Below are 57,671 nucleotides of genomic sequence, written 5' to 3' on the forward strand. Positions count from 1 at the left end.
GCCATGCGGGTAACGAGCGCCACACCGCCAGCAGCGGGAAGATTCGCTTATGTCAGTAACCTTCCGTCCCTGCGTGCTGATCCCGTGCTATAACCACGGGGCGATGATGGCTTCGGTGCTGGCGCGCCTGGCGCCTTTCGATCTGCCCTGTCTGGTGGTGGATGACGGCAGCGATGAAACCACGCGCCGCACGCTTGAAGCGCTGGCGGCGGATCGTCCGCAGATCACACTGCTGCGGCTGGCCGAAAACAGCGGCAAAGGCGCGGCGGTGATGCAGGGGCTGAAAGACTGCGCCGATCGCGGCTTCACCCACGCCGTTCAGGTGGACGCTGACGGCCAGCACGCTATCGAAGACATCCCCAAACTGCTGGCGCTGGCCGAACGCTATCCCGATGCGCTCATTTCCGGGCAGCCCGTTTACGATGACTCGATCCCCCGTTCGCGCCTGTACGGCCGCTGGATAACGCACGTCTGGGTCTGGATTGAAACCCTCTCCCTACAACTGAAAGACAGCATGTGCGGGTTTCGCGTTTACCCGATAGCCCCGGTTTTGCGCCTTGCAGCAACCACGCCGCTCGGCAGGCGAATGGATTTTGATACCGAAGTGATGGTGCGCCTCTACTGGCAGGGCAACACCAGCTATTTTCTGCCCACCCGCGTGACCTATCCGCCGAACGGGGTATCCCATTTCGATGCCCTGAAAGACAACGTGCGCATCTCGTTGATGCATACCCGTCTGTTTCTCGGCATGCTGCCGCGCATTCTTTCCCTGCTGATGCGTCGCCGCTCGCAGCACTGGGCGCAGCAGCAGGAGGTGAAAGGATTATGGGGCATGCGCCTGATGCTGCGCGTCTGGCAACTGCTGGGGCGTAAGGCGTTTACCGCCCTGCTGTGGCCGGTTACGGCCGTCTACTGGCTAACCGCCCGCGCTGCGCGTCAGGCGTCGCAGCAGTGGCTGGCGCGGGTTAAAACGGTGATGGCACAGCGGCAAATGCCGCGACCCGCACGGCTTAACAGTTTTTCCCACTTCCTGCGCTTCGGTCATGCCATGCTGAACAAAGTGGCCAGCTGGCGCGGCGAAATGAAACTCCATCGCGATCTGGTCTTTGCGCCAGGCGCGCAGGAGGCGCTGGGGCTCGACGATCCTCAGGGCAAACTGCTGCTCGCGTCGCATCTTGGCGATGTGGAAGCCTGCCGGGCGCTGGCCCAGCGCGAAGGGGCGAAAACCATCAACGCGCTGGTCTTTAGCGACAACGCCAGACGTTTTAAGCAGGTGATGGAGGAGATGGCGCCGCAGGCGGGCATTCACCTGATGCCGGTCACCGACATTGGCCCGGAGACCGCCATCCTCATCAAAGAGAAGCTGGATCGCGGCGAATGGGTGGCGATCGTGGGCGATCGCATTGCCGTCACCCCGCAGCGCGGCGGTAGCTGGCGGGTGATATGGAGCGAATTTATGGGCCAGCCCGCGCCGTTCCCGCAGGGGCCGTTTATCCTGGCGTCCATTTTGCGCTGCCCGGTGGTGCTGATTTTTGCCCTCTGTCAGCAGGGAAAGCTGACCCTGCACTGCGAGCCGTTTGCCGACCCGCTGCTGCTGCCGCGCGGCGAACGCCAGCAGGCGCTACAGCAGACCGTCGACCGCTATGCGGAGCGGCTGGAGCATTACGCGCTCTTGTCGCCGCTCGACTGGTTTAATTTTTTCGATTTCTGGCAGCTGCCAGAGATCAACGAGAAGGAGTAAAGGGTGCTGACCGATCCCCGCTTTACGGCTGAAGTTGAAATCACCGTTCCGTTCCACGACGTCGATATGATGGGCGTGGTGTGGCACGGCAACTACTTCCGCTACTTTGAGATTGCCCGCGAAGCGCTGCTCAACCAGTTTGATTACGGCTATCGCCAGATGAAAGCGTCCGGCTACGTCTGGCCGGTGGTGGATACCCGGGTGAAATACCGCGACGCGGTGACCTTCGAGCAGCGCATTCGCATCCGCGCCCACATTGAAGAGGTTGAAAACCGTCTGCGCATCGCCTATCAAATCTTCGACGCGCAAACCGGGAAACGCACCACCACCGGCTACACCATTCAGGTGGCGGTGGAAGAAGCAAGCCGGGAGATGTGCTTTGTCAGCCCGGCCATTCTGTTCGAACGCATGGGGATCGCGCCATGAAATGGATAACGCTACTCGCGCTGCTGGTAAGCCCGCTGGTGAACGCGGTCACGCTGGATGAACTGCAACAGCGGTTTGCGGAGCAACCGGTAGTACGCGCACACTTCGAACAGACCCGCACGATCAAGGATATGCCTCAGCCCCTGCGCTCGCAGGGGGAGATGCTAATCGCCCGTGACAATGGCCTGCTGTGGGATCAAAAAGCGCCGTTCCCGATGACGCTGCTGCTGGATGACAAACGGATGGTGCAGATCGTCAACGGTCAGTCGCCGCAGACCATTACCGCCGACACTAACCCGCAGATGTTTCAGTTCAACCATCTGCTGCGGGCGCTGTTCCAGGCCGACCGCAAGGTACTGGAAGAGAACTTCCGCGTCGATTTCAAAGACCTGGGCGAAGGCCGCTGGTCGCTGGTGCTGACGCCCGTCACCACGCCGCTGGACAAGATTTTCTCCACCCTTGATTTGAAGGGCGCGATCTATCTGGAATCCATTCGCCTGAACGATAAGCAGGGCGACACGACGGATATCGCCCTCTCCCGCCACCAACTGACGCCCGCCCGCCTGACTGATGCAGAACGCCAGCGCTTTGCCGCACCGTAACGCCCTGCGCCCGGCGCTGCTGTGGGCCGCGGTATGCCTGATCCTGCTGGGCGTGCTGCTGTCGCTCCTGCCTGGCTCGCGGCTGAACAGCAGCGTGCTCGCCATGCTGCCGAAACAGACGCTCGGCGCGATCCCTCCCGCTCTCAACGACGGATTTATGCAGCGCCTCGACCGCCAGCTCATCTGGCTGGTCAGCCCCGGCAAACAGCCGGACCCGCGCGTGGCGCAGCAGTGGTTAACCCTGCTGCAACGCAGCCAGGCGCTGAGTGTCGTAAAAGGTCCGCTGGATGCCGCCGGGCAACAGGCCTGGGGAGATTTCTTCTGGCAGCACCGCAATGGCCTGGTCGATCCGGCCACCCGCGCCCGCCTGCAAAACGGCGGTGAAGCGCAGGCTCAGTGGATCCTGTCCCAGCTCTACTCCGCCTTTTCCGGCGTGAGCGGCAAGGAGCTGCAAAACGATCCGCTGATGCTGATGCGCGGCGCGCAGCTCGCGCTGGCGAAGAACAGCCAGAAGATGCAGCTGATGGACGGCTGGCTGGTGACAAAAGATGCGGCCGGGAACTACTGGTATCTGCTACACGGCGAGCTGGCGGGCTCGTCGTTTGACATGCAGCAAACCCACCAGCTGGTGACCACCCTCAACGCGTTGCAGCAGACGCTGAAAAGCCAGTATCCACAGGCGCAGCTGCTCTCGCGCGGGACGGTGTTCTACAGCGATTACGCCAGCCAGCAGGCTAAAAACGATATTTCCACGCTTGGCGTCGCCACGGTGCTCGGGGTGATCCTGCTGATTGTGTCGATGTTTCGCTCCGTGCGTCCGCTGCTGCTGAGCCTGCTCTCCATTGCCATCGGCGCGCTGGCGGGGACGGTCGTGACGCTCCTGCTGTTCGGTGAGCTGCACCTGATGACGCTGGTGATGAGCATGAGCATTATCGGCATCTCGGCGGACTATACGATTTACTACCTCACGGAGCGGATGGTGCACGGCGCGGAACACTCGCCCTGGCAAAGCCTGGCAAAAGTGCGTAACGCGCTGCTGCTGGCGCTGCTGACCACCGTCGTGGCGTATCTCTTCATGATGCTGGCCCCCTTCCCCGGCATTCGTCAGATGGCGGTGTTCGCCGCCGCAGGGCTGAGCGCCTCGTGCCTGACGGTAATGTTCTGGCATCCGTGGCTGTGCCGGGGCATGCCGGTCCGCCCGGTCCCCCTGAGAGGGATGATGCAGCGCTGGCTGGACGCCTGGCGCGACGGTAAAGCCCTCTCCGTCGGGCTGCCGGTAGCACTGGCGCTGCTCTCCGCCATCGGGATCGCCAGCCTGCGGGTGGATGACGATATCGCCCGGCTTCAGGCGCTGCCGCAGGACATTCTGGCGCAGGAAAAAACCATCACCGCCCTGACCGGGCAAAATGTCGATCAGAAATGGTTCTTGGTGTACGGCGCGTCGGCTCAGGAAACGCTGGAGCGGCTGGAGGCATTTACCCCGGCGCTGGCGCAGGCGCAAAAAGCCGGTGAATTAACCCGCTGGCGTACCCTGCCGCTGAACTCGCTGGCGCGACAGAACAGCGATCTGCATCTGCTGCGCAACGCCGCACCGACGGTGGTGAAAATGCTGCAAAGCACGGGGCTGAACGCCGTCGCCCCGAATCTGAACGCCATGCCTGTCAGCGTGGAGGCGTGGCTCGCCAGCCCGGCCAGCGAGGGCTGGCGTTTGCTGTGGCTGACGTTGCCGGACGGCAAAAGCGGTGTGCTGGTCCCGGTCGATGGCGTCAGAAACAGCGCCGCGCTCGGTGAGCTGGCCGCCCGCCATCCCGGGGTCGTCTGGGTTGACCGTAAGGCCAGCTTCGACAGCCTGTTTGCGCTCTACCGCTCGCTGCTGTCGGGGCTGCTGGGCGTGGCGCTGGCGGTGATTGCCTGCGGCGCGATGCTACGCCTCGGCTGGCGAAAAGGGCTGGTGGCGCTGGTGCCGTCCGTGCTGTCGCTGGGCGGCGGGCTGGCGGCGCTGGCCGTGACGGGCCATCCGGTGAACCTGTTTTCCCTGCTGGCGCTGGTGCTGGTCCTCGGCATTGGCATCAACTACACGCTGTTTTTCAGCAACCCGCGCGGCACGCCGCTGACCTCCATGCTGGCGATTACCCTCGCCATGATGACCACCCTGCTGACGCTGGGGATGCTGGTATTCAGCACCACTCAGGCCATCAGCAGCTTTGGCATTGTGCTGGTGAGCGGTATCTTCACCGCGTTCCTGCTCGCCCCGCTGGCGATGCCGTCTAACAAAGAGAACTTACCATGACCCGTTTCATTCGCCTGGCGGCAGTGATGATGGCCCTGTTGCTGGCGGGGTGTAGCCATACGACGAACCGCGATGACGCGCGCCCTCAGGCCTGGCTCCAGCCCGGCACCCGCGTCACGCTGCCCCCGCCGGGCATCACGCCTGCCATCCGCACGCAGCAGTTGCTTACCGGCAGTTTTAAAGGCCAGACCCAGTCGCTGCTGGTGATGCTGAACGCCGACGGAAATAAAGTGACGCTTGCCGGCCTCTCCTCCGTCGGGATCCGCCTGTTCCTCGCCACCTACGACGACACCGGGATCCACACCGAGCAGTCGGTTGTGATGCCGCAGCTGCCGCCCGCCAGCCAGGTGCTGGCCGACGTGATGCTGAGCCACTGGCCGCTCAGCGCCTGGCAGCCGCAGTTGCCGAAAGGCTGGACGCTGAACGATACTGACACCAGACGCGAACTGCGCAACCCCGATGGCAAGCTGGTCACGGAAATTGCCTACCTGAACCGTAACGGCAGGCGCGAACCGATTAGCATTGTGCAGCACGCTTTTCACTACCACATCACCATTCAATATCTGGGTGACTGAGATGATTTACCTTTCTGCCGTTGGCATGGTCAACGCGCTCGGCAACTCGGCTGATGAAATAGCGGCGAACCTGATCGCTGGCGTGGCCCCCGGGATGCGCCAGCGTGCGGGCTGGCTACAGGGCTTACCCGAGGCCGTGCTGGGCGGGGTGGAGGGTGATCTTCCCCCTGTCCCCGGGCCTTTTTCTGCGCATCGAAGTCGCAACAACCAGCTGCTGCTGGCGGCGCTGGCGCAAATCCGGCCCGCCGTCGATACGGCCATTGCGCGCGTGGGGCGAGACCGCGTGGCGGTTGTGCTGGGCACCAGCACCTCCGGACTGGACGAGGGTGATGAGTACGTGCGCCGCGCGCAGAACGGCGAGCGCAGCCCGCAGTGGCAATATCCGCAGCAGGAGCTGGGCGATCCGTCGCGCTTTCTCGCCAGCTGGCTTGCGCTGGACGGCCCGGCGTATACCATCTCAACCGCCTGCTCCTCCAGCGCGCGGGCGATCATCAGCGGTCGACGCCTGATCGACGCCGGGCTGGTGGACGTCGCCATCGTCGGCGGGGCCGACAGCCTGAGCCGCATGCCGGTCAACGGCTTCAACAGCCTGGAGTCCTTCTCCCCGACCCTGTGCGAACCGTTTGGCCGCCACCGTCGGGGGATCAACATTGGCGAAGCGGCGGCACTGATGGTGCTGACCCGCGAGCCAGGCGAGGTTGCGCTCCTCGGCGCGGGGGAATCCAGCGATGCGTACCATATTTCCGCCCCGCATCCGCAGGGTGAAGGGGCGATCCGCGCCATCAACCAGGCGCTGAACGAGGCGGGCATGACGGCGGCGGACGTCGGTTATATCAACCTGCACGGCACCGCCACGCCGCTGAACGATCGCATTGAGGCGCAGGTGATCCACGATCTCTTTGGCGCCCGCGTGCCGTGCAGCTCCACGAAACATCTTACCGGCCACACGCTGGGCGCCGCGGGGATCACCGAGGCCGCCCTGAGCTGGCTGATCCTGACCCGAAGCCTGCCGCTGCCGCCGCAGGATTTTTCCCGCTACGCGCCGGACGACACCCTGCCCGCCTTCGGCCTACTGCACCAGAGCGCACCGCTGAATAAACCGGTGATCCTGTCAAACTCCTTCGCGTTTGGCGGCAACAACGCCAGCCTTCTGCTGGGGAGAGTATGATGCACTACTTACCTCCCGGGGATTATCTTCCTCACGACACGCCGATGCTGCTGCTTGAGAGCGTGGAAAGCGTCACCGATGACCGCGCCGTTTGCAGCGTGACGGTGAACGAACGGGGCGTTCTGGCCCCGTTCCTGGACGCGGACGGCAACCTGCCTGGCTGGTTTGCGCTGGAGCTGATGGCCCAGACCGTGGGCGTCTGGTCTGAATGGCACCGGATGCAAAAAGGGCTGCCGCACTGTGCGCTGGGCATGGTGCTGGGCGCGCGCGAGCTGGTGTGCGACGCAGGGCATTTTGCCGCAGGCAGCACGCTGACCATCACCATCGAACGTCTGATGCAGGATGAACGCTTTGGCAGCTTCGAGTGCACCATTCATGCGGATAGTGTCTCCCTCGCCACGGGCCGCGTGAACACCTTCCAGCCGAGCGAGGAAGAATTAACCACACTTTTCAACCAGGGAACACCATCATGAGATCCGTACTGGTCACCGGCGCCAGCAAAGGCATTGGCCGCGCTATCGCCCTTCAGCTTGCGGCGGACGGTTTCACCGTCGGCGTGCATTACCATCGTGATGAAGCGGGCGCGCAGGAGACGCTGGAAGCGATTGTCCAGGCAGGCGGCGCGGGCCGTTTACTCACCTTCGACGTGGGCAACCGCGAGCAGTGCCGCACGGTGCTGGAACAGGAGATCGCTGACCACGGCGCGTGGTATGGCGTGGTCAGTAACGCCGGTATTACCCGCGACGGCGCATTTCCTGCGCTCAGCGACGATGACTGGGACAGCGTGATCCACACCAATCTCGACAGTTTTTATAACGTCATTCATCCCTGCATTATGCCGATGATCGGCACCCGCAAGGGCGGGCGGATCATCACCCTGTCGTCGGTGTCAGGCATTATGGGCAACCGTGGGCAGGTGAACTACAGCGCGGCGAAAGCCGGGATCATCGGCGCCACCAAAGCGCTCGCCACCGAGCTGGCAAAACGCAAAATCACCGTCAACTGCATCGCGCCAGGGCTGATCGATACCGGCATGATCGAAATGGACGAAGCCGCACTGCGCGCGGCGATGTCGATGATCCCGATGCAGCGTATGGGCCAGGCCGAGGAGGTCGCGGGGCTGGCGAGTTACCTGATGTCGGATAAAGCAGGCTATGTGACGCGTCAGGTGATTTCGATTAACGGAGGCATGCTATGACCCGCCGGGTAGTGATTACGGGCATGGGCGGCGTCACCGCGTTCGGCGAGGACTGGCCGACCATCTCGCGCCGTCTGCGCAAGTATGAAAATGCGGTGCGTACCATGACGGAGTGGCAGGCGTATGACGGCCTGCAAACCCTGCTCGCCGCGCCGATTGAAGACTTCACTCTCCCCGCTCACTATACCCGTAAGCGCATTCGCGCCATGGGCCGCGTGTCGCTGCTCTCTACCCGCGCCACCGAGCTGGCGCTGGAGCAGGCGGGACTAATCGACGACGCGGTGCTGACCAACGGTCAGACCGGCATCGCCTACGGCTCGTCGACGGGCAGCACCGGGCCGGTCAGCGAGTTTGCCTCCATGCTCACCGAAAAGCACACCCACAACATCACCGGCACCACCTATGTGCAGATGATGCCGCACACCACGGCGGTGAATACCGGGCTGTTCTTTGGCCTGCGCGGACGGGTGATCCCCACCTCGAGCGCCTGTACCTCTGGCAGCCAGGCGATTGGCTACGCCTGGGAAGCGATTCGTCACGGCTACCAGACGGTGATGGTGGCAGGCGGCGCGGAAGAGCTGTGCCCGTCGGAAGCGGCGGTTTTCGATACCCTGTTTGCCACCAGCCAGCGTAACGACGCGCCAAAAACCACGCCTTCGCCGTTTGACGTTCAGCGCGATGGCCTGGTGATTGGCGAAGGGGCGGGTACGCTGGTGCTGGAAGCGCTGGATCACGCCAGAGCACGCGGAGCGACAATTTATGGCGAGATCGTGGGCTTTGCCACCAACTGCGATGCGGCGCACATCACCCAGCCCCAGCGTGAAACCATGCAGGTGTGTATGGAGCAGTCGCTGGCGATGGCGGGTCTTGGCCCTCAGGACATTGGCTACATTTCTGCCCACGGCACGGCAACCGATCGCGGGGATATCGCCGAGAGTCAGGCGACCGCCGCCATTTTCGGCGACAGCGTGCCCATCTCATCCTTAAAGAGTTATTTCGGTCATACCCTGGGAGCCTGCGGCGCGCTGGAAGCCTTGCTGAGTCTGCACATGATGCGGGAGGGCTGGTTCACGCCGACGCTCAATTTAAGACAACCGGATGAGCAATGCGGCGCTTTAGATTATATTATGGGGGAAACCCGCCCGATTGATTGCGAATTTATTCAGAGCAATAACTTTGCCTTTGGCGGCATCAATACCTCGATAATCATTAAACGCTGGGCGTAACTATGTACCAGTTTGTACTGGGAAAGATCTCCACCCTTAGCGCGGACCCGCTGGCGTCAACGCTCGCAGACATGGCACCTCAGGGTGCACGACACGCTTCCTGGCTTGCAGGCCGGACGCTGCTCGCCAGAACCTTATCCCCCTCGCCCCTTCCCGAGATAATTTACGGCGAGCAGGGAAAACCGGCCTTCGCTAACGGCCATCCGCTGTGGTTTAACCTGAGCCACAGCGGGGACGATATTGCCCTGCTGATGAGCGATGAAGGTGAAGTGGGCTGCGATATCGAAGTGATCCGCCCGCGGGAGAACTGGCAGGCGCTGGCAAATGCCGTTTTCAGCCTCACCGAACATGACGAGCTGGAACGTGAAGCGCCGGAAGAGCAGCTTTCCGCATTCTGGCGCATCTGGACACGCAAAGAGGCAATCGTCAAACAGCGTGGCGGCAGCGCGTGGCAGATAGTCAGCATTGACAGCACCGCCCAGTCGCTCCCGGTCAGTCAGCTACGCTTCGGCTCGCTGAGCCTGGCGGTCTGTACCCCTACGCCTTTCACCTTAACGGCGGAAGCGGTTACTTACTCCGGTGTTCCTGCGGCATAAAAAACGGCCATGCCGGTTAAAACCAACATGGCCGATGTCCCGTTCACGTTGTTCTCGATCTTATTTTAAATTTTCCGGGAAGTTTGCAGGCAGCTCGCTGGCCGCGCAATTGATCACGCTATCGTCATTCGCACCGCAGTCACGCACGAAGGTGATGGTGGCAAATTCATCAATCACTTCGGTTGGATACGCTGGTCCGGCATCACGGTAGCTATTCATCAGCGGAATGTGATCGTTCTGGAAGCAGACGGTTTTTTCCGGATTATTCATGACCCAGCGCGGGAAGAAGATGGTGCCGTGGAACAGGCGGTCGCCCAGGTTCACGATCAGGCTCACGTCAGTACCGGTTGGCTCCGTCCAGGAAATTTTATAGATGCTCTCCCCAACACGGACGATGTAGGCCTGCTGATCTTTCACCCAACGGTTGCCAACCAGACCACTGTGAATACGGTAGTCCAGGGTGTTTTCGTTTTTAACGTAAATTTCGTAATTCCAGCCATTATCGTAGGTATATACAAGATGTTTGCCGACGAAGCCGCTTAAATCATGTTTATCGAAGGTGCTCATACGATGTCTCCTTTGTTTTGATGAAACGATCGTACCCCTTCAAAAAATGAATGAATAACGCTATGTTTGAATCAAATTCATCCAAAATTTAGATTAATTATGCACAAGACGACGCTCGAACAGTGGGCCTTGCTGGAGAGAGTCATCGAGGCTGGCAGCTTCGCTAAGGCGGCGGAAGAGACCTACCGCAGCCAGTCCTCGGTCAGCTATAACCTGTCGCTTTTGCAGGAGCGGCTGGGCGTGGCGCTCCTGATGACAGAGGGACGGCGTGCCGTGCTAACCCCGGCGGGTGAGCTGTTGCTGAATCAGGTTAAACCGCTGCTGAAAGCCTTCGCCTATGTTGAAACGCGCGCTGCGACCCTGCGCAGCGGGATGCGAACCCGTATCGACCTGATGGTAGACAGTATTTTTCCGCGTAGCCGGCTGTTCGCGATTTTGCGCCAGTTTCAGCAGCTGTACCCGCAAACGCAGGTGCGGCTTACCGAGGTTCTGGAAAACAGCCGCGCAGATGCGCTCAATGATGAAGCCGACGTGATGGTCTTAACCCGCCGCCAGGACATTACCGGCCTGGGCGAATGGCTGATGAATATCGATTTTGTTGCCGTCGCGCATCACGCGCACCCGCTGTTTTCGCTGGATACGCCGCTTAATGACGAGATGCTACGGCCGTGGCCGCGCATTCAGATCGCAGACAGCCAGCCCACCACTCACCCCACCGGGGAGTCGTGGACATTCTCCACTATCGATGCCGCGATCGAAGCGGTGATGTATCAGGTTGGGTACGGCTGGTTACCGGAAGAACGCATTCAGACCCCGCTCCAGCAGGGCATCCTTAAAACGCTGCCGCTCAGCCACGGCGTACGTCGCGCCACGCCGCTGCACCTCATCGTCAAACGCTCCCTCAGCCCGCTGGACGAGCAGGTTGAGACGCTGTTGCGCCTTTTTAAGCAGGAGCCGTCATCGTCAACTGCTACGCTTTAAGTTTTGAACCATAAAACGACAAGGAGTGAACGATGAAAATCGATTTAACGGGGAAAGTAGCGCTGGTGACCGCGTCCACCGGCGGTATTGGGTTTGCCATCGCCCGCGGGCTGGCGGAGAGCGGTGCGGAAGTGATCGTAAACGGACGCAGCGTCGACTCGGTGAATAAAGGCATTCAGGCGCTACAGCAGGTGGTGCCTGGCGTACAGGTCCGTGCCGCCATCGCCGACCTGAGCTCGCAGGAGGGCGTTGACGAACTGCTCAGGGTCGCCACGCACGTCGATATTCTGGTGAATAACGCTGGGATCTATGGCCAGCAGGATTTTTATTCCACCGACGACGAGACCTGGGAACGCTACTGGCAAACCAACGTGATGTCCGGTGTGCGCCTCTCCCGTGCCCTGCTGCCCGGCATGGTACAAAAGGGCTGGGGTCGGGTAGTGTTTATCTCGTCAGAATCGGCCTGCAATATTCCTGCGGATATGATCCACTATGGCGTGACAAAAACCGCCCAACTCTCGCTGGCGCGCGGTCTGGCGAAGTTCGTGGCAGGCAGCGGCGTGACGGTGAACAGCGTACTGCCGGGCCCGACAATGTCGGACGGTTTTGCCGCGATGATGAAAGACGAAATCGAAAGAACCGGTAAATCGCTGGAGCAGCTGGCGAAAGCGTTCGTGATGGAGAATCGTCCCAGCTCGGTTATTCAGCGCGCCGCAACGGTAGAAGAAGTGGCGAATATGGTGGTGTATGTCTGTTCCATGCAGGCCTCCGCGACTTCCGGCGCGGCGCTGCGCGTTGACGGTGGCGTGGTGGATGACATAGTTTGACCCGTCAGGCCACAGGTTCAGGAAAAAATGCGACCTGATATAAGGACTATGAAGGTAAAGCAGGTAAACTAGTGAACAGAATGTGTATTTCAGCTAAGACGTATTTATGACCAATATGATTGCCGACGAAGCCGTGGCGAAGTCCAGCGTGCTCTCTGTCTTTGACTTTGATGGTACGTTGACGCACCACGACAGTTTTATCCCGTTCCTGCGCTTTGCCTTTGGCAAGCGCTACTTTGCTGGCCGACTGGTGCGCATGGCCCTGCCTACGCTGCACTGTGTGCGCCGCAAGCTGACGCGAGATGAGCTGAAAGAGGTGTTGATCAAAACCTTCCTGACGGGGGTGGATGAGCACTGGTTACGTCAGCAGGCGGAAGCCTTCTGTGAAAAATACTGGAACAAGCTGATGCGCCCGGAAGGGGTGCTGGCCGTCGCCAACGAGGTCAATTCCGGTGCGGAAGTGACGATTTGCTCTGCTTCCCCGGCGCTGGTATTGCAGCCGTGGGCCGATAAGCTCGGCATTAAGCTGATTGGCACGCAGCTGGAAGTGAAAGACGGCAAGCTGACCGGGCGGATCACCGGCCACAACTGCCGGTGTGCCCAGAAGGTGGCGAGGCTGGAGAAGGTGTATGGGGATTTGAACGCGTATCACCTGCGCGCCTGGGGCGACACGCGTGGCGACCACGAGTTGCTGGCGGCGGCGCAGGATCCGCACTGGCGGCATTTTCATCATCCGAGCAAGCGCCGAAATTCACCAATTAAGGGTTAGGTGCGGCCCGGTGCCCTCACCCCGGCCCTCTCCCACAGGGAGAGGGAGAAAAGCGGTACATCAGGCCTCACGTTTTCCCGGGAACATCACGCTCGCAATAATCCCCAGCGCCAGTACCCCCAGCACCACAAACAGGCTTGCCGTGGCGCCGATGTTATAACCGTGATGCCAGAAGTGGTCGGTCGCATTCAGCCCCAGCTTGAACGCCACGAAGAACAGCAGTAACACCACCGCTTTCTCCAGATGCACCAGATACTGCTTCAGCGCTTCCAGCACAAAGTAGAGGGTACGCAGGCCGAGGATCGCGAACATCATTGCGCTGTAGATAATCAGCGGCTCACGGCTGACGGCAATGATTGCGGGTACGGAATCGAAGGCGAACATCACGTCGGACAGCTCCACCACCGCAACACAGAGCAGCAGCGGCGTCGCGTAGCGCTTCGCCTTCTTCACGCGGCCTACCATTACATCCTTGTTTTCAGGCTTCTCCAGTTCGGCATCCACCTCTTTCTGGGTCAGGATAAACGCATGGCTGCTGATTTTTGGCCACACCGGGTAGAAGCGTTTCACCAGGCGGTACGCCAGATGGTTGGAATAATCTTCTACTTCATCGCTCTCTTCATTGCGTTTCAGCATCATCACCGCCGTCCAGCCGACGACCAGCGCAAAAATGACCTCAACATACGGCCCCAGGCTCAACAGACTGGTGCCGATGGCAACAAAAATACCGCGGAACACAATCGCCCCGAGCACGCCCCAGTAGAGCACGCGGTGACGATATCTATCCGGCACGCCGAACCAGGCGAAGATCGCCATCATCACAAACAGGTTGTCGACGGAGAGCACCTCTTCCAGCGCATAGCCGGTCAGGAACAGACTGGCCTTCTCCGCGCCGTGGTGCACGTATAAAAATCCGGCGAAGGCCATCGCCATCATGACCCAGAAGATGGACCACATAACCGCGCTTTTCAACGAGATCGGTTTATCGTGACGGTGCATGAAGAGGTCGATAAACATCGCCCCAACGGCCATCACGACGAAGACAACAACGGTTTCCGTCGGGAAACCGAGATGAGCAGCAGACATAGACAACCCTTTTAAGAAGACAAAACACCATGCACACAATAAAAAGCGTGGGCCCGTTAAGGAGGCATCACGCTAAAAAATAAATATTAACCGTTCTTTTCAGCTGTGTAGAGACATTAAAGTTGTATCCTTTAACCTGAAAAAGACTTTAAAGTTGTAAAGTTTTAAAAAAAACACATACAAAACATGATGCTAAGTGTGTATCACACGCTGTTCCAACATTATGTCTTGATGTTCTTGCAGGAACTGCAATTTACAGGAGGAAAAAGGTGTTTTTGTAGTTATCTGGCGTTACGTGACAGTGTTGGTCAGATACTTCCACCTCTTCAGAGTTAAAGTTTGATATATGGGAAAAAAAACGCTCCCGGACGGGAGCGTAAGCCAGTGACTTCGGCGTCAAATGAGGGTCTAACAAGTGGAGCTGCGGGTTAATTCTGGGTGATCTGACTGCGATGCTTATCAGCCTGCTGCTGGTGAACAACGGAAGACTGACCATTATTCGCCTTCTCATGTACAGCTGCGGCCTTCTCATGCTCGCTCATTTCAGAAAATGACTTTGCTGTTTCGTTGGTAGCTCCGGGTTTAGCTTTCATCATTTTTTTATGCATTTCAGCCATGTCCTGGTGGGCAGCAGAATTGCTGTTTTGCATCATGTCATGGGACATTGCGGCCTGATCGTGACTGCTCATATCCATCATTGTCATGCTGTCTCCCTGAATTGCACTTTTTTCAGCAGATGACTGCATCTGGTGGGCAGGTGCCTGTGCATTATTTACCTGGTCATGCATGTTCATTGTCTCTGCAGCCATGGCAGATGAAGCGGCAGCCATAATTGCAACAAATGATACGAGAATCTTTTTCATGGTTGGGTCTCCGGTGTTTACATACCCAAACAATCAATGGCTTATAACAGAGAAAGCAGTTGATCTCAGGGCGGGTTAATCATCACTCCAGGAACCAGGTGATTGTGTTATCACGCTGCTCCTGATTTATGAATAATTATAAAAAACCGCCTCTGTTTATCGCGTGACTGAATGATGACAATTTTGTCACCTTCCAGGTTTCTCCTGAACAACGGGATTAATCCATTAACAGGCGCACTTTGAACACAATTTCACGCCCCTGCTGTTCTGCTGACAGCTCGCCGCCGTGAGCATGAATGATCGACCTTGTAATTGATAAGCCCAGCCCCGCGCCTTCCGTGTTGTAGAACCTTGATGAGTCTGCGCGATAGAACCGGTCAAACAAACGTTCCAGATTAGCGGGAACCTGGCCGGACATCGTATTCGTAATCATCACGTTCACACAGTCACTGTCACGCTCAAGGTGTATCGCTGTACAGGTGTTATCGGGAGAATACTTGATTGCATTGGAAAGCAGGTTACTGAAAGCACGTCGGAGCATATCGCTGTCTCCGGCAACAACGCCCTCTCCTTCAACCGTGATTGTCTTTCCTGTTTCGTCTGCCAGGGGCTCGAACAACTCACGTAATTCATTCAGTTCGGCTGCCAGATCCACATCATGTTTATCCAGCCGCAGCAGACCATGCTCTGAACGTGCCAGAAAAAGCATGTCACTGGTCATTCGTGACAACCTTTTCAGTTCTTCCAGGTTAGCGAATAAAATTTCGCGGTAATGCGAAACATCCCTTTCCTTAGCCAGTGCAAACTGCGTCTGCATCATCAGATTACTGACTGGTGTGCGCAGCTCATGCGCGATGTCAGACGAGAAATCTGACAGTTTCCGGAATGCCCCCTCCAGGCGATCAAACATATTATTGAACTCCTGCATGGTCTCAGAGATTTCCGGCGGAGCCAGATCGGGATTTAGACGCTGATCCAGGCTGTGTACGGTCATGGAGGAAGCCAGACTGGTCATTTCCCGTAGCGGTTTCAGACCAATACGTGTGGTCAGCCAGCCCAGAAAAACAGAAATAAAGACCAGACCGATATTGAACCAGAACAGCCAGGTACTGAGTTTGTCCATAAACAGGGTGTGATACCCAGTATCCGTGGCAACCGTAATGATGACATGTTTGCTTTTACCCTGTTCCGGCGTCACGGCAACCCGCCGCGAGATACTGCGGTACACGGTGTTATTTTCTTCCGTCTGGATCATATAGTCGAGAATATCACCCGACTTATTAAGCAGGACCGCTGGAACAACAGAATTTTTGGCATAGAGTTCAACAATTTTTTCATTTTCCATGTTTTTTATAGAAATGAATAAGCCATTGTGCCCCACCATCGCATCGTTTATTTTTTCTGATAATGACTTAATATCCGTTTTGTTCCTGAACGTCTCTGTTTTAAGAAACTCTTCGGTGAGCTGAAGTTTACCTGTCAGAAAATCGCGGTCCTGATTATCGAAATAGCCATTAAGGGTGCTAATCAGGATAAAACTTGATAACCACCATACCGTAAGCATCACCGCAGAAAAAATCAGGCTCAGGCGTGTGGTCAGGGAAATTTTGAACCTCACTCTTCTCTGATCTCCAGGACATATCCGGCACCGCGAACGGTATGGATCAGTTTTGGCTCAAAGTCATCATCAATTTTACTTCTCAGACGTCTCACGGCGACATCAATCACATTCGTATCACTGTCAAAATTCATGTTCCAGACCAGGGACGAGATAAGACTCCTGGGTAACACTTCTCCGGTGCGTTGCAGCAGCAACTCAAGCAGAACGTATTCTTTACCGGTGAGATGGATCTTCTTCCCCGAACGGATCACGGTTCGGCGCACCATATCAACGGTCATATCGGCGATGGTGCAGACTGTTGCGGCCTGCGAGCGTGCCCGGCGCAGTAGGGTTCTTACACGTGCAACCAGCTCCGTAAAATCAAAGGGCTTAATCAGGTAGTCATCTGCGCCAAGCTCCAGTCCTTTCACTTTGTCCCGCACGTTGTCCTTTGCGGTTAAAAACAGGACCGGTTCTTCGTGCCCGGACTCCCTCAGTGCGCTGATGATTTGCCACCCGTCGAGGAAAGGCAGCATCACGTCCAGTATTATCAAATCATACTGTCCCTTCGACGCGGCCCCGAGACCATCGCGGCCATTATTAAAGAGATCGGCCTGATAGCCTTCCTCAACCAGTCCCTGCTGCAGGTAACGACCTGTTTTTTGTTCGTCTTCAACGATTAAAATACGCTGCATGGTCAACTCGCTGATATGAAAGTAAAAATCTCACGCATGAGCTTTGGCTGTCCCCTAGCTGACCTGAGACGGAGCAAGCATTCCGAGCCACGCTACGGCGCCCAGAATGATAATCGCAACAACGAATTCTGTCAGGATGCTGTTTCGCATCAGGGCAACGCTGCGATCATAATTCCCTTCCCTGACCATAACTTCAAGCCGGGGACCCAGGTGAAACCGGTTTGCTGCAGCCAGAAGAAGCATCAGAACAAACAGAGCCGTCTTGGCAAGCAATATCCTCCCCCAGGAACTGTTGAATAAGGGAGTTAAGTTACCCTCAGCAATATACAGATAGTTGACCAGCGCACTCAGGATCAGGGCTACAACAATCACCGTTCCTGCCGTGGCAAATTTTGCCAGGGAGTCAGATATCACAATGACGCTCTGTGCATTATGCTCGTTTCTGCGCATCAGCAGGATAGCAAATGCAACCAGAGCACCTGTCCAGGCACCTGCAGCGCCGAGATGGGTCAGATCGCTCAGTAAATGGAGATAGTAATGCAGACCGTCATGCATAACGGCGTGTCCTCCCCAGGCAAGTGTAGCCAGCGCCACGCCCCCACTCATCGTCATCAGCAGGCAGGACAATACTCTCTTATTAGTGTAAAGGAACAAAGCACCGAGTGTGGTAAACAGGGCACAGAGCCTGACAATCCAGCTAATACCCACATCAGTTTCTTCTATCACCATCTCGATAACATGGATGGATAATTCTCTGAGGTCAGTTACTCCACTCATGGCATTAGATACCAGGAGCATATTAATGCCAGTAAGAATGATGCCTGTAACAACAGCAAAGGTTATAAACGACCTGAAATTAGTCAGGTTATAGGTTTCATGTCTGACACCGCTTATTCCATATATCTGAAAAAATGGCAATCCAAATATTACCATCAAATCCAGATAAAGAAGAAAACGAATAACAATCATAATCAGGTCGTTCATAATATTACTTCACTGTAAAGGTGTAATTACCGGTAATAGGGTGCGTATCTGAAGAAACCGCGCGCCAGTCAACACGATAAGTGCCAGCGGGTAAAGGCTCTCGCGGAATAATGACCATCGATTTAGGGTCAGCGCCTGGCGCCACTTTTGCCGCGACCGGCATCGGAGAATGTGATGACATGCCTTTCATACCCGTCATCGTTAATTTTGCACCTGAGAATTTCACGGTCAGATTTTCCGAGAAATTAAGCTGAATCTTTTCCGGGGCCGCTACGGCTGAATCAGCCTGTGGCACAGAGCTTTTTAATTCCGGATGGGCCATAGCAGAGAAAGCAACGCCCATAACGAGGCCACCTGTAAGAATGGCTTTATTTAAAATCGACATTTTATTTACCTGTTTAGTTGAGTGTTTTATATCAGTGCGTTAAAACCAGATTCTGGCTCCCGCCAGGAATACTACCTGATGGTCTTTCTCACCTTCTCTTTTCGCCATATCGGATGTTTTCCCGTAAAGTTGATTCCAGGAAACGCCTATATAGGGTGCAAACTCACGGCGTATTTCATAGCGCAGCCGGAGCCCCAGCTCTGTGTCAGTCAGTCCCCTGCCGCGACCCCGCGATTCATCATCCTGACTGTAGAAATTCACCTCATAGGATGGCTGGAGTATGAGCCGGTTAGTCAGTAAAACGTCGTATTCTCCTCCCAGACGAAGGGCTGCTTTTCCGCCATTACTGACAAAACCCGTAATTTCAGACTCAAAATTATAGAGTGCCAGCCCCTGAAAACCGACAGCAGCCCAGGTCCGGGCAGAAGCAGGTCTGAAATCCTGCCTGACACCCGCAACCAAATCCCACCATGGGCCAACCGCATGTCCCCAGAGTAACTGCGCTTCAGCCGCCTCCGTTTCCCCATTGCTTCGTTCACCTTCACTCTTTAGCCAAATCCGATCTGTGTCGCCTCCAATCCAGCTGTTAACACTCCAGCTGAAATTGTTGGTGTTATCCGACCGTTGCCATTCCAGTTGATCCAGCAGAACCAGATAATTAATCGCACTGTCGTGAATCGCATGCCCCTGTAAATTGCCGAATGCAGCCTTCCGGTCGGCATCGGTAACAGGCGGAATTGGCGTTCTGCTCTCAGTTACAATGGGCTCCATTGACGTCATCTCAGTGAAATTCTCATCTGCTGGCATCTGCATGGCAGACATGTCGTGCCCGGCGTGGGGATCTGCAGAGACGGAGCCCGCCGCAATAGAAAGCTGTGAGGTAAACAAACCGGCGACCAGAACAGGTATGGCCTTCAAATTTCTCTTCATTCGCATCATTCCTCCACCCGGACTTCACGAAACATTCCCATTTCCATGTGATAGAGCAAATGGCAGTGATACGCCCAGCGGCCAAGCGCATCTGCTGTCACTCTGTAACTGCGTTTTGTACCAGGGGGAACATCTATTGTGTGTTTACGAACCATGAAATTACCGTTTTCATCTTCCAGATCGCTCCACATACCATGCAGGTGAATGGGGTGAGTCATCATGGTATCGTTGATCAGCGTGATCCTGAGCCGCTCACCGTATTTCAGCAGCACCGGTGCGGCATCTGAAAACTTGATTCCGTTAAATGACCAGGCAAACTTTTCCATGTGGCCGGTTAAATGCAGTTCTATGGTACGGCCAGGTTCACGTCCGTCAGGATCCTCAAAGCGGCTTTTCAAATCCGCGTACGTGAGAACCTTTCTTCCGTTATTTCGAAGACCAATACCCGGATCATTTAATTTCGGAGAGACGCTCATCGCCTGCATATCAACCAGTGGGTTATCCGTTTCTGACGCAGGATGACTTTGCATACCCGGCATTCCGGCCATCCGGGAATGATCCATACCGGCCATGCTGCTGTGATCCATGGGCGCGGAGGATGTCCCGCTATCCGGAAGGTCAGCACCGTCCATAGACATCATCTCTCCGCTGTTATCCATGCCTCCCATCTGGCTGTGGTCCATTCTTGCCATATCATGTCCCATTCCCCCCATACCCATATCTTCCATGGTCAACAGAGGACGGGGATCGAGGGGGGGAACGGCAGCACTTAACCCCTCTCTCGTGGCCAGTGTCCCTCGAGCGTAACCGGTCCTGTCCATGGATTGTGCGAAGATGGTATAGGCCTCACCCTGAGGCTCCACAATGACATCATAGGTTTCGGCAACGGCAATCCTGAATTCGTCAACGGTAACCGGGTTTACATACTGGCCATCTGCAGCCACGACCGTCATTTTCAGCCCGGGGATACGGATATCGAAATAGGTCATTGCCGAGCCGTTGATAAACCGTAAGCGTATCTTTTCACCGGGACGGAACAGTCCGGTCCAGTTTTTCAGCGGGGCCTGCCCGTTCATGAGATAGGTGTAGGTGTAGCCACTGACATCCGCGAGGTCAGTCGGATTCATTTTCATTTCAGCCCACATTTTCCGATCGGCAATGGTGGCTGACAGCCCCCTGGTATTCACGTCGCGGAAAAAAGAGCCAACGGTTGGTTTATTGAAATTGTAGTAATCCGACTGTTTTTTTAATTTTTTCAGCAGGCTGTGAGGATTTTCATCGGTCCAGTCAGACAACATGACCACATGCTCACGATCGTAAGCAAACGGTTCTGGCTCCCTGGCATCGATGATAATGGCACCGTATACCCCCTCCTGTTCCTGCAGACCGGAATGGCTGTGGTACCAGTAAGTCCCGTTCTGCTTAACCTTAAAGGTGTAAACGTAGGTATCATCAGGCTCTATGCCCATAAAACTCAGCCCCGGAACACCATCCATATTGGCCGGAAGAATAATGCCGTGCCAGTGAATGGACGTCTGTTCATTAAGACGGTTTTTGACCTTCAGGGTAATGGTGTCACCTTCTTTCCAGCGAAGAACGGGCCCCGGCAGGCCTCCATTGATTGTTTTGGCCTGACGCTCACTGCCCGTGATATTGACGGCCGTTTCACCAATGGTCAGGTCAAACTGAGTACCCTGCAGGGATGCGGCAACTGGCAGGCTCAGACTGGAACGCGCATTGAAACTCCATACGCCAAGACTTCCGGCTACGCCAGAGAGGGTTAACCCCTTCAGGAAAGTTCGTCGAGACGTTTTCAACAGCATGCGCATTCCCTTATTTAAAGTATGGTTACTGACAGAATTCGAGAACCGATTTAAATTAAATTACTGGTTCATCCACTTACAATGAAATGAATCTAGCACACCTTAAGAAACAAATTCATTACAATCGTGTAATGTACATAGCTGTATTACATTTACGTCATCTTCCCCACAGGTTGATTATTTTTATATATGATCATAAGGACATCTTTTATGTACCTCAGAAGGTAATTACACATGAATATATTAATCACGGCCACTGCGTTTACAGCTTTATTTTGTGGGGCAGCTTTTGCTCAGTCCAGTGATATTGCCCATGAAGCACATCGATTTGTTAATAATGCCTCAGCCGTCAGTCATGTGAATTCCTCGACGCATGAAAACTTACCGGACAGGGTTAATAAAAACAACACGCCCTCATTCTCTGAAATGAATGAACATGAAAGGGCCATTGTTGCTCATTCATTTATGAACAACAGCGCGTCCTATGCACATCAGAAAATGATTGAGGAACATAAAAAAATGCTGTCCGACAGTGGTGCAAATTCAAAGACCTCCTCTTCTTCTTTTAACGAACTGAATGCCGGAGAGAAAGCCGCCCTCGTGCATGAGCAGGTCAATAATGCCGGTGCGGAAGCTCATCAGACACAGGCAAGAAAGCTTCGCGGCCTGTATTCCTCGAGGTAACTGCAGGCGGGTTAGTGCTTAGCAGGGCTTTACTGACGGGTTACGTAGCAGGACATGAGCCCCATATTGCTCTGCCGTAACCTGTTTCAGTCCCGTTAATCATCACCGTCAGGCTGGTCATACAGTTCCCAGATCTTCAGGAGCAAACGGGAAACAAGATATGTTACAAAAATGACGACCATCAACGGTGCTCCCGATTAACTGGCAGATGACACGCCTCCTGAAAACCCCTAGCATACGCCGCAGTGTTCATGCTAACGGCGAATTCCAGTAAATGTATTCTACCGATGTCGTAAAAGAAAATGCTTACCTTTCAGCCACCCGCTCGGGGCTGGAATCGAACGAGATCGCTATCCTTCAGCGCTCTTTGCCTTCCCGCTTTAATCTTCGGCATTTGAAAAAAAATGAATCATTAAAACTCGTACTGCAAAAGAAAGCGGGAAAATCACGTGTAGTGGCTTATAAATTTACGTCCGGCTCATTTAATTACACGGCGTATCGTATATCAGACAAAAAGTTCTATAATCTTTCCGATACTTCCGGGAAAGGCAGTCTCGATTATCCGTTACCAGCCACAGCAAGACTCAGTTCACCTTTCAATCCTGCAAGACTTAACCCGGTATCGGGAAAAGTGAGTCCCCATAATGGCATTGATTATTCCATGCCCATGAACACGAAAATAGTCAGCGTCATCGACGGAAAAATCACCCGGGCCGAATACAACAGTACCATGGGATATTTTGTTGAAGTAACGGGAAAAGCCGGTGTTAAAACTCGCTATCTCCACCTCAATAAAATACTCGTTACTAAAGGGGCCAGAGTTACCCGGGGAGGTGCTATTGCGTTATCCGGTAACAGCGGACGTTCATCCGGTCCTCATTTACATTACGAGCTGGTCATCAATAACAATCCTGTTAATTCACTGGCGTTCCGGGCATCGGCACCCGCTGATAACAAACTCGAACAGCATGCCTTTGCGCATGCCAGAGACTACGAACGATACCTGGACTGATAACGGGACCGCGACGCGGCCCCGTTTGCCGGATTAATTTTTTTTATTGTTTTCACTTCCGTGATGTTGGTGATCCCCATGCCCTCCGTGGCCGTGGAAAAGATGCATTAGCGGGCAGACCAGCAATAACAGATATGGCCAGTAACCTGCCACATGTGACCAGTGTTCTCGCAGGAGGGCAAATGCCGCGATCGCGGCGACAGCAATAAGCGCATAGGTGGTACTTTTCATACTGGACTCCTTCTGTTCATAACAGACCCTTCACTCAGTGTTATTTCCCGAGCCTGACACTTTTCAGACGCAACGCATTCACAATGACGCTGACGGAAGAAAGAGCCATGGCCGCCGCCGCAATAACTGGCGACAGCAGTATTCCATACACAGGATAAAGCAGGCCTGCAGCCACCGGCACACCAAGTGCGTTGTAGATAAATGCAAAAAACAGATTCTGTCGGATATTTTTCATGGTGATCTCTGACAGATGACGGGCCCTGTTCAGTATCATCAGGTCGCCTTTGAGAAGGGTGACTCCGGCACTTTCAATTGCCACATCTGTACCCGTTCCCATGGCTATTCCCACGTCAGCCGCTGCCAGCGCCGGGGCATCATTCACACCGTCTCCGGCCATCGCAACCACATGGCCAGACGCTTTCAGTCGGGTTATCACTGCTTTTTTGCCATCCGGCAGAATCCCGGCTTCAACCTCATCTATTCCCAGTTTCCGTGCGACTGCTTCAGCGGTAAGCTGGTTATCCCCGGTGAGCATAACGATGCGGATCCCCGCCTGACGCAACGCTTTAAGTGCATCCGGCGTGGTTGCTTTCACGGGATCCGAAATAGCTATCAGGCCTGCAAGGTCCCCGTCCGTGGCCACATAGATAACGGTAGCGCCTTCCATCCGCAACGTATCCGCAACGGCCTTTTGATTATCAACAACGATACTGTTTTCCTGCATAACCAGTTCATTACCAATAACAATCCGTTGACCTTCGACATCGCCTGTGACACCTTTACCCGACGGCGCATCGAAATGAGTGACTGCGGGTATTGCGATCCCCTTTTCCTGTGCTGCTCTGACGACTGCCATACCCAGCGGATGCTGCGAGCCTTTTTCCACTGCGGCCGTTACACGCAAAAGAGAGGCTTCCCCACCCGGACTGAGACTGATAATTCCTGTCACCGTAGGCGAACCTTCCGTGAGCGTGCCTGTTTTGTCGACAACCAGCGTGTCCACTTTTTCAAGACGCTCAAGGGCTTCGGCATTTTTGATTAACACCCCGGCCTGGGCTCCTTTGCCCACCCCCACCATTATCGACATCGGCGTGGCCAGCCCCAGCGCGCAGGGACAGGCAATAATCAGGACCGACACAGCCGCAATCAGACCGTGCGCCATCCTGGGCTCGGGCCCCCAGACAGACCAGATCACGAAAGCAACAACCGCGATAAGTATCACCAGAGGAACAAACCAGCCTGAAACGCTGTCAGCCATTCTCTGGATGGGGGCTCGCGAACGCTGTGCATCAGCGACCATCTGAACAATTCGTGAGAGCATCGTTTCATCACCGACTTTCTCTGCTCGGATGATAAGACTACCTGTCTGATTAATCGTCCCCCCAATGACAGGTTCACCCTCTTTTTTGGTAACCGGCATAGACTCCCCGGTCACCATCGATTCATCAACAGTTGTTTTGCCTTCGACCACGATACCGTCGACCGGAATACTCTCTCCAGGTCTGATGCGGAGCTTATCGCCAGGCAGGACATCTTCTGCATTAATATCCGTTTCATGACCGTCATGATCCAGCCGCCTGGCTGTTTTGGGGGCAAGGTTCAGAAGCGCAGTAATGGCACCTGAGGTTTGTTCCCGTGCCCGCAGTTCAAGAACCTGTCCCAGCAGAACAAGCACCGTAATTACTGCTGCGGCTTCAAAATAAACGGCCACCAGGCCATCCATGTTTCTGAACGATGCAGGAAACCAGGAGGGGAAGACGGTTGCAATGACGCTGTAAACCCAGGCTACGCCGGTCCCCATTGCAACAAGGGTAAACATATTCAGGGAGCGGTTACGCAACGACATTCCGGCCCGGGCGAAGAATGGCCAGCCGCAGTACAACACGACTGGAGAGGCCAGAAGCAGTTGCAGCCATGTGTTGTATTGTGGCGGTACTGTATTCCTCAAGGCGGGAAACAGATGAGATCCCATTTCGAGTATCAGAACCGGAAACGCCAGCAACAACCCCAGCCAGAAGCGTCTTGTCATGTCGCGAAGTTCATCACTCGGCCCCGTCGATGCCGTGGCTACGAGCGGTTCCAGTGCCATTCCACAGACAGGACAGCTTCCGGGACCACTGCGGCGTATCTCCGGGTGCATCGGACATGTCCACACACCTTCAGAAATATCTTTCTCCGCCTGATGGTGAGGCTGTTTTATCTGGTCTGGGCTGACTTCGTGGTGATCGTGGTGGTGGTGGGAATGTTCACTGGCATCTTCGGTAAGATAACGGTCGGGATGGGCTGTAAATTTACTCTCACAGCTGGCAGAGCAGAAATAAAGCTGATGGTCCTGGTATCGAATGCTGCTGTGCGCCTTGTCGGGCAGGAATGCCATCCCGCACACGGGATCTCTCACCTTATGCAATACGTGGCTCTCGTCCGGGGATAATGTCTGTTCAGAAGCAGTCTGGTTGTTGTGTTGCACTACATTGTCATTTTTCACAGTAACTCTCCTTATGCATGCCTGAAGCATTTTCTGTCTTCAGGGTATGTCATGGATGCGATTACCACGAATGTCGCCGGCACAGGAGTGCCTGCTGCCGACGTCCCGTTATCAGCCGTTCCGCTGACTATTCGATTCGCTGGAAGATCTTTTTACTGCCCTCCGGAGAGAATGCGATAACATCGTAAGCCTCTTTACGGGCCCCCATCTCCATTCCCGGGCTTCCCGCAGGCATACCGGGGGTGGCAAGGCCATAAATCCCTGAACCAGACTGCATTGCCTTATGTATCGTTGTGGCAGGCACATGACCTTCAATGATCAAATTACCAGTAACTGCGGTATGACAGCTTCTCAGCTCAGCAGGAACAGCATATTTTTCTTTCAGGGCTGACAGAGCCTGATCATTCATGACGTGGGTCCGTACCTCAAACCCGTCCTTTTCCATCGCCTTGCCCCACAGGGAACAGCAACCACAGTTTTCAGACTTGTACATGTCTATTACTTTTTCACCTGCCATTGCCGGAAGTGAAAGGCCAAAAGCCAGGGCCATTAAAATTATTTTTTTCATACTCACCTCTGTATGTTATCGATGTAAACCCTGACGTCAGGGTGAATTTATGCAAAAGGACACCCGCAGGGGTGTCCTTTCAGGGTTATGACACGCTCTTTTTATGTCTGCGCAGCCAGATGAGTTTATAGGCGGCAGGAATAATGAACAGGGACAGCAGCGGAGCTGTGATCATCCCGCCAATCATGGGGGCCGCAATACGGCTCATGACTTCTGAACCTGCGCCGGTTCCCCAGAGTATCGGCAGCAGACCCGCGATGATCACCGCCACGGTCATGGCTTTCGGCCGGACACGCAGCACGGCACCATGATAAAGGGCTTCATCAAGACCTTCCGGTGTGAACGTCTCTTTACGGGACAATTCCGGGTGCACTTCAATGGCATGACGCAGATACATCAGCATGACCACGCCAAACTCTGCTGCCACCCCGGCCAGGGCGATAAACCCGGTTCCGGTCGCCACTGACATATGGAAGCCCTGCCAGTACAGGAACCATATTCCGCCAACCAGGGCGAACGGCAGGCTCATCAGGATCAGCAGGGCTTCGTCAACCCGGCGGAATGCCAGATACAACAGGATGAAAATGATCATCACCGTCATCGGCACCATCAGCTTCAGTTTCTTGTTGGCATGCTCAAGCAGTTCAAACTGTCCGGAGAATGCCACACTGGTTCCCGGTCTCAGTTTCACTTTCTCGCTGATGGCCGTCTTAATGTCGTTAACCACCGACACCATGTCCCTGCCGCGGGCATCAACATAAATCCAGCTGGCTGGCCGGGCATTTTCGGTTTTCAGCATGGTTGGTCCAGAAACGACGTTAATATCCGCGACATCGCCCAGCGTGATCTGCTGCTTCATCGGGGTCAGGATCGGCATCTGTTTCAGCGCCTGCGGACTGTTCCGGTAATCCTGCGGGTAGCGAATGTTAATAGGGTACCGGGCCACCCCTTCAACTGTCTCACCCACCATAGCACCTCCGATTGCTGAAGAGACGAACAGCTGGACATCACCTACCGTCATCCCGTAGCGGGAGGCTTTCTCCCGGTTGATATCGATATCGATGTAGCGCCCGCCCTCAAGTCGCTCAGCCAGGACAGACACCACGCCAGGCACGGTTTTGGCTACCGCCTCGATACTCTGCGCCGTCGCGTCGATATCGGACAGAACAGTCCCGGACACTTTGATACCTATCGGGCTTTTGATCCCGGTTGAGAGCATATCAATACGGTTACGGATAGGCGGCACCCAGAGGTTTGCCAGACCCGGTAAACGGACTGTCCTGTCGAGTTCATCAATAATCTTGTCAATTGTCATGCCGGGACGCCACTGATCCTCAGGTTTGAGCTGGATCGTGGTTTCCACCATTTCGAGCGGCGCGGAATCCGTTGCGGTCTCTGCTTTACCGGTCTTGCCAAATACAGAAGCCACTTCAGGAACGCTTTTGATTAACTTGTCTGTTGTCTGCAGGAGCGCTGCAGCTTCTGCCGGAGAGACGCCAGGCAAGGTCGACGGCATATACAGCAGATCGCCCTCGTTAATCTTCGGCAGAAATTCACCGCCCACCTGACTCAGTGGCCAGATAACCGTGAAAATGGACAAGGCCGCAACCAGCAGGGTTGTTTTTGGCCAGTGGAGGACCCGCAGCAGCAAAGGATGATACGCTTTGATCAGCACCCGGTTCAGGGGGTTACTGGTCTCTGCAGGAATTTTCCCCCGGATCCAGAATCCCATCAGAATAGGAATGACGATGATGGCCAGTGCGGCCGCTCCCGCCATGGAGTACGTTTTCGTGAATGCCAGCGGGCCAAACAGACGACCTTCCTGCCCTTCCAGGGTAAAGATAGGAATAAAGGACAGGGTGATGATCAGCAGGCTAATGAACAACGCGGGTCCCACTTCCACGGAGGCGTCGGTAATCACCTTCCAGCGGGTGGTGTTGTCAATCTGCTCACCCGGATGCTGATGATCCCACTCCTCAAGCCGTTTGTGCGCATTTTCAATCATCACAATGGCGGCATCCACCATCGCACCGACGGCAATCGCTATCCCTCCCAGCGACATGATATTGGCGTTCAGTCCCTGGAAGTGCATGACGATAAAGGCGATACACAGGCCAAGCGGCAGAGAGATAATCGCCACCAGGGCAGAACGTACGTGCCACAGGAACAGAGCACAGACGATGGCCACCACGATAAACTCTTCCAGAAGTTTGGAACTGAGGTTATCAATCGCCCGGTCGATTAACTGGCTGCGATCGTAGGTGGTCACGATTTCAACGCCTTCCGGCAGGCTGGCCTTCAGCGTCTCCAGTTTATCCCTCACTGCCGTGATAACGTCGCGCGCATTTTTACCCGACCGCAGGATCACCACGCCGCCAGCGACTTCTCCCTGGCCGTTCAGCTCGGCAATACCACGCCTCATTTCGGGCCCGGTCTGCACGCGGGCAACATCCCGCAGATAAACCGGCACGCCGTTCTCACCTGTTTTCAGGACGATGTTATTAAAATCATCAATGCTCTGAAGATAACCGCTGGCACGGACCATATACTCCGCTTCGGCCATTTCAACGGATGAACCACCGGCCTCCTGGTTAGACGATTCAAGAGCCTGTTTCACTTCGGGCAGGCTGATCCCATACTGGGACAGTTTTACCGGATTGACCTGAATCTGGTACTGCTTCACCACGCCACCAACCGAGGCTACCTCAGCCACGTTCGGGATGGTCTTCAGTTCAAATTTCAGAAACCAGTCCTGCAAAGAACGCAGTTCTGAAAGGTCGTGTTTTCCGCTGCGATCGACCAGGGCATATTCAAATATCCAGCCCACTCCCGTGGCGTCCGGACCGATTTCAGAGCTCACACCCGCAGGCAGTTTGCCCTGAACCTGATTCAGGTATTCCAGCACGCGCGAACGGGCCCAGTACAGATCGGTCCCGTCTTCAAAAATGACATACACATACGAATCACCGAACTGTGAAAAGCCACGCACGGTTTTTGCGCCAGGTACGGACAGCATGGTGGTGGTAAGCGGATAGGTGACCTGGTTTTCTACAATCTGCGGAGCCTGTCCGGGATAGCTGGTTTTAATAATGACCTGCACATCTGACAGGTCAGGCAGCGCATCGACCGGCGTGTTAATTATCGTCCATGTGCCCCAGATGCTGAGAAACAGTGCGCCCATCATGACCAGGAAACGGTTGGCGACAGAGCGCCGGATAATCCATTCAATCATCGTCGTCTCCTCAGTGCCCTGAATGCATATTTACAGGCTGCTCAGACATTGCTGGCATACTGTTTTCTGTTTTTTCAGGGTGGCGCATACGTTCCAGCGCGCCCGTAATATTGGCTTCGGAGTCAATGAGGAACAGGCCACTGACCACCACGGTATCGCCTTCATTAAGACCGGAGCCAATGCCGGACTGTTGCTGTGATTCATGCAGAACGTGGATCTGTTTCGGCACAAACTTGCCTTCATCATCAACAGTAATCACGCGCTGTTCTTTGCCGGTATCGATAACGGCCTGGCTTGGTATCAGCAGCATCTCCTGACTTTGGGTATTCAGTTTGAGATAGGCATTCATGCCCGGCTTGAGAAACTCATCCTTGTTAGTAACCTGGAGGCGGACCTGAAGCGTGCGGGTTGTCTGATCCACGCTGGGAAGAATGTTCCATTTTTCGACATGGAATGTTTTATCCGGATAAGCCGGTACCGAAATTTCAAACTGCGACGTATCTTTCAGCAGATAGGCGATAGATTCTGGCACTGCAGCGCTGATCCAGACCGGGTCCATCCCCTGAATCTGAGCCACCACCTTATCTTTGGAAATATTCATGCCGGTGCGCAGGTCAAATGCAGTAATGACACCATCAATAGGTGCTTTAATGGTAAAACGGGTCTGGATTGTGCGGGTTGAACGCAGCCTTTGAATATCCTCTTCCGGCATACCAGCCAGACGAAGTCGCTCCAGAACCCCTTTTATCTGGGTTGGCGTACCGCCTGTACCGGATAACAGCAGAAACTCACTTTGTGCCTCAACCCATTCAGGAATGGTGATATCGATAAGCGGAGTGCCTTTCTTCACATGATCGCCAATCGTCAGGGGATACACTTTTTCGACGAAACCGTCAGAACGCGCCTGCACAATGACAAACTGATATTCGTTGTAACTGACATTAGCCGGGATTGTCTGAGAATAATTCAGCATTCCTCGCGTGACTTTTTGCGTTTTTAATCCCAGATTCTGAACCTGAGTTGGATCGATACGGATCCCGCCACTGCTTTTATCGCCACTTTCATCAGCATATTTCGGCACAAGGTCCATATCCATAAAAGGCGATTTTCCGGGTTTATCAAATTTGGTATCCGGTTTCATAGGGTCATACCAGAAAAGTACCTTTTTCTCCGGTGCCTTTTGTTCTGCTGGTACTGTTTTTTGTGATGAGTTTAAATACTGCCAGGCAGTAACCGATATCAGCCCCCCTGCTATGAGGCTGCTGATAATTATTGCAGCATATTTTATCTTTAAAGAAGCCATACAATTTCTCGCTGAAAAATCAAAACACCTGGCATATGCGCACGATTATTCATTCACAGTAATCCCATAATGAATGTTCAGGCGCACTGGATGTATTCGCTCCGGACTGTTAATCAGGATTGCGTAACGTTAATGCTTTTGAGTAAGGAGATATTGCCCTGCTGAATAAACGAGAAATCGACATGGTTGCCGGTTTTCAGGGCATTGATAGCGTCGTCTGCATTAACAAAAGTGAAGCGCATGGTCATTGCAGGCCAGCCCACCGCCGGGATTGCTTCGTGCGAAATGGTAATCTTTTTACTATTCATATCAATGTCTTTAACGATACCGGTGCCCTTGATAACCTGCTGTACCGAAGCATCACTGGCAGCATTCATATCGCCATGCTGATGTGTTTCAGCATGAAGACCGGCAGAAAACATGACAGAGAAGGCACCAAATAAAACGGCTTTAAGTGAATTACGCATTTTAATTTCCTGATTAATTGAATAAATTTACTCTACCCAACCGCCACCCAGCGCGGTAAACAGATTAATTTCGTTAACCTGTCGGGAATAGGTAAGATCGAGAATGGTTTGCTGCGTCGCGAAGAGGGAACGTTCTGCATCCAGCACTTCGATGTAACTGACAGCACCACTTGCATACAATCCTCTGGCACGCTGTAGAGTTATCTGAAGTGAATCAAGATAACGCTGCTGTGACTCAAGTTGCTGGCTAAGGCTGTCGCGCAGCGCAAGCGTGTCGGAAACATCCTTAAAGGCTGACTGAATTTTTTGTTCGTAATTAACCACGGACTGTTGCTGGCGAATTTCAGCCAGCTTCAGATTGGCTTTGTTCCTGCCAGCATTAAATATAGGAATTTCAATTTTAGGAATAAAATTCCACATTCCACTTCCTGACGTAAAGAGGCTGGACAGCTCCGTACTGCTTGAGGAGAGACCACTGGTCAGGGTAATGGACGGGAAAAAAGCCGCTCGCGCTGCGCCAATATTGGCATCAGCCGCTTTCAACTGGTATTCCGCTTCCATAATATCCGGACGCTGCAGCAATATTTGTGACGACAGATTTGGTGGCAATTTTACTGGTGCGATCTCCCCACCTTTAATCCCTTTTTCTGACGGAACTGCGCGGTACGTTCCCAGCACCAGTTGCAGGGCATTGTTTGCCTGAGCCAGATCGCCTTCTCGTTTGGCTATTTCGGCGCGGGTACTTTCGATTTGCCCCCTGGCTTGTTCAAGCGCCAGAACGTTCGTACTCCCGGTCACCAGTTGTTGCTCAACGAATGCATAAGACTGTTGATAATTTTTCAGCGTTTCCCGCGCAATACGGAGTTGTTCGTACGCCAGTTGCTGGCTGAAATAGCTCTGTGAAACGTTGGAGACCAGCAGGATGTGTACGGCACGACGGGCTTCTTCGCTGGCAAAGTAGTTCTGGCGATCAGCCTCACTCATGTTCTTAAGTTTGCCAAAAAAATCGAGCTCATAGCTGAGCTCCAGACCCGCGTCGTACTCCTGTGTGGTCGGCTTGTCACCTTTCAGACCACCGTTGTATGTGATCCCGGATGAGGCATTCAGTTGGGGATAACGATCTGCATCCGTGACGTTGAACTGGGCCCGGGCCTCTTCAACCTTCAGGGCAGCCATTCTCAAATCACGGTTATTATTCAGGGCTTCACCGATCAGCCTGCTGACCTGGGGATCGACAAAAAAGTTTCGCCAGCCCGTATCCTGATAGCTGTTTACCGCAGGCGTCAGACTGTTTTTAGACAATGAAAACTGCTGGGGAACCGGAGCTGGCGGACGCTGATATTCAGGTGCCAGAGAAACACAACCAGCCAGGATGAATATGGTACTGATGCTGAGTAATTTTAATTTGAACATAACGCTTCTCGTACAGGCAGACCTGGTAAATGGTTCAAACGAAGTCCAGAGTATTGATAGGGATACTTTACCGAACGCTCTCTGTTTGCCGGGTGACAGGATAATGACAATGTTGTCATTTTTGCTGTAATCCGTTGATAACGATCGTGGGCGCAATAAAATGACATTAGCAGCCAGCCGGGGAGCATGATGAAAATATTAATCGTTGAAGACGAAATTAAAACAGGTGAATATCTCAGCAAGGGGCTGACAGAGGCGGGGTTCGTCGTGGATCACGCTGATAATGGTCTGACCGGATATCATCTTGCCATGACAGCCGAGTATGATTTAGCCATCCTGGATATCATGCTGCCTGATGTAAACGGCTGGGATATCATCCGTATGCTGCGCAGTGCCGGAAAGGGGATGCCGGTATTACTGCTGACGGCCCTTGGCACGATTGAACACAGGGTCAAAGGACTTGAGCTGGGTGCGGACGATTATCTGGTGAAGCCCTTTGCGTTTGCTGAACTGCTCGCCCGGGTAAGAACCCTCCTCAGGCGGGGAAACACGATGATCACGGAAAGCCAGCTTAAAGTGGCTGACCTCTCGGTTGATCTCGTATCCAGAAAAGTCAGCCGCGCCGGGAACCGCATTGTGCTCACCAGTAAAGAGTTCAGCCTGCTGGAATTCTTCATTCGCCATCAGGGAGAAGTTCTTCCCCGCTCCCTGATTGCCTCTCAGGTCTGGGACATGAATTTTGACAGCGACACTAACGCGATTGATGTCGCAGTAAAGCGACTCCGCGCTAAAATAGACAACGATTACGGGACAAAACTGATCCAGACAGTGCGGGGCGTGGGCTACATGCTGGAGATCCCGGATGCATAGCAAACCGTCCAGACGACCTTTCTCACTCGCTCTGCGGCTGACCTTTTTTATCAGCCTGTCCACAATACTGGCGTTTATCGCCTTCACCTGGTTTATGCTGCATTCTGTTGAAAAGCATTTTGCCGAGCAGGATGTCAGCGATCTGCAACAAATCAGCACCACACTGAGCCGTATACTCCAGTCCCCGGCAGATCCGGATGAAAAAAAAGTAAGCAAAATAAAGGAATCGATCGCCAGCTACCGCAACGTTGCCCTTTTGCTCCTCAATCCCCGGGGTGAGGTGCTGTACAGCTCTGCGCAGGGGGCAGCACTACGCCCGGCCGTGAATTCAGCCGATTTTAGCGAGCACAGCCGCGCACGGGATGTCTTTCTCTGGACGGTGGAGGATACTGCGAGAGCGAAGGATACCGGGTCCGGAATGAAGATGGAAACGTACCGGATTATCGCCTCCTCTGGCCAGGCGACATTTCAGGGCAAACAGCAGAACTATGTCATGCTGACTGGCCTCTCCATTAATTTCCATCTCCATTACCTCGATGCGCTGAAAAAAAATCTGATTGCGATTGCCGTCGTGATAAGCCTGCTGATTGTTCTGATCATTCGCATTGCTGTCCGTCAGGGGCACCTGCCCCTTCGTAATGTCAGCAATGCCATTAAAAACATCACCTCCGAGAATCTTGATGCGCGGCTGGAACCGACACGCGTTCCCATTGAGCTGGAGCAGCTGGTTATCTCGTTCAATCATATGATTGGAAAGATTGAGGATGTTTTTACCCGCCAGGCCAATTTCTCTGCCGATATCGCGCACGAGATCAGAACACCCATCACCAATCTGGTGACGCAGACTGAAATCGCTCTGAGTCAGGATCGAACGCAGAAGGAACTTGAGGATGTCCTCTATTCCAGCCTTGAAGAGTATAACCGGATGACCAAAATGGTCAGCGACATGCTGTTCCTGGCACAGGCGGACAATAATCAGCTGATACCTGACAGGGTTCGGTTTGACCTCAGAGCAGAAGTCATGAAAGTCTTCGAGTTTTTCGAAGCCTGGGCCGAAGAACGCAATATTATGCTCAAATTTAACGGGATGCCCTGCCTGGTTGAGGGAGATCCACAAATGTTCAGAAGAGCGATCAATAATCTGTTATCCAACGCCCTGCGTTATACCCCAGAGGGACAGGCAATCACCGTCTCAATAAGAGAGCAGGAGAGCTTTTTTGACCTTGTGATTGAAAATCCGGGGAAACCAATCCCTGAAGAGCATTTATCAAGGTTGTTTGACCGTTTTTATCGGGTGGATCCGTCCAGACAACGAAAAGGAGAAGGCAGCGGCATCGGCCTTGCGATTGTGAAGTCAATCGTGGAAGCACATCACGGAAGAGTGCAGGTGGAATCGGACGTACACTCAACGCGTTTTATCTTATCCGTGCCCAGACTGGAGAAAATGATTCCGGACACCCAGTGCTGGGAATAAAGATTTAAATGACAAAGATGTCATTAGCCTGTCATGCAGCAAACAGAAGCCATTCGATATAATTAGTGCAACTTATCAGGAAGGCTGGATTGCTTTATCAATATCCGGCGTCAGTGGACGCCAGGAAATGAATATCCAGTCCCCTCCCGGAGAAATAAACACTTCCGAACCTGTTTCAGTTATGGAACTGAAAACACCGGTTGTACTCCCCCGGACATCACTAATTAAGAAATGGAGAGTTATCATGAAAAATATCGTATTAGCATCCTTGCTGGGCTTTGGCTTAATTTCTTCGGCCTGGGCCACTGAAACCGTGAATATCCATGAGCGGGTCAACAATGCACAGGCACCTGCTCACCAGATGCAGTCTGCTGCGGCTCCTGTCGGGATCCAGGGGACTGCACCTCGTATGGCCGGTATGGACCAGCATGAACAGGCCATTATTGCTCATGAAACCATGACGAACGGGTCGGCGGATGCGCACCAGAAAATGGTGGAAAGTCATCAGAGGATGATGGGAAGTCAGACCGTTTCCCCTACCGGGCCGTCGAAGTCATTAGCGGCAATGAATGAGCATGAAAGAGCTGCAGTTGCCCATGAATTTATGAATAACGGTCAGTCTGGCCCACATCAGGCCATGGCCGAAGCGCATCGTCGCATGCTCAGTGCAGGCTGACGGCGAGGGAAGTATCTGTGCTGTCCTTATTTCCTTGATAGATTTTTCCGTAACCGGATATATGGCAACATCTTTGCCCCCTACAGGGGGCATTTTTATCAGATTCTGCTACAGTTAACGGGCATCAACGCTAAAAGGATATTTTTTATGAAAGCCAGAAACACTTTATTTGCAGTATTAATGTTATCCCTGCCAGCGATTTCAGCAGAACATTCAGAAATGAAAATGACTGATATGTCTACCTCGGCTTCGTCACAGGAATATATGGCTGGCATGAAAGACATGCATGACAAAATGATGGCTGCCGTAAATGAGTCCGATCCCGACAAGGCTTTTGCGAAAGGCATGGTAGCGCACCATGAAGGGGCAATAGCAATGGCTGAGACCGAGCTCAAATACGGAAAAGATCCGAAAATGAGAAAGCTCGCGCAGGACATCATTAAAGCTCAAAAAGGTGAAATTGAGCAGATGAATAAATGGCTTGATAGTCAAAAGTAAACATTGTAGAAATGTCACGACAAGCGTGATTTTACATCGTTCCTGGGCGCGGGAGTCGGTTAATCTTTATATAATTCAAACCCGATTAATTTCGGGTTTTTACTACTCTGTACTCCGGTCCTTTGTTGAGGACCGGAATATATGCACCTGAGATGCTTATTTAATACATTATCTCGTCATGGATACAATGTCGCTCAGGATCTCAACCAGCTCGCTTCTCTCCTGCGTTCCGTCATGATAGGTTGATCTTGAGATGATTCTTTCTGATGTCATCTGAGGCCAGAATTTATCTAGTACATTATCGGGTTTCATTCCCACAGCCCGGCCGATTATTTTTTTAGCGTCACAGGTGTCCGTAAACGTGACGGCTACACCAGTAATTTCCTCGATAAGATCCGGGCACAGATAGTTTTCTATCTCACGTTTGCGCGTAGCGAAAAATACCTTACCGGCCTCCTCTACTTCTTTTTTACGCTTCTGGATGGACAGAACCTGTGCAGGGTCTCCCCCAATATCGGAGTCCAGAAATACGCACCAGGGAAGCCCCAGATCTTTGGCCAGATTCAATGTAACCCAGTGTTTGACGCTACCACACCCTCCTATGAGGACTGGCACTATTTTCACGTCCTCCAGAGAGGCTGGCAGCGCACCTGACTGTTTTAATGAACTGGCCGCATGCCTCAGGAAAGTAACATCCGACTTTCCCTCTACCAGAACAATCCCCTGCGCCCTTTCCATACCGGTCTCTGGCAGCACCCCCAGGCTTTCAGTGGCTTCCTTCAGCACTGCGTCATCCGGCATTTTTACTACGGGTTCACCCGCCTCATTTCGGGTAACATAACGTACGCCTTCGACAGGGATTAATCCGGCCAGCGCCGGGACATGGGTGGTGACGATAATCTGACGGTGCGGCTGGCCTGCCAGTGCCAGTAACGCTTTCATCAGCATCATCTGATAATTCGGATGCTGTGACGTTTCAGGCTCCTCTATGGCATAAATCACATTTCTGGGCGTCCCCGCGACATTCTTTTCAGCCTCAGCCCGAAAAAAATTCAACAGGATAAGCCTCCTTATCCCGCTGCCGCGCTTATTGATGGGGATGCCATTTTCCCCGTCCAGGGTGAAATTGAAGGTCCACTTGGGTTTCTCCTTAAATCGTGGAGTCAGTTCACTGGCGAGTTCGGGGGCCATTTCACGTAATTTATCCAGCGTTCTCTGTGCGACATCCAGGACGCTGTCCTGAATCTCATTTTCCAGCGCTGTAATTTTGTCCTGCAGCGCAGCCTGAGCGTCTTTTACGGCCTGCTGTAAGGGGTTTTTAGCTTCGGAATCCCCGTCGCTGCTTTCCCTGTCGGCTTTGAAAATCGCATACGTGGGCAGCAAATCGAGGATCTTACCCCATAATGATTTTGTGTCGGTTCCGAACTCTTTATCGACATCCAGCATAATTTCCGAACAGGTATAGGGGGCTGCGGCTTCCCTGATGGCCTGACGCCATAACGATGCAGTGCGTTTATCCGCCACATTTTTTTCAACTTCTTTTCCCACCGCCTTGAGCTCAGAAATTTTCATGCCCAGTAAATTTCTCAGGGGCTCCTCATCCGGGTGGATGCAGCGGATGCAGGTCTGCTCCGGTTTTCCTGAGGTCGTTGCTTTAAACGTTTTGACGATTTCAAAATTGCCGTCCTCATTCAGCAGATGTTCTGAGGCGAGCGTGGTCTGCACCCTGTCGTCGATCATGATAAAATCGGGCAGGTCATCAAATTCACAGGCTATTTCAAAACGGCCGTCCCCTTCTCTTAGGCTGAAACAGTTCATGTCATTCTTGTCAGCCTTCATTCCTTCTGTTTCAAAAAAAATAGCCAGCGCTTCCAGAAGCGTTGATTTCCCAAAGTCATTACGACCGACAATACCCGTCATGCTTTCATCAATAATGATTTCAGTAGAGTTTCTGTAGCCTCTGAAGTTTTTCAGTTTTAATTTTCTGAGCCGCATATGAAGTCCTGTGTGTAAGAAAGCGTTTTGCTGCAACCTGAATACAAAATATATTTTCAAATGCCTGCCAACAAGCAGGGATAACCGTTATTCAGAATATCTTAACGACATTTCGGGATTATGATCTGGTCGCGCTTTCAGAACTTTACTGCCCCTCAAAACACCGGAAACTAACTTGTGGTTGGTTACATGGCAAAGTTAAAACTCCAGAATCACGGGTAATGATTTCAATGCTTATTATATTTTTTGGAATTGACTCATGAGCTTTATAATTTAAATGATAATAATAACCATTCTTTTATGCGTAATATTTGCTACTGACATTGATGAATTTAAAAGAAGATAGATTTTCATTTACGGATTATTTCCTAAATTCATCGATAATGTGATCGACATAAAATTTTCACTGAAGAATGAAGAGATAATTTAAGGCCGAGCGAAATAGCTCAAAATGGTGTATTTAACATAACAGAAGAAATGAAAGGCTCTATCGCAACCTGATACTTCAGGCCGCTAAGGGGTTAATCTTGTTGAAGAAAAATTAGACCGGGAAGCGCCAGGCGTCACCATTTCTCCCGCCTGGCTGGAAGTGAAGAATAATTGTGCATAGCTCCGTATTCGGGCTTTGCATCTGACAATGGTTCCCTGGATGAAAGTACGATCTCCACTCCAAGGACGCTGAACACCCTAAACAAACGCTCAAAACCCGCACTTGCAGGGTTGGCCTCTAGTCGGGCATAAGTTTGCTGTGTTATACCCAAACGTTCAGAAACATCTTTTTGCGTCAGTCCATTGGCTTTGCGAAAGCCGATTAAAACAGGACGTAACTGATTCAAAGTCTTCAAAGCGTATTGAGTGTTCATAAGTGACCTTCCGTATCGACGGGTTAACAAGCATAACGCAGGGATTTACAGCATATAGGCTGTAATGCTCATTAACAGACTATAGGCTGTAATACGAATCTTGCCAAGATGCGGCATCTTTCAAATACAAGGCCGTATTGGGTAAGCAGTACACCGTTATATAGCACCCCTTGCCCCTTTGCTGGAGAGGGACCCACGTGATCGCAGGTCTTTTAGACGTTGTTGCTAACCGGCATCATACACAGGTGGTAACCCCCAGGGAAACTCTATGAGTGATAATTTATTCCTGCCCCAGTCAAAATATAAAACCTTATCTAACTAGCTTTCTTAGTATTTTATAAATGAAGTGAAATTAGCGAAGAAGTTTTACATTGTAAAGTGAGCAAAAATATTTACCATTCAACTGGCAAAATTTACAATCTGCAGCCCTTAGCCTGAGAAAATGCACATTAACAGAATAATCATCAAGTCCGATAGAGGCATAACTTACATCCTCAAAAATATCAGAAATAAATGAGTTGAAATTACAAAAATTAACTTCACTTAACATCTTGAACACCGCAGAAATATATCTATCATGCATTATCTTGACTTCGATAACCTTAGATAAACTTGAATGCGACTTACATTTGAAGAGATCAAAGAGAAAGTAAATCAGCATATTTTTATTGTCCGAAATCCATTTTAAAATTTTATTACGCGCACATGGTAATATATACACTGGATTTTTGAAAGGGTTTGAAACGTCAACCACAAGGGAACAATAACCATGAGGATTTATTCCACTTATAATTAAGTCACTAAGTCCTTTCACTGCATTCAAATAGTTATCAAAACAAACCTCATATAAACTGGTACTATGAACTGCACATTTAGATTCAAACAACCATCTATGACGCAGATAACCAATGCCTTTAGAGTGTATATCTTCAACAATACATTTGTGACAGTAACGAATGTTTGAGATGTTTACCAATGGATATGAATTAGTTATGTGAAAATTTTTCCGACAGGCATCTTCAACAGCGTTAAAATACCCGTAAACACCAGAAGATAACGACACTATATTGGAAGTTAGTATATAACCATTTCTAGTGGCAAGAATGTCATATATATCCTGCAAGCTATGCAATTTGTACATATCAATCAGTTCGAAACGAGGAAAGGCATCGTACCTTAGTGCGCCATGCTTTGATATTATGTTCCTGCAATTGGATAAGTTATACATTATCTGTGAACGCAGAAGAAAACTGTGCCACAATTCATTTTCGTAAACCATATAACTCCCTCTTATTTAATTAGTTCCATTTTTCTGAGAAGTATCATTGTCATTGGTAGTTTATCTCTGTATTTCAAAAGCCAGCCATGCCCTCCCAGTAAAGCATCTAGACTTGTAAGTGACATCGAGTACTGCCCCTGAGATAAAACATCATTTATTAATGATGATGAGATAATATCTCTCTCGCTCCAGTCTACTCTTTTATTTTTATAGCATCGTATTGTTTTAGGAAGACAGGAATTAAGCCAGTCACATTCATGTTTATTTAGCCAATAGAAACTTGCATAACAACTTTCTTTGACTAACTTTCGTGTTATAGAAACGGATTGATTATGTATAAATCTTAATATTTTCTGCTTATGACGCCGTCTTAAAGAATCTTTTTTACATTTTTTACGCCATGAGCATAAACCGTAACAAGATGAAATTACAGAGGATACAGCTCCTTCCGATAATGAGTTTTTCTCAGCTATGGATGCCAGACTAAACCCCCTTACAGCCATAGACTTGATAAGCAATTCAGTGAATATATTAATTTTTGTGTTTCGCTTAAACGCCCTCAGGTATTTTTTATAAATAAGTGTTTTAATGTAACATCTGCTGCGACTAAATTCCTTCCCAAGGTTGCTAACACTAGTATTATTTTCAACTATATGAAAACTGTATTTCTTATGACTTTTAAAGATTTCTTTCTTTTTATTAGTACGACTTCCTGCATACGTTGGCCAGCAAGTATTTAACAAACAATAACAAAGCAAAAGATGCTTTGTGGGATGCTGACAACATTTGTCTTTGAGTATAGGCTCCCAGTAATGATAATCAGTTAGGGATGTTGGTATAAGTCCCGATGAACCCTCCCCAAATAACTGGCACTTAGCATAAACATGTGCGTAGAATACATTTTTCTTTAAATTTCCATCCAATGATAATAAATTCAACTTTTTAAGTACATCCATGTAATTGGGGTGTGTAATATCTTTTCTTCTGATTATATTTAGGGACTCATAACAAAACTTAGCAAAATCGAAGTCTATCTCATTGCTAAGTTGTTCTGTATACGAAACAGGAGGCATCAGTCCAATACGTATGTGCGGTGAAGAAGGGACATGGATGCTTTCAAGCGCTACCGGATGCCGATGGCAGGTTGTAACCCCATGAAGCTGATGCGCCAGATGCCAATAAGTAACACCATAATGAAAAGTATCTTCACGAGCGCAAACCGGGCAAAACTTCAATAGTGTGCGCTGCCCTAGTGAAAAATTACTAAGGCGGCACAATCGATTAAGCCTGGCAGGGGTCGTGTTGAAATCCATAATTTCATTACGACTGATTGGTAGTGCCCAGGCAAAAAGAGGGAGTAAAGTCTGTTCATGCCAGAGCTGATCTGCACTTTCGGATGTATGAAGAGAAATAGCCTTTAATCCTGAATTGAGAATTGGATGGACGTTCATATCAGGTTTGTTGAAAATGATCGTTAACAGAGAAGATGGGGACATACCGTACACGGTAGTTGTCCGACAAAACCGGCTGAACAAGGATTCATCAGGCAAAACAGGCAACATTCTCATTTCCCACACCTCTCTTTGACCGTTACGAACTGTTACCTCATTACAATTTATTAAGTGGATCTATATTTATAAGCCCGCAACGCTGAAGAGCATCGTAGGTATTTTTCTTTTCAGCTGTTCTGTTGATAACAAGATCGTGGTCAAGAGACAGTATTTTCTCGTCGAAATTGCGCAAAACCTCGTCTATTTTTCCTACGAATTCCTTGTGCTGTGGCCTGTCTATATCCCCAGGGATCAAAGACTTTAGGGACTTCTCTGCCATGATTTTAGCCGAAGCATCACCCTCATTAGATGCAGAGAGCCATTTAGCTTCCTCATCTTCAGTCGCGGCCCCCGGGAGTGGAGTATCCTTATATTCCTCCGTATGACTCACGAGTACCGGTACAGAGGCCGACAAGACTGCGCCAGTGATGATTTCATTGCCGCTACCGATAACCTTTAATTGTGCCCCCCGATAAATCATCTGAGCCAATCCAATATTGCCTTTAGATAAAATGAATAATTTTTCGTTTAACTCATCATTTAATGGAGTTTCAACATTTGTCCATTGTAATGGCCATAAATAATGAATAAACGATTGCCAGTCTTGTGAATCGTATCTAACATTCTTAATTTTCATGTAACCACCAGACTCTGCCCGCCTGGCAATTCTCATTTTCTTTGTCAGCGTCTCGTCAAAAGGATGATTTCCACAAAAAACCATAGATACCCCCATGGAATCTACAATTTCATGTAAAAAATCAATCAACTTACTCTCACCCCCGGTTCTTGAAAATTTAAGCCTCTGCATTTCATCAATAACAAGGATACCCAAAAATGATGATTTAATTCTTTGTGCAATCTGGCGAGCCAGAGCACCATTTCTAATCTCAGGTGTAGTTCGTTCAATACCAATTGCATCATCTAATTTTTGTAAAATCTCTTCACAAAGGTCTCTCACACTTGAATTGTATGGACAATTAATCTTTACCCATACAATTTGCTTACTGAAGCCGGGAAAAACTCCTTTATAGCTGCTGTGTTCTATAATCTGAGGGAAATGATCCATGACTTGCTCAATCATGGTAGTTTTTCCAGAACCACTCATTCCAACTATCGTAATAGTTTCAGCCTGGGATTTAAAATATCCACTTTCTGGCTCAATATCAGGACGCTCATTTCCATAGTAATGAAGATATTGAATTGTTCCGCTTTTCAAAGGATTACGAGCTGCATAGCTTTCCCTAAGTGCCCGTAAGATCATCTTATAAGCCTGGATAAGATTGGTTTGAGGGCAACGGAATTTCTTTATACGTTCGACATACTGCTCTCTAACATTCGCCGGGGCAGTCCAGCGGATTTTTTCGTCAATTTCGGGGAAATAACTCATTTCCAGAAGTACTTCATCTTCCGTAAGTGCTTCAATTAAGGGATTGCCACGATACTCAGGTAACTCCTGTTCTTTATATATCGCTGAAACGCGCCGTATAAGGTTCATTATTCTGCGTCCTCAGTCTTCTTCTTACCTTTTAACCATCTTTGTTTCTCCTCCCGGCCAGGCAAAAGCAGAACATTACTGGATGAAGGAAGTAGGGGTTCAGATCTTCCATTAGCAACATGAGTTCGCCCTAATGAATCAAGTTCATTTTTCCTGTTCTTTTTAATATCTTTACCATGTACCCGGCGAGATTCGTATATTTCATTTAATCTTTCGTTACCTTTACTGTTAAATTCATCTTTATTATTGATATTGCTGAGCGAATCCAGAGTAAATAAATTAATTTCTTTTTGAGTATCTACCCAATCAGCCATTACATCTGTATCAAGATGAGCTTTCCCTTTAAATACATCTCTTTTCTTAAGTAGGTAATGTTTTTTGAAAATGCTATTTTTGTCAAATCTTACATATATATAATCTACGCAATTGTCATCTATTCTTGCTTCACAAGTGGTTCTTCCAAATACTCTGACACCTGATGCAATTTCAGGATCACATTCATAAAAAAGATTATTGTACTGAATCCCACCGGCGGTAATGTTAGCGTTCACAGGGATTAACAATCGTGCGATCACTTCGTCGGCCCCAACGGCTCTTGCGCTGAATCTCCCGTGCTTTAAGCTTATCATCCAACTATTTTTTGGTGATATTACGAGATCATTTTCAATCAGTAAGGGATTGATATAAGCCAGTTCCTCATACGTTCTCTGATTATGTGCAAGTATCTCCCGAATCAGTAAAGACGTGACCTCCTGAATCGTTAAACAAGCCCTGGATTGCGGTGTTGGCTCTCCTTTAACAATCTTTCCCCTTCGTGTTGTTCCAATAAGCCTATGAATAACCTCATCATTCAGAATGCCGAAACAGCGTTCAACAATGCTTTTTCTGTCGCCTCTACCGACTGGCGCAAACTCAAGTTTTGTCAGGGGGGTCATCTCTTCCTGAGGTTTAAGACCAATCATCTCCCCGTTGTCACACATCAATGTTAATGGAATGTGAGAACAAGGCCAATCATCATCAGTAATAGAGATTCCAAATAATCTACAATATTCTTTTTTTGGCATAAAGCAATTTGCTAACGCTTGTCGGGCGGCTCGCCATGAAGCATGGTATAAAGAAACATGAAGGCCAACAATCATTCTTGTTGCACGATCCACCACTGTATAAATAGTAGGACGCCCAATGACTTTTCGTCTGTTTAAACTCGAAATAAGATGTACATCAGCGACAGTTGAGTCTATTTCGAAAACATCACCCGGCAAAACAGTTGTATTAGCCACACTACCTAAAAGCGCCCGCATTTTGAGGTCTATTTCTTTTTTCGTGTTCTTCTTATTTATCGAGAAATCTTTAGTGAAGAGTTTTTTATTCCAGTATGAAAATTGTTTTAAAGAAGGAACATATGGAGCTCTATTTTCTAGGTTTGCTGTTTTAATTTCATCCCTAAAATACAATTCAATATGTCTCTCTAATGTTTTCTTTATCGTATCTCCGTTAACTTTATAATGATACGTAATGAGAGATTTTCTAATATTATTTATATCTCTTTCATTAAGAATGAAAACACGTGATCGTTCATTAGGTAATGCTCTGTTTTTTTTGGAATTCCCAAGTTTAATTTCATGTTTGATTCTACTTTTCCCAGCGGCGCCACAGTTCGAGAATGCGGGTAGCAATGCATAAATATCCTGCCCATGTCGCCAATACAACGCCAGAAGCGTTCTGATAGTATATTGTGATATTTTTTTATTTCTTGAGTAATCCATTAAAAGGTGCGACTTTTTATGTAATGCATAGTCGAACAGAAACATTCTGTCATCTACAAGATCTTTAATGATATTGTAATTTTCATCTCGCCTTCCTCTGTCTTTATCTGTTAATTCTTTCTCATCTACTAACATATATGAAGGATATATATAATCTTTACAAGTTATGCTATTTGATTCAATATAATATTTAAACATTGAAAATGAGAAAGGGATTGGCTTACCCGTTCTTTCTGATTTTATTTTAAACAAAATTAACAAATCGACCTTTCTGTCAAAATCCAAAACACGGTAAAGTCCCTCTGCAAGCAAATCAGTGCCTTGAGAGAGCCAGACTGAATTCCTAATAATATCCATTTGCGTTCAGTCCTATATAGTGGTCATTGGAAATTATCTTTATCAGACCGGTTTCGAGTATTGGATATGATAAATCAACATTTATCATTTTTAATCCAATCATTGCCTGCAATAACATCATCGCTTCTTGTGTATCTACCCCAAAGATTGATGAAATCATTGCACGTAGTCCTACTATGGGATAAACATCTGGTTTAAGCTTCCATAGGATTTTATCAAGAGGATATTTATCATAAAATTCAGAACCATCTCTTAATACAGAAGTAGCCCAGCAAATGTTTTTACCGACGACGTTATTGAGTTCCGAGCCAACATAAATTTGAAACTCAACATCAATCAACTGCCAAAACATCCTCTCTATTTCAAGTTTTTGGGCTTCGCGTTCAGGTATGCTCTCGTTATGTTTTACTGCTATAGCTTTGTATCGAAGTCCGCCTTCAGGAGTTCTCAAGGTCAGTAAAAAATCGGTTGTCATAACATTCAGAACTTCGACAGGTACTCCTCTTACTCCCCTCACCATAGGATGTTGAAAATGTAGATGATTTGCTATTTGTTGGGTAAGCCGGAGAGGAAAGAGTGGGAATTGTTCCCGGATATCAATCACCGAGTCATTAAACTCAGCCAGATAGAAAAAGTTACTTTCGACAGAAGAAAGGAGATGATGGTTTCGAAACGTCTTAAGGCCAAAGACTATCGAACGGTTTCCACGGGATTTAACGTCCTGAGCTCTAAGCCAGGGCTGATAACTTTGGCCATAGCCCACTCCTATGCCGTCACCTAGCGCATTTTCATAATCCAAATAGGATTTGAGACGCCTACCCCTAGCCATGATCGTACCCTAAAAACGACATTGATACGTACCTATATGTGCATTTTATAGTCTCCAACCCTATAACCACACATTCAGTAAGTATACAACATTAGCGTCGTTTTTTGAGAATGGTTACAACTTTAGTGCTTTGTGTACAACTTTATTGTCCTCGGACATCAGCCAGCGCTTGCGCGCATGCCCAGGCACTGGCCCACGCCCACTGGAAGTTATACCCGCCGAGCCAGCCGGTCACGTCCATCACTTCACCAATGAAATAAAGACCCGGCACGTTGCGGGCTTCCATCGTGCGGGATGAGAGTTCGTTTGTATCCACGCCGCCCAGCGTCACTTCCGCCGTGCGGTAGCCTTCGGTGCCGTTTGGCTGTACGCGCCAGTTCGTCAGCGTCTCCACCAGCGTTTCCTGCTCGCGGCTGTTGAGCTGCTTGAGCGCAACATCCGGAATTTGCCCTAACACCTGCAAGCACTCCACGAGACGCTTCGGCAACTGCATCGCCAGGGTATTTTTCAGGCTTTGATTCGGGTGCGCGGCGCGTTGCTCGTTGAGGAAGGCGTCCAGATCGCAGTCCGGCACCAGGTTTACGGAGACAAACTCCCCCGGCTGCCAGTAGCTGGAGATCTGCAATACCGCCGGCCCCGAGAGTCCACGATGGGTAAAGAGCAGGTTTTCGCGGAACACCGTGCCGTCTTCGGCCGTAATGACCGACGGTACAGACACGCCGGAGAGTGTCTGAAGCTGCTCCAGCAGCGGCTTATGCAGCGTGAACGGTACCAGCCCGGCGCGGGTGGGCAGTACCTTCAGGCCAAACTGCTCGGCAATTTTATAGCCGAACGGTGAGGCGCCCAGCCCCGGCATCGAGAGGCCGCCGCTGGCGATCACCAGGTTATCGGCGCTGACGGTCTCACCGTTGAGTTGCAGCGTGTAGCCCTGCTCGTCGCGGGCGACGTCCAGCACTTCGGTGCGCAGGCGCATTACTACGCCGCCTTTCTCGCACTCGGCCACCAGCATATCGACAATTTGCTGCGCGGAGTCGTCGCAGAACAGCTGTCCCAGCGTCTTCTCATGCCACGCGATACCGTGTTTACCCACCAGTTCGATAAAATCCCACTGGGTATAGCGCGCCAGCGCAGATTTGCAAAAATGGCGGTTCTGGCTCAAATAGGCCGCAGGCTCGACATAAAGATTAGTAAAGTTGCAGCGCCCGCCGCCAGACATCAGGATCTTGCGGCCAGGCTTTTTTCCGTTATCCAGCAGCAGCACGCGACGACCCGCTTGTCCGGCCATCGCCGCACAAAACATACCCGCCGCACCGGCGCCAATTACTACGGCATCAAACCTTTCCACGTCAAAATCCTCTTCGTTAACTGCCGCGGATTGTAAAGTTTCCTCAGTGGTCGCACCAGCGTAAAAAGATATTACAAAGCCATTTCATTGATATTTAAAGATTATCCTTTCAGGCACATTTCTCAAATCAGGTGGTATGTCAAAAAAAGTCTATATTTCACTTTGCCCGTTGCGCATTTGTCCTGGATAATGCGCCGCGTTCATGTCCTCAAAATGGCGTAACGTCCTATGCTACATTTGTTTGCCGGCCTGGATTTACATACCGGGCTTTTATTATTGCTTGCTCTGGTTTTTGTGCTGTTTTACGAAGCGATCAACGGCTTCCACGACACTGCAAACGCAGTAGCAACGGTTATCTACACTCGCGCAATGCGATCGCAGCTTGCGGTTGTTATGGCGGCGGTATTTAACTTTTTTGGTGTCCTCCTGGGCGGACTAAGCGTTGCGTATGCCATTGTGCATATGCTGCCAACGGATCTGCTGCTTAACGTGAGTTCCGGTCATGGCCTGGCCATGGTGTTCTCTATGCTGCTTGCTGCGATTATCTGGAACCTCGGTACCTGGTATTTCGGCCTGCCGGCATCCAGCTCTCACACCCTCATCGGCGCGATTATCGGTATCGGGTTAACCAATGCCCTGATGACCGGGACCTCCGTCGTTGATGCGCTGAATATCCCGAAAGTTCTCGGCATTTTCGGCTCTCTGATCATCTCCCCTATCGTCGGTCTGGTGGTGGCGGGTGGCTTGATTTTCATCCTGCGTCGCTACTGGAGCAACACGAAAAAACGTGCGCGTATCCACCTGACGCCAGCAGAGCGTGAGAAGAAAGACGGCAAGAAAAAGCCGCCGTTCTGGACGCGTATCGCGCTGATCATTTCCGCTATCGGCGTCGCCTTCTCTCATGGCGCGAACGATGGTCAGAAAGGTATCGGCCTGGTGATGCTGGTTCTGATTGGCGTCGCACCGGCGGGCTTCGTGGTTAACATGAACGCCTCCGGTTACGAAATCACCCGTACCCGTGATGCGGTAAACAACGTTGAGACTTACTTCCAGCAGCATCCTGATTTGCTGAAGAAAGCGACCGGCGTGGACCAGCTGATTCCTTCTCCGGAGTCAGGCGCAACGACGGCACCGGGCGAGTTCCATTGCCATCCGGCAAACGCGATTAACGCGCTGGAACGTGCGAAAGGCATGCTGGCCGATATCGAAAGCTATGACAAACTGGCTGTTGAACAGCGTGGTCAGCTGCGTCGCATCATGCTCTGTATCTCCGACGTGACCGATAAAGTCGCGAAGCTGCCAGAGGTTAATGCTGACGACCAACGTCTGCTGAAGAAACTGAAAGGCGATATGCTCAATACCATTGAGTACGCGCCAATCTGGATCATCATGGCGGTCGCGCTGGCGCTGGGTATCGGTACGATGATTGGCTGGCGTCGTGTGGCGACCACCATCGGTGAAAAGATCGGTAAGAAAGGCATGACCTATGCGCAGGGTATGTCCGCGCAGATGACGGCAGCGGTATCTATCGGTCTGGCGAGTTACACCGGTATGCCAGTCTCCACCACCCACGTACTCTCTTCGTCCGTGGCAGGTACAATGATTGTTGACGGCGGCGGTTTGCAGCGTAAAACCGTGACCAACATCCTGATGGCCTGGGTTTTCACCCTCCCGGCGTCCATCCTGCTGTCTGGCGGTCTGTACTGGATTTCGCTGAAGCTGATTTAATCGGCTGAAGGCGACAAAAAAGCGGGTCAGGAAACTGGCCCGCTTTTTTTATGCTCAGTGCCAAATCATCAGCGCAATCATACTCACCACAACCAGACCACAGAGGGCGCTGGTCAAAATGAACTGACGACGCAGGCGCTCGCAGCGACGGATAAACTCTTCATCGTGGTGATCGCGGTAGCGTTGGTAGTAGATATACCCCACCAGACGCATCTGCTTGCTGGGCTGTCCGTGCGAGGTGAAGAACCCTCCACCGTCCACATACTGATAAAGCAACGGATCGCAACCACGAAGTACCACTAACAGCGCACGTAACGATGAGAAGTAGCGCGCCATATTCACTATGCAAACCACGCATAACGCCCAAAACAATGCGACGGTGCTAATCATACATCCTCCCCGGCGTCCGCCCACAAAGCAAGGCTCCTGAGCTACCGCACCCCAATGCCCTGACAGACAGTTCAGTGAAAGAATGACCAAAAGTCGATCCGGTTCGCGTTTTAATATCCGAACGGCTCATTAAATAGTGTAGGAGATCCGTTAATTTTTTTGCCACAAGGTTAATCGTTATCAACACCAAAGCTTGAAAAATATGTTTAACTGGGCCGTAATGAAAGCATCAGACGACGGCTTTCCCATTTAGTCATCGATAACTTAAGGAAGGAGTAACACTATGGCTTACAAACACATTCTTATCGCGGTAGACCTCTCCCCGGAGAGTAAAGTGCTGGTTGATAAAGCAGTATCCATGGCACGTCCCTACAACGCGAAAGTTTCGCTGATTCACGTTGATGTGAATTACTCCGACCTCTACACCGGTCTGATCGACGTGAATCTCGGCGATATGCAGAAACGCATCTCCGAAGAGACTCACCACGCGCTGAGCGAGCTTTCTACCAACGCGGGCTATCCGATCACTGAAACCTTAAGCGGTAGCGGCGATCTGGGCCAGGTGCTGGTTGATGCGATTAAGAAATACGATATGGACCTGGTGGTATGTGGTCACCATCAGGACTTCTGGAGCAAACTGATGTCTTCCGCGCGCCAGCTGATTAACACCGTTCACGTGGATATGCTGATTGTTCCACTGCGTGACGAAGAAGACGAGTAAGTGCGTTAAATTCCCCTCACCCTAACCCTCTCCCAAAGGGAGAGGGAATAGATCGAGGATGTAGGCCGGGTAAGGCGAAGCCGCCACCCGGCTTTTTCTATTCCGGCGTACCCGAATAAATATCAAACCGGTGCCCTTTCGTGGTCACCGCGTTAGTGGTCGCAACGTCCGCCAGCGGCGGCGCATAGTCCGGCCGCTTCACCACCACACGCTTCGTCGCCAGCTGACGAGCCGGTTCCAGCAGGCCATCGGCATCTAAATCTGGCCCCACCAGCGACTGAAACACCCGCATCTCTTTCTTCACCAGCGCGCTTTTCTGCTTATGCGGGAACATGGGGTCGAGATAAACCACCTGCGGGCGCGGGGTGATGTCGGTGAGCGCCGTCAGGCTGGAGGCATGAATAAGTTGCAAACGTTCCTGTAACCACGAGCCGATTCCCGGGTCCGCATAGCCTCGCGTCAGCCCGTCGTCAAGCAGCGCGGCGACAACCGGATTACGCTCCAGCATCCGCACCCGGCAGCCCACCGAGGCCAGCACAAACGCATCGCGCCCCAGCCCCGCCGTGGCGTCCACCACGTCCGGAAGATAGCTCCCTTTAATGCCAACCGCCTTGGCCACCGCTTCGCCGCGACCGCCGCCGAACTTACGCCGGTGCGCCATCGCGCCGCCGACAAAATCGACAAAAATCCCGCCAAGCTTTGGCTCATCGCGCTTGCGCAGCTCCAGATGTTCCGGCGTCATCACCAGCGCCATCAGGTTGTCTTCATCATGTTCCAGCCCCCAGCGGGCCGCCAGAACAGATAAGGCGCCGTCCCCGGCGCCTGTTTCATTTACTAAGCAGATCTTCACGTAGCAATCAGCCTTTGATTCCGTAATGCTCCAGCATCGCATCCAGCTGCGGCTCGCGGCCACGGAAGCGTTTGAACAGCTCCATAGGCTCTTCTGAACCGCCGCGGGTCAGGATGTTGTCGAGGAACGACTGACCGGTTTCGCGGTTGAAAATCCCCTCTTCTTCGAAGCGCGAGAAGGCATCCGCCGCCAGCACGTCGGCCCACAGGTAGCTGTAGTAGCCTGCGGCGTACCCGCCTGCGAAGATATGGCTGAACGCGTGCGGGAAGCGTCCCCAGGTTGGCCCTGGAATAACGGCAACCTGCTTTTTAATCTCAGCCAGGGTTTCGAGGATTTTCGCCCCCTGCTCCGGGCTGAACTCGGCGTGCAGGCGGAAGTCGAACAGGCCGAACTCCAGCTGGCGCAGGATAAACATCGCCGCCTGGTAGTTTTTCGCTGCCAGCATTTTATCCAGCAGTTCTTTCGGCAGCGGTTCACCCGTTTCGTAATGACCGGAGATAAACGCCAGCGCGTCCGGCTCCCAGCACCAGTTTTCCATAAACTGGCTAGGCAGCTCGACCGCATCCCATGGCACACCGCTGATACCGGCGACGCCAGCGGTTTCGATGCGGGTCAGCATGTGGTGCAGGCCGTGACCGAACTCGTGGAACAGGGTGATCACTTCATCGTGGGTAAACAGCGCAGGTTTGCCGCTCACCGGACGGTTGAAGTTACAGGTCAGGTAGGCGACCGGTTTTTGCAGGGAACCATCCGCTTTACGCATCTGGCCCACGCAGTCGTCCATCCACGCCCCGCCGCGCTTGTTCTCACGCGCGTAGAGATCGAGGTAGAAGCTACCGCGCAGTTCATTTTTCTCGTCATACAGCTCAAAGAAGCGCACGTCCGGATGCCAGACGTCGATGTCGGTACGCTCTTTCGCGGTAATGCCGTAGATGCGTTTCACCACCTCGAACAGGCCGTTAACGGCTTTGTTTTCCGGGAAGTACGGACGCAGTTGTTCGTCGCTGATGCTGTAGAGATGCTGTTTCTGTTTTTCGCTGTAGTACGCGATATCCCACGGCTGAAGCTCGTCTACGCCGAACTCCGCTTTCGCAAAGGCGCGCAGCTGAGCCAGTTCTTTTTCACCCTGAGGACGGGCGCGTTTCGCCAGATCGGTCAGGAAGTCGAGCACCTGCTGTGGGTTCTCGGCCATTTTGGTGGCGAGGGATTTATCCGCGTAGCTGTCGAAGCCCAGCAGCTGTGCCAGCTCGTGGCGCAGGGCGAGGATTTCCGCCATGACCGGGCTGTTGTCCCATTTACCCGCGTTCGGGCCCTGATCGGAGGCGCGGGTGCTGTAGGCGCGGTACATCTCTTCGCGCAGGGCCTGGTTGTCACAGTAGGTCATCACCGGCAGATAGCTTGGGATATCCAGCGTTAACAGGAAGCCTTCCTGCTCTTTCGCTTCGGCCTGGGCTTTTGCCGCCGCCAGCGCGCTTTCCGGCATGCCCGCCAGTTCAGATTCATCGGTAATCAGCTTCGTCCAGCCCATGGTGGCGTCGAGGACGTTGTTGCTGTACTGATTACCCAGCTCGGACAGGCGCGCAGCGATTTCACCATAGCGAACCTGTTTTTCTTTTGGCAGGCCAATCCCGGACAGTTCGAAATCACGCAGGGCGTTATCAACCGATTTTTTCTGCGCCGTGTTCAGTTCGGCATAGTGGTCGCCGTCGCGCAGGTCGCGGTAGGCTTTGTAGAGCCCCTCATGCTGGCCGACCCAGGTGCTGTACTCAGAGAGCAGCGGCAGGGTTTGCTCGTAGGCTTCGCGCAGCTCCGGGCTGTTTTTTACCGAGTTCAGGTGGCTCACCGGGGAGAAGACGCGCCCCAGCACGTCGTCCACTTCGGCCAGCGGCTGACACAGATTTTCCCAGGTGTACGGCCCGCCCTGCGCGACCACGTTTTCTACCGCCGCGCGGCAGTTGTCCAGCGATTGCGTAACCGCTGGAACCACATGCTCGGGGAGGATTTTAGAAAACGGTGGCAACGAAAAAGGCGTCAGTAATGGATTGGTCATAAACGCTGTCCTGTTGAAATAGGTGAATGAAGCGCGCATCCGGCGCTGTGCATATTGTTCAGTAATGGGGTTAAGTGTAGAGGATTTCAATGCCAGACGTGGCGGAAAAGAGCCCGGTGGCGCTGCGCTTACCGGGCCTGCGGGTAATCTGTGCCGTTCTGCTGTAAACTGTGGCAAATCGTCAATTCAGCGGAATATCATTACCCATGCTCAGTTATCGCCACAGCTTCCACGCAGGCAACCACGCCGACGTCCTCAAACACACCGTTCAGAGCCTGATCATCGAATCGCTTAAAGAAAAGGATAAACCGTTCCTTTATCTGGACACCCACGCGGGCGCGGGCCGTTATCAGCTGAGCGGCGAGCATGCCGAGCGTACCGGTGAATATCTGGAAGGGATTGCGCGTATCTGGCAGCAGGACGATCTGCCTGCCGAGCTGGAGCCGTACATTGGCGTGGTGAATCACTTTAACCGCAACGGCCAGTTGCGTTACTACCCTGGCTCCCCGCTGATTGCCCGCCAGCTGCTGCGCGAGCAGGACAGCCTCCAGTTAACCGAGCTGCACCCGAGCGACTTCCCGCTGCTGCGTTCTGAGTTTCAGAAAGATAACCGCGCCCGCGTAGACAAAGCCGATGGTTACCAGCAGCTGAAAGCCAAACTGCCGCCGGTTTCCCGTCGCGGCCTGGTGCTGATCGACCCACCGTACGAAATCAAAACCGACTATCAGGCGGTGGTGACCGGCATTAACGAAGGTTACAAACGCTTTGCGACCGGCACCTATGCTCTGTGGTATCCGGTAGTGCTGCGCGCGCAAATTAAACGCATGATCAAAGACCTCGAAGCGACGGGCATTCGCAAAATCCTGCAAATTGAGCTGGCGGTGCGCCCTGACAGCGACCAGCGCGGCATGACCGCGTCTGGCATGATCGTCATTAACCCGCCGTGGAAGCTCGAAGCACAGATGAACAACGTGCTGCCGTGGCTGCACAAAACGCTGGTGCCAGCCGGTACGGGTCACGCCACCGTGAGCTGGATCGTGCCGGAGTAATCGCAGCCATCGGTGGAAACTATTGATTTCAGGTATACAATCGCGGCAATTCACGATTAAGGACAACGCTATGACTAAGCATTATGACTACATCGCAATCGGCGGCGGCAGCGGCGGCATCGCCTCCATCAACCGTGCAGCCATGTACGGCCAGAAGTGTGCGCTGATTGAAGCCAAAGAACTCGGCGGCACCTGCGTGAACGTGGGTTGTGTACCGAAGAAAGTGATGTGGCATGCCGCGCAAATCCGTGAAGCTATCCATATGTATGGCCCGGACTACGGCTTTGACACCACCATCAACCACTTCGACTGGGATAAACTGATCGCCAGCCGTACCGCCTACATCGACCGTATTCACACCTCGTACGATAACGTGCTGGGCAAGAATAACGTCGACGTGATCCGCGGCTTCGCCCGTTTCGTGGATGCGAAGACGATCGAAGTGAACGGCGAGACGATCACCGCCGATCACATCCTGATCGCCACCGGCGGCCGTCCGAGCCACCCGCACATTCCGGGCGCGGAATACGGTATTGACTCCGACGGGTTCTTCGAGCTGCCTGCTCTGCCAGAACGCGTTGCCATTGTGGGCGCAGGTTACATTGCGGTTGAACTGGCCGGCGTGATTAACGGCCTGGGGGCGGAAGCGCACCTGTTCGTGCGTAAACACGCGCCGCTGCGCAGCTTTGACCCGCTGATCGTCGACACGCTGGTCGAGGTGATGAACGCCGAAGGCCCAACCCTGCACACCAACGCCGTGCCAAAAGCGGTGGTGAAAAATGCGGACGGTAGCCTGACGCTGGAGCTGGAAGATGGCCGCAGCCAGACCGTTGACTGCCTGATCTGGGCGATTGGCCGTGAACCGGCCACCGACAACTTCAACCTGGCCGCAACCGGGGTGAAAACCAATGAAAAAGGCTACATTGTCGTTGATAAATTCCAGAACACCAGCGTACCGGGCATTTATGCCGTCGGTGATAACACCGGTGCCGTAGAGCTGACGCCGGTTGCCGTGGCGGCGGGGCGTCGTCTTTCCGAGCGTCTGTTTAACAACAAGCCGGACGAACATCTGGATTACAGCAACATTCCGACCGTGGTCTTCAGCCACCCGCCAATCGGTACCGTCGGCTTAACCGAGCCGCAGGCGCGTGAGCAGTACGGCGATGATCAGGTGAAAGTGTATAAATCGGCGTTTACCGCGATGTATACCGCGGTCACCTCGCACCGTCAGCCGTGCCGCATGAAGCTGGTCTGCGTGGGCCCGGAAGAGAAGATCGTCGGCATCCACGGCATTGGCTTCGGCATGGACGAGATCCTGCAAGGCTTCGCGGTGGCGCTGAAGATGGGCGCAACGAAGAAAGACTTCGATAACACCGTGGCAATCCACCCGACTGCGGCGGAAGAATTTGTGACCATGCGCTGATCGGTCTGATCCGCAACAAAACCGGCCAACTGGCCGGTTTTTTTATGCCCTGGGCAGGTAAACCCAACGGGTGCACAAACGGTAACAAAATAACCCGCTACCCGCGGTGGAATTAACTAATCTTAGAAAGCGCTACGCGTTCGCCTGTTACTACGGAAAAAGATTAGAGATATGAAAATGCACGTAAAGATCACCGCAAAATTGATGGCCAAAATGCACCTTGTTCTCGCGCTGGTATGGGCGATACTGACTATTCCTACCCTGCTGTGGTGGAAAAACAGCATTCTGTGGGTGTCGTTAATGAGCATTTACGCCATCGTGATTTCCCATCTGGCTGCGTACAGCGCCGCCCATGCAGAAAAAGCGGCCAGCAAGGCGATGGATAAAAGCGAAGGCGCCAGTCAGAAAGCCAATCAAACCGCCAACAGCCTTCAAGGCAATGCGCGTCAGGCACATTAATCCCTGCGTAAATGCAGAATACCGAATGCTCTGAATTTTATTCCTGCTCTGTTTCCAAAGATTCTGATTTAATGATTTCATAATCAAAGGGATATCTGATTTTCAGCGTGTTTAAATCCATTTTGAAAGCGTGATCTACCGCACACTTCGCACCGCATTAACCGAAGCGAATGTCTACGCTTAAAAGATAGCCGGGAAAAACCCGTATTTGTTACGACAAAAACCGGAGGTCCTGAACACCATGTTCAACCAGAAACTACAGACTGCCGAGGATATCGAGTTCGATATTGCAGAAGAGCTGCGCTATGAAACCGATCCCTGTGAGTTAAAACTGGATGAGATGATCGAGGCAGAGCCGGAACCGGAAATGATTGAAGGGCTGCCGGCGTCCGATGCCCTTACGCCCGCTGACCGCTACCTTGAACTGTTTGAACACGTCCAGTCGTCGCGGCTGTTTGCGGACAGCAAAACCTTTCCCGACTGCGCGCCGAAGATGGATCCGCTGGATATTTTGATCCGCTATCGCAAGGTGCGTCGCCACCGTGATTTTGACCTGGCGCGCTTTGTAGAGAATCACTTCTGGCTACCGGAGGACTACAGCAAAGAGTACGTCTCTGATCCCGGCCTGTCCCTGAAAGAACATATCGATAATCTGTGGCCGGTGCTGACGCGCGAGCCGCAGGATCACATCCCGTGGTCGTCGCTGCTGGCGCTGCCGCAGGCCTATATTGTGCCCGGCGGGCGATTCAGCGAGACCTACTACTGGGACTCTTACTTCTCCATGCTGGGGCTGGCAGAAAGCGGTCGTAACGATCTGCTGAAATGTATGGCCGATAACTTCGCCTGGTTGATTGAGCGCTACGGCCATATCCCGAACGGCAACCGCACCTACTATCTCAGCCGCTCCCAGCCGCCCGTTTTTGCCCTGATGGTGGAGCTGTTTGAAGAGGACGGCGTGCGCGGGGCGAAGCGCTATCTTGAGCACCTCAAGATGGAGTACGCCTTCTGGATGGACGGGGCGGAATCGCTGCTGCTCAATCAGGCCTATCGCAGTGCGGTTCGTATGCCGGATGGCTCATTGCTCAACCGTTACTGGGACGATCGCGATACGCCGCGGGATGAATCGTGGATTGAGGACGTTGAAACTGCCCGTCATTCTGGTCGTCCGCCGAACGAGGTGTACCGTGACCTGCGTGCCGGGGCAGCCTCAGGATGGGATTACTCATCCCGCTGGCTGCGCGATCCTGCGCGGCTGGCCAGCATCCGCACAACACAAT

At 52.1% G+C, this 57,671-nt stretch carries 53 protein-coding genes (2 of these 53 cut by a window edge); 26 read left to right on the plus strand and 27 right to left on the minus strand.

Annotation, left to right across the window (positions count from 1 at the left end; genetic code table 11):
- The 11 genes in view from O1724_RS21770 to acpT are tightly spaced (at most 3 nt apart) and all read left to right on the plus strand, a layout consistent with a single transcriptional unit that may run on beyond the window.
- On the plus strand, window positions 1–59 hold the final stretch of the coding sequence (locus tag O1724_RS21770) for an ApeI family dehydratase (RefSeq protein ID WP_003861256.1). It extends 292 nt beyond the left edge of the window; only the last 59 of its 351 coding nucleotides appear in the window; the start codon falls outside the window, past its left edge; the stop codon is at window positions 57–59.
- Complete coding sequence (locus O1724_RS21775) at window positions 50–1,741, plus strand: glycosyltransferase family 2 protein (protein WP_045896763.1); 1,692 nt, start codon at window positions 50–52, stop codon at window positions 1,739–1,741. The genes O1724_RS21770 and O1724_RS21775 overlap by 10 nt, the downstream gene beginning before the upstream one ends.
- A gap of 3 nt (window positions 1,742–1,744) precedes the next feature.
- Window positions 1,745–2,167 (plus strand): acyl-CoA thioesterase, encoded by a 423-nt coding sequence (locus O1724_RS21780; protein WP_003861252.1) that lies wholly within the window; start codon window positions 1,745–1,747, stop codon window positions 2,165–2,167.
- Entirely contained in the window at window positions 2,164–2,769 is a 606-nt protein-coding gene (locus tag O1724_RS21785) for an outer membrane lipoprotein carrier protein LolA (RefSeq protein ID WP_022651976.1), read from the plus strand. The genes O1724_RS21780 and O1724_RS21785 overlap by 4 nt, the downstream gene beginning before the upstream one ends.
- Window positions 2,738–5,059 (plus strand): MMPL family transporter, encoded by a 2,322-nt coding sequence (locus O1724_RS21790; protein WP_126297156.1) that lies wholly within the window; start codon window positions 2,738–2,740, stop codon window positions 5,057–5,059. The genes O1724_RS21785 and O1724_RS21790 overlap by 32 nt, the downstream gene beginning before the upstream one ends.
- Entirely contained in the window at window positions 5,056–5,634 is a 579-nt protein-coding gene (locus tag O1724_RS21795; protein ID WP_126297157.1) for a DUF3261 domain-containing protein, read from the plus strand. Before O1724_RS21790 ends, O1724_RS21795 begins: the two co-directional genes overlap by 4 nt.
- 1 nt (window position 5,635) lies before the next feature.
- Window positions 5,636–6,802: a beta-ketoacyl-[acyl-carrier-protein] synthase family protein gene (locus O1724_RS21800; protein ID WP_126297158.1), complete on the plus strand. Its 1,167-nt coding sequence runs from the start codon at window positions 5,636–5,638 to the stop codon at window positions 6,800–6,802.
- The gene (locus O1724_RS21805) at window positions 6,802–7,275 is read left to right on the plus strand and encodes a hotdog family protein (RefSeq protein WP_023323848.1); all 474 of its coding nucleotides are present in this window, start codon (window positions 6,802–6,804) and stop codon (window positions 7,273–7,275) included. Before O1724_RS21800 ends, O1724_RS21805 begins: the two co-directional genes overlap by 1 nt.
- On the plus strand, window positions 7,269–8,000 hold the full coding sequence (locus tag O1724_RS21810; protein WP_126297159.1) for a 3-ketoacyl-ACP reductase FabG2: 732 nt from the start codon (window positions 7,269–7,271) through the stop codon (window positions 7,998–8,000). Before O1724_RS21805 ends, O1724_RS21810 begins: the two co-directional genes overlap by 7 nt.
- Complete coding sequence (locus O1724_RS21815) at window positions 7,997–9,226, plus strand: beta-ketoacyl-ACP synthase (RefSeq protein WP_023314986.1); 1,230 nt, start codon at window positions 7,997–7,999, stop codon at window positions 9,224–9,226. The genes O1724_RS21810 and O1724_RS21815 overlap by 4 nt, the downstream gene beginning before the upstream one ends.
- A gap of 2 nt (window positions 9,227–9,228) precedes the next feature.
- Window positions 9,229–9,822, plus strand: a complete 594-nt coding sequence (gene acpT, locus O1724_RS21820) for a 4'-phosphopantetheinyl transferase AcpT (protein ID WP_023323849.1) — start codon at window positions 9,229–9,231, stop codon at window positions 9,820–9,822.
- 60 nt (window positions 9,823–9,882) lie between these two features.
- Here acpT and O1724_RS21825 read toward each other — a convergent pair whose 3' ends face one another.
- Complete coding sequence (locus O1724_RS21825; RefSeq protein WP_003861232.1) at window positions 9,883–10,389, minus strand: phenolic acid decarboxylase; 507 nt, start codon at window positions 10,387–10,389, stop codon at window positions 9,883–9,885.
- Between the two features lie 99 nt (window positions 10,390–10,488).
- Between O1724_RS21825 and O1724_RS21830 the strand changes: the two genes are divergently transcribed.
- The 3 genes from O1724_RS21830 to O1724_RS21840 all read left to right on the plus strand — a co-directional run bounded on the left by O1724_RS21830 (window position 10,489) and on the right by O1724_RS21840 (window position 12,966).
- On the plus strand, window positions 10,489–11,370 hold the full coding sequence (locus O1724_RS21830) for a LysR family transcriptional regulator (RefSeq protein ID WP_023314988.1): 882 nt from the start codon (window positions 10,489–10,491) through the stop codon (window positions 11,368–11,370).
- Between the two features lie 32 nt (window positions 11,371–11,402).
- Window positions 11,403–12,197 carry an SDR family NAD(P)-dependent oxidoreductase gene (locus tag O1724_RS21835; protein WP_022651983.1) on the plus strand — a complete coding sequence of 265 codons (795 nt, stop codon included), beginning with the start codon at window positions 11,403–11,405 and terminating at the stop codon, window positions 12,195–12,197.
- Window positions 12,198–12,303: 106 nt separating this feature from the next.
- Complete coding sequence (locus tag O1724_RS21840; RefSeq protein ID WP_003861228.1) at window positions 12,304–12,966, plus strand: HAD family hydrolase; 663 nt, start codon at window positions 12,304–12,306, stop codon at window positions 12,964–12,966.
- Window positions 12,967–13,026: 60 nt separating this feature from the next.
- Here the strand turns inward: O1724_RS21840 and O1724_RS21845 are convergent, their stop codons facing one another.
- The 8 genes from O1724_RS21845 to pcoA all read right to left on the minus strand — a co-directional run bounded on the left by O1724_RS21845 (window position 13,027) and on the right by pcoA (window position 21,332).
- A complete protein-coding gene (locus O1724_RS21845; RefSeq protein ID WP_414539597.1) occupies window positions 13,027–14,052 on the minus strand; it encodes a TerC/Alx family metal homeostasis membrane protein in 1,026 nt (341 codons plus the stop codon).
- A gap of 428 nt (window positions 14,053–14,480) precedes the next feature.
- Window positions 14,481–14,915, minus strand: coding sequence for a copper resistance system metallochaperone PcoE (gene pcoE, locus O1724_RS21850; protein WP_000723069.1), 435 nt, complete (start codon window positions 14,913–14,915; stop codon window positions 14,481–14,483).
- 217 nt (window positions 14,916–15,132) lie between these two features.
- Window positions 15,133–16,533, minus strand: coding sequence for a copper resistance membrane spanning protein PcoS (pcoS, locus tag O1724_RS21855; protein ID WP_001211180.1), 1,401 nt, complete (start codon window positions 16,531–16,533; stop codon window positions 15,133–15,135).
- Complete coding sequence (gene pcoR / locus O1724_RS21860) at window positions 16,530–17,210, minus strand: copper response regulator transcription factor PcoR (RefSeq protein ID WP_001188930.1); 681 nt, start codon at window positions 17,208–17,210, stop codon at window positions 16,530–16,532. Before pcoR ends, pcoS begins: the two co-directional genes overlap by 4 nt.
- Before the next feature lie 54 nt (window positions 17,211–17,264).
- On the minus strand, window positions 17,265–18,143 hold the full coding sequence (gene pcoD / locus O1724_RS21865) for a copper resistance inner membrane protein PcoD (RefSeq protein WP_229692861.1): 879 nt from the start codon (window positions 18,141–18,143) through the stop codon (window positions 17,265–17,267).
- Between the two features lie 55 nt (window positions 18,144–18,198).
- Entirely contained in the window at window positions 18,199–18,579 is a 381-nt protein-coding gene (gene pcoC, locus O1724_RS21870; protein ID WP_000025662.1) for a copper resistance system metallochaperone PcoC, read from the minus strand.
- Between the two features lie 39 nt (window positions 18,580–18,618).
- Window positions 18,619–19,509 (minus strand): copper resistance outer membrane transporter PcoB, encoded by an 891-nt coding sequence (gene pcoB, locus O1724_RS21875; protein WP_001378118.1) that lies wholly within the window; start codon window positions 19,507–19,509, stop codon window positions 18,619–18,621.
- 5 nt (window positions 19,510–19,514) lie between these two features.
- Complete coding sequence (gene pcoA / locus O1724_RS21880; RefSeq protein ID WP_000925243.1) at window positions 19,515–21,332, minus strand: multicopper oxidase PcoA; 1,818 nt, start codon at window positions 21,330–21,332, stop codon at window positions 19,515–19,517.
- 234 nt (window positions 21,333–21,566) lie between these two features.
- Here pcoA and O1724_RS21885 point away from each other — a divergent pair, with 234 nt between their 5' ends.
- Together O1724_RS21885 and O1724_RS21890 are read left to right on the plus strand one after the other, a co-directional pair.
- Complete coding sequence (locus O1724_RS21885; RefSeq protein ID WP_001023231.1) at window positions 21,567–22,016, plus strand: hypothetical protein; 450 nt, start codon at window positions 21,567–21,569, stop codon at window positions 22,014–22,016.
- A 274-nt stretch (window positions 22,017–22,290) separates the two neighbouring features.
- Window positions 22,291–23,028, plus strand: coding sequence for a peptidoglycan DD-metalloendopeptidase family protein (locus tag O1724_RS21890; RefSeq protein WP_000287499.1), 738 nt, complete (start codon window positions 22,291–22,293; stop codon window positions 23,026–23,028).
- Between the two features lie 33 nt (window positions 23,029–23,061).
- Here the strand turns inward: O1724_RS21890 and O1724_RS21895 are convergent, their stop codons facing one another.
- From O1724_RS21895 to silC, 7 genes are all read right to left on the minus strand, one after another.
- On the minus strand, window positions 23,062–23,259 hold the full coding sequence (locus O1724_RS21895; protein WP_000843496.1) for a DUF2933 domain-containing protein: 198 nt from the start codon (window positions 23,257–23,259) through the stop codon (window positions 23,062–23,064).
- Window positions 23,260–23,299: 40 nt separating this feature from the next.
- Window positions 23,300–25,774: an Ag(+)-translocating P-type ATPase SilP gene (gene silP, locus O1724_RS21900; RefSeq protein WP_139158036.1), complete on the minus strand. Its 2,475-nt coding sequence runs from the start codon at window positions 25,772–25,774 to the stop codon at window positions 23,300–23,302.
- A 97-nt stretch (window positions 25,775–25,871) separates the two neighbouring features.
- Complete coding sequence (locus O1724_RS21905; RefSeq protein WP_000720618.1) at window positions 25,872–26,312, minus strand: DUF411 domain-containing protein; 441 nt, start codon at window positions 26,310–26,312, stop codon at window positions 25,872–25,874.
- An 85-nt stretch (window positions 26,313–26,397) separates the two neighbouring features.
- Complete coding sequence (silA, locus tag O1724_RS21910) at window positions 26,398–29,544, minus strand: Cu(+)/Ag(+) efflux RND transporter permease subunit SilA (RefSeq protein WP_016246646.1); 3,147 nt, start codon at window positions 29,542–29,544, stop codon at window positions 26,398–26,400.
- A gap of 10 nt (window positions 29,545–29,554) precedes the next feature.
- The gene (gene silB, locus O1724_RS21915) at window positions 29,555–30,847 is read right to left on the minus strand and encodes a Cu(+)/Ag(+) efflux RND transporter periplasmic adaptor subunit SilB (RefSeq protein WP_001446341.1); all 1,293 of its coding nucleotides are present in this window, start codon (window positions 30,845–30,847) and stop codon (window positions 29,555–29,557) included.
- Window positions 30,848–30,960: 113 nt separating this feature from the next.
- On the minus strand, window positions 30,961–31,314 hold the full coding sequence (locus O1724_RS21920; RefSeq protein WP_001246152.1) for a Cu(+)/Ag(+) efflux RND transporter periplasmic metallochaperone SilF: 354 nt from the start codon (window positions 31,312–31,314) through the stop codon (window positions 30,961–30,963).
- A 27-nt stretch (window positions 31,315–31,341) separates the two neighbouring features.
- Window positions 31,342–32,727 (minus strand): Cu(+)/Ag(+) efflux RND transporter outer membrane channel SilC, encoded by a 1,386-nt coding sequence (gene silC, locus O1724_RS21925; protein WP_000475513.1) that lies wholly within the window; start codon window positions 32,725–32,727, stop codon window positions 31,342–31,344.
- 189 nt (window positions 32,728–32,916) lie between these two features.
- Here silC and silR point away from each other — a divergent pair, with 189 nt between their 5' ends.
- The 4 genes from silR (at window position 32,917) to copM (ending at window position 36,245) form a co-directional block, all read left to right on the plus strand.
- Window positions 32,917–33,597: a copper/silver response regulator transcription factor SilR gene (gene silR / locus O1724_RS21930; RefSeq protein WP_000697966.1), complete on the plus strand. Its 681-nt coding sequence runs from the start codon at window positions 32,917–32,919 to the stop codon at window positions 33,595–33,597.
- Window positions 33,590–35,071, plus strand: coding sequence for a copper/silver sensor histidine kinase SilS (gene silS, locus O1724_RS21935; RefSeq protein ID WP_047353719.1), 1,482 nt, complete (start codon window positions 33,590–33,592; stop codon window positions 35,069–35,071). Before silR ends, silS begins: the two co-directional genes overlap by 8 nt.
- Before the next feature lie 244 nt (window positions 35,072–35,315).
- Window positions 35,316–35,747: a silver-binding protein SilE gene (silE, locus tag O1724_RS21940; RefSeq protein ID WP_000790485.1), complete on the plus strand. Its 432-nt coding sequence runs from the start codon at window positions 35,316–35,318 to the stop codon at window positions 35,745–35,747.
- A gap of 147 nt (window positions 35,748–35,894) precedes the next feature.
- On the plus strand, window positions 35,895–36,245 hold the full coding sequence (gene copM, locus O1724_RS21945) for a CopM family metallochaperone (RefSeq protein WP_000647571.1): 351 nt from the start codon (window positions 35,895–35,897) through the stop codon (window positions 36,243–36,245).
- Between the two features lie 168 nt (window positions 36,246–36,413).
- Here the strand turns inward: copM and O1724_RS21950 are convergent, their stop codons facing one another.
- The 8 genes from O1724_RS21950 to O1724_RS21985 form a co-directional block, all read right to left on the minus strand.
- A complete protein-coding gene (locus O1724_RS21950) occupies window positions 36,414–38,240 on the minus strand; it encodes an AAA family ATPase (RefSeq protein WP_001239419.1) in 1,827 nt (608 codons plus the stop codon).
- A gap of 563 nt (window positions 38,241–38,803) precedes the next feature.
- Window positions 38,804–39,103 (minus strand): helix-turn-helix domain-containing protein, encoded by a 300-nt coding sequence (locus O1724_RS21955; RefSeq protein WP_001097216.1) that lies wholly within the window; start codon window positions 39,101–39,103, stop codon window positions 38,804–38,806.
- Window positions 39,104–39,455: 352 nt separating this feature from the next.
- Window positions 39,456–40,382: a hypothetical protein gene (locus O1724_RS21960; RefSeq protein WP_000262423.1), complete on the minus strand. Its 927-nt coding sequence runs from the start codon at window positions 40,380–40,382 to the stop codon at window positions 39,456–39,458.
- Window positions 40,383–40,393: 11 nt separating this feature from the next.
- A complete protein-coding gene (locus O1724_RS21965) occupies window positions 40,394–41,950 on the minus strand; it encodes a TnsD family Tn7-like transposition protein (protein WP_001324699.1) in 1,557 nt (518 codons plus the stop codon).
- A 40-nt stretch (window positions 41,951–41,990) separates the two neighbouring features.
- Window positions 41,991–43,427, minus strand: coding sequence for an ATP-binding protein (locus tag O1724_RS21970; RefSeq protein WP_126297424.1), 1,437 nt, complete (start codon window positions 43,425–43,427; stop codon window positions 41,991–41,993).
- Window positions 43,427–45,550, minus strand: a complete 2,124-nt coding sequence (locus O1724_RS21975; RefSeq protein ID WP_126297423.1) for a transposase — start codon at window positions 45,548–45,550, stop codon at window positions 43,427–43,429. The genes O1724_RS21970 and O1724_RS21975 overlap by 1 nt, the downstream gene beginning before the upstream one ends.
- Window positions 45,537–46,379, minus strand: a complete 843-nt coding sequence (locus O1724_RS21980; RefSeq protein WP_095866780.1) for a TnsA endonuclease N-terminal domain-containing protein — start codon at window positions 46,377–46,379, stop codon at window positions 45,537–45,539. The genes O1724_RS21975 and O1724_RS21980 overlap by 14 nt, the downstream gene beginning before the upstream one ends.
- 142 nt (window positions 46,380–46,521) lie before the next feature.
- Window positions 46,522–47,724, minus strand: a complete 1,203-nt coding sequence (locus O1724_RS21985; RefSeq protein ID WP_023304587.1) for a BaiN/RdsA family NAD(P)/FAD-dependent oxidoreductase — start codon at window positions 47,722–47,724, stop codon at window positions 46,522–46,524.
- Between the two features lie 228 nt (window positions 47,725–47,952).
- On the opposite strand from O1724_RS21985, the gene pitA reads away from it, so the two are divergent.
- Window positions 47,953–49,452 carry an inorganic phosphate transporter PitA gene (gene pitA / locus O1724_RS21990; protein ID WP_003861225.1) on the plus strand — a complete coding sequence of 500 codons (1,500 nt, stop codon included), beginning with the start codon at window positions 47,953–47,955 and terminating at the stop codon, window positions 49,450–49,452.
- A 54-nt stretch (window positions 49,453–49,506) separates the two neighbouring features.
- Here the strand turns inward: pitA and uspB are convergent, their stop codons facing one another.
- Complete coding sequence (gene uspB, locus O1724_RS21995; protein ID WP_003861224.1) at window positions 49,507–49,842, minus strand: universal stress protein UspB; 336 nt, start codon at window positions 49,840–49,842, stop codon at window positions 49,507–49,509.
- A gap of 283 nt (window positions 49,843–50,125) precedes the next feature.
- Here uspB and uspA point away from each other — a divergent pair, with 283 nt between their 5' ends.
- Window positions 50,126–50,563 (plus strand): universal stress protein UspA, encoded by a 438-nt coding sequence (gene uspA, locus O1724_RS22000; protein ID WP_003861223.1) that lies wholly within the window; start codon window positions 50,126–50,128, stop codon window positions 50,561–50,563.
- Between the two features lie 97 nt (window positions 50,564–50,660).
- On the opposite strand, the gene rsmJ is transcribed toward uspA, so the two are convergent.
- Together rsmJ and prlC are read right to left on the minus strand one after the other, a co-directional pair.
- The gene (rsmJ, locus tag O1724_RS22005) at window positions 50,661–51,413 is read right to left on the minus strand and encodes a 16S rRNA (guanine(1516)-N(2))-methyltransferase RsmJ (protein ID WP_176691026.1); all 753 of its coding nucleotides are present in this window, start codon (window positions 51,411–51,413) and stop codon (window positions 50,661–50,663) included.
- Between the two features lie 7 nt (window positions 51,414–51,420).
- Window positions 51,421–53,463 (minus strand): oligopeptidase A, encoded by a 2,043-nt coding sequence (gene prlC, locus O1724_RS22010; RefSeq protein WP_479983909.1) that lies wholly within the window; start codon window positions 53,461–53,463, stop codon window positions 51,421–51,423.
- Window positions 53,464–53,669: 206 nt separating this feature from the next.
- Here prlC and O1724_RS22015 point away from each other — a divergent pair, with 206 nt between their 5' ends.
- The 4 genes from O1724_RS22015 to O1724_RS22030 all read left to right on the plus strand — a co-directional run.
- The gene (locus tag O1724_RS22015) at window positions 53,670–54,512 is read left to right on the plus strand and encodes a 23S rRNA (adenine(2030)-N(6))-methyltransferase RlmJ (RefSeq protein ID WP_006808562.1); all 843 of its coding nucleotides are present in this window, start codon (window positions 53,670–53,672) and stop codon (window positions 54,510–54,512) included.
- A gap of 70 nt (window positions 54,513–54,582) precedes the next feature.
- On the plus strand, window positions 54,583–55,935 hold the full coding sequence (gene gorA / locus O1724_RS22020) for a glutathione-disulfide reductase (protein ID WP_003861215.1): 1,353 nt from the start codon (window positions 54,583–54,585) through the stop codon (window positions 55,933–55,935).
- A gap of 171 nt (window positions 55,936–56,106) precedes the next feature.
- Window positions 56,107–56,394, plus strand: coding sequence for a hypothetical protein (locus O1724_RS22025; protein ID WP_003861213.1), 288 nt, complete (start codon window positions 56,107–56,109; stop codon window positions 56,392–56,394).
- 241 nt (window positions 56,395–56,635) lie between these two features.
- Window positions 56,636–57,671, plus strand: the 5' portion of a protein-coding gene (locus tag O1724_RS22030) for an alpha,alpha-trehalase (RefSeq protein WP_003861211.1). The gene runs 614 nt beyond the window's last position; 1,036 of the gene's 1,650 nt are visible here — the first part of the coding sequence; its start codon is at window positions 56,636–56,638; the stop codon falls past the right edge of the window.

This window comes from Enterobacter cloacae complex sp. HYC074_NIDB (assembly GCF_056673345.1).

What these genes read in the sequence shown, in the direction of transcription:
- O1724_RS21775 (WP_045896763.1), top strand. Translation starts at nt 50, where the DNA reads ATGTCAGTAACCTTCCGTCCCTGCGTGCTGATCCCGTGCTATAACCAC.
- O1724_RS21785 (WP_022651976.1), top strand. Translation starts at nt 2,164, where the DNA reads ATGAAATGGATAACGCTACTCGCGCTGCTGGTAAGCCCGCTGGTGAAC.
- O1724_RS21790 (WP_126297156.1), top strand. Translation starts at nt 2,738, where the DNA reads ATGCAGAACGCCAGCGCTTTGCCGCACCGTAACGCCCTGCGCCCGGCG.
- O1724_RS21795 (WP_126297157.1), top strand. Translation starts at nt 5,056, where the DNA reads ATGACCCGTTTCATTCGCCTGGCGGCAGTGATGATGGCCCTGTTGCTG.
- O1724_RS21800 (WP_126297158.1), top strand. Translation starts at nt 5,636, where the DNA reads ATGATTTACCTTTCTGCCGTTGGCATGGTCAACGCGCTCGGCAACTCG.
- O1724_RS21805 (WP_023323848.1), top strand. Translation starts at nt 6,802, where the DNA reads ATGCACTACTTACCTCCCGGGGATTATCTTCCTCACGACACGCCGATG.
- O1724_RS21815 (WP_023314986.1), top strand. Translation starts at nt 7,997, where the DNA reads ATGACCCGCCGGGTAGTGATTACGGGCATGGGCGGCGTCACCGCGTTC.
- acpT (WP_023323849.1), top strand. Translation starts at nt 9,229, where the DNA reads ATGTACCAGTTTGTACTGGGAAAGATCTCCACCCTTAGCGCGGACCCG.
- O1724_RS21825 (WP_003861232.1), bottom strand. Translation starts at nt 10,389, where the DNA reads ATGAGCACCTTCGATAAACATGATTTAAGCGGCTTCGTCGGCAAACAT.
- O1724_RS21830 (WP_023314988.1), top strand. Translation starts at nt 10,489, where the DNA reads ATGCACAAGACGACGCTCGAACAGTGGGCCTTGCTGGAGAGAGTCATC.
- O1724_RS21835 (WP_022651983.1), top strand. Translation starts at nt 11,403, where the DNA reads ATGAAAATCGATTTAACGGGGAAAGTAGCGCTGGTGACCGCGTCCACC.
- O1724_RS21840 (WP_003861228.1), top strand. Translation starts at nt 12,304, where the DNA reads ATGACCAATATGATTGCCGACGAAGCCGTGGCGAAGTCCAGCGTGCTC.
- O1724_RS21845 (WP_414539597.1), bottom strand. Translation starts at nt 14,052, where the DNA reads ATGTCTGCTGCTCATCTCGGTTTCCCGACGGAAACCGTTGTTGTCTTC.
- pcoE (WP_000723069.1), bottom strand. Translation starts at nt 14,915, where the DNA reads ATGAAAAAGATTCTCGTATCATTTGTTGCAATTATGGCTGCCGCTTCA.
- pcoR (WP_001188930.1), bottom strand. Translation starts at nt 17,210, where the DNA reads ATGCAGCGTATTTTAATCGTTGAAGACGAACAAAAAACAGGTCGTTAC.
- pcoD (WP_229692861.1), bottom strand. Translation starts at nt 18,143, where the DNA reads ATGGTAATATTTGGATTGCCATTTTTTCAGATATATGGAATAAGCGGT.
- pcoC (WP_000025662.1), bottom strand. Translation starts at nt 18,579, where the DNA reads ATGTCGATTTTAAATAAAGCCATTCTTACAGGTGGCCTCGTTATGGGC.
- pcoB (WP_001378118.1), bottom strand. Translation starts at nt 19,509, where the DNA reads ATGAAGAGAAATTTGAAGGCCATACCTGTTCTGGTCGCCGGTTTGTTT.
- pcoA (WP_000925243.1), bottom strand. Translation starts at nt 21,332, where the DNA reads ATGCTGTTGAAAACGTCTCGACGAACTTTCCTGAAGGGGTTAACCCTC.
- O1724_RS21885 (WP_001023231.1), top strand. Translation starts at nt 21,567, where the DNA reads ATGAATATATTAATCACGGCCACTGCGTTTACAGCTTTATTTTGTGGG.
- O1724_RS21890 (WP_000287499.1), top strand. Translation starts at nt 22,291, where the DNA reads ATGTATTCTACCGATGTCGTAAAAGAAAATGCTTACCTTTCAGCCACC.
- O1724_RS21895 (WP_000843496.1), bottom strand. Translation starts at nt 23,259, where the DNA reads ATGAAAAGTACCACCTATGCGCTTATTGCTGTCGCCGCGATCGCGGCA.
- silP (WP_139158036.1), bottom strand. Translation starts at nt 25,774, where the DNA reads ATGCTTCAGGCATGCATAAGGAGAGTTACTGTGAAAAATGACAATGTA.
- O1724_RS21905 (WP_000720618.1), bottom strand. Translation starts at nt 26,312, where the DNA reads ATGAAAAAAATAATTTTAATGGCCCTGGCTTTTGGCCTTTCACTTCCG.
- silA (WP_016246646.1), bottom strand. Translation starts at nt 29,544, where the DNA reads ATGATTGAATGGATTATCCGGCGCTCTGTCGCCAACCGTTTCCTGGTC.
- silB (WP_001446341.1), bottom strand. Translation starts at nt 30,847, where the DNA reads ATGGCTTCTTTAAAGATAAAATATGCTGCAATAATTATCAGCAGCCTC.
- O1724_RS21920 (WP_001246152.1), bottom strand. Translation starts at nt 31,314, where the DNA reads ATGCGTAATTCACTTAAAGCCGTTTTATTTGGTGCCTTCTCTGTCATG.
- silC (WP_000475513.1), bottom strand. Translation starts at nt 32,727, where the DNA reads ATGTTCAAATTAAAATTACTCAGCATCAGTACCATATTCATCCTGGCT.
- silR (WP_000697966.1), top strand. Translation starts at nt 32,917, where the DNA reads ATGAAAATATTAATCGTTGAAGACGAAATTAAAACAGGTGAATATCTC.
- silS (WP_047353719.1), top strand. Translation starts at nt 33,590, where the DNA reads ATGCATAGCAAACCGTCCAGACGACCTTTCTCACTCGCTCTGCGGCTG.
- silE (WP_000790485.1), top strand. Translation starts at nt 35,316, where the DNA reads ATGAAAAATATCGTATTAGCATCCTTGCTGGGCTTTGGCTTAATTTCT.
- copM (WP_000647571.1), top strand. Translation starts at nt 35,895, where the DNA reads ATGAAAGCCAGAAACACTTTATTTGCAGTATTAATGTTATCCCTGCCA.
- O1724_RS21950 (WP_001239419.1), bottom strand. Translation starts at nt 38,240, where the DNA reads ATGCGGCTCAGAAAATTAAAACTGAAAAACTTCAGAGGCTACAGAAAC.
- O1724_RS21955 (WP_001097216.1), bottom strand. Translation starts at nt 39,103, where the DNA reads ATGAACACTCAATACGCTTTGAAGACTTTGAATCAGTTACGTCCTGTT.
- O1724_RS21960 (WP_000262423.1), bottom strand. Translation starts at nt 40,382, where the DNA reads ATGGTTTACGAAAATGAATTGTGGCACAGTTTTCTTCTGCGTTCACAG.
- O1724_RS21965 (WP_001324699.1), bottom strand. Translation starts at nt 41,950, where the DNA reads ATGAGAATGTTGCCTGTTTTGCCTGATGAATCCTTGTTCAGCCGGTTT.
- O1724_RS21970 (WP_126297424.1), bottom strand. Translation starts at nt 43,427, where the DNA reads ATGAACCTTATACGGCGCGTTTCAGCGATATATAAAGAACAGGAGTTA.
- O1724_RS21975 (WP_126297423.1), bottom strand. Translation starts at nt 45,550, where the DNA reads ATGGATATTATTAGGAATTCAGTCTGGCTCTCTCAAGGCACTGATTTG.
- O1724_RS21980 (WP_095866780.1), bottom strand. Translation starts at nt 46,379, where the DNA reads ATGGCTAGGGGTAGGCGTCTCAAATCCTATTTGGATTATGAAAATGCG.
- pitA (WP_003861225.1), top strand. Translation starts at nt 47,953, where the DNA reads ATGCTACATTTGTTTGCCGGCCTGGATTTACATACCGGGCTTTTATTA.
- uspB (WP_003861224.1), bottom strand. Translation starts at nt 49,842, where the DNA reads ATGATTAGCACCGTCGCATTGTTTTGGGCGTTATGCGTGGTTTGCATA.
- uspA (WP_003861223.1), top strand. Translation starts at nt 50,126, where the DNA reads ATGGCTTACAAACACATTCTTATCGCGGTAGACCTCTCCCCGGAGAGT.
- prlC (WP_479983909.1), bottom strand. Translation starts at nt 53,463, where the DNA reads ATGACCAATCCATTACTGACGCCTTTTTCGTTGCCACCGTTTTCTAAA.
- O1724_RS22015 (WP_006808562.1), top strand. Translation starts at nt 53,670, where the DNA reads ATGCTCAGTTATCGCCACAGCTTCCACGCAGGCAACCACGCCGACGTC.
- gorA (WP_003861215.1), top strand. Translation starts at nt 54,583, where the DNA reads ATGACTAAGCATTATGACTACATCGCAATCGGCGGCGGCAGCGGCGGC.
- O1724_RS22025 (WP_003861213.1), top strand. Translation starts at nt 56,107, where the DNA reads ATGAAAATGCACGTAAAGATCACCGCAAAATTGATGGCCAAAATGCAC.